Raw genomic sequence first — 56,331 nt, 5'->3', positions numbered from 1 at the left:
TCGGCGGCAAGCCGATCAAGCTGCTGGTGGCCGACCATCAGAACAAGGCCGACGTCGGCCTGTCGATCGCCCGGCAATGGTATGGGCCGGACCATGTCGACATGATCATCGACTTCACCAATTCCGCGATCGCGCTCGCCGTTCAGTCGCTGGCCAAGGAACAGAACAAGCTGGCGATATTCACCTCGGCCTCGTCATCCGACCTCACCGGTTCCGCCTGCTCGCCGACGGGCATCGCCTGGACCCACAACAACTGGTCGAACAGCGTGGCGCCGATCCGCGCGCTGATGAAGCAGGGCCAGGACAGCTATTTCTTCCTGACCGCCGACTATGCGTTCGGCAAGAGCCTGGAAGCGGACGCCACGGCGGAGATCACGCGGTTGGGCGGCACGATCAAGGGTTCGGTCAAGCATCCGCTCAATACCGCCGATTTCTCGTCGTTCCTGCTGCAGGCCCAGGGGTCGGGCGCCAAGGTCGTGATATTGGCCAACGCCGGCGCCGACCTGATCGGATCGCTGAAGCAGGCCGGCGAGTTCGGCATCACGCCCAAGCAGCAGATCATGGCGCCGGTCGTCTACCTGTCCGATGTCAACAGCATGGGGCTGAAGGAGGCCCACGACCTGCTGATGATGCAATCCTGGTACTGGGACACGGACGACCAGACGCGCGCCTGGGCCAAGCGCTATTTCGCCAAGATGAACCGCATGCCGAACGACACACATGTCGGCCTGTATTCGGCGATCACCCATTACCTGAAGGCGATCCAGAAGGCCGATACGGCCGACACGAAGCCGGTGATCGCGGCGATGAAGGCGATGCCGGTCGAGGATATCTTCACCGCCCACGGCGAGATCCAGGCGAACAACAAGATGGTGTTCGACCGGCTGCTGATGCGGGTCAAGAAGCCGGAGGAGTCCAAGTACCCGTGGGACTATCTGGAAAAGGTCGCCACGGTCCCTGCCAAGGACGCATTCCTGGCGCCGGAACTGACCGGCTGCGCCATGGCGGCGAAGTAGGAAATTGCCGTTCCCCGTCATTCCCACGCAGGCTGGAATCCAGCGAGAGCCGCGTCTGCGGCGACAAGACTCTTTATCCGCGCTCCCGCGCGTAACGCTGGATCCACCTCCGCGGGGATGACGGCAGGACTACAGCCGGCCGGTCGTTGGATCAGACCTCAGCCGGCCCCGTTCACCCGCAGCCACGCGAGGGCACGGGACATGCCGTCCTTGGCGTCGGCCTCGTTGTAGCTGGGCCGGTAGTCGGCGTTGAAGCCGTGCTGGGCGTCCGGATAGACGACGATCTGCGACTTGGTGTTGCCGGTTTCCTGCAGCTTCGCCCGCATCGCCGCCACGTGTTCGGCCAGAATGCCCTGGTCGAGGCCGGCATAGAGGCCGAGTACCGGTGCCTTGACCTGATCCGCGATGTCGATCGGGTTGGTCGGCATCTCCGGCGTCGGCGTACCGACCAGCGGACCGTACCAGGCGACGCCGGCCTTCACATTGTGATTATGCGCCGTATACATCCACACGGTCCGGCCGCCACGGCAGAAGCCGGTGATGCCGAGATGGCGATTGTTGCCGCCATGCTTCGCGGCCCAGGCGACGGTCGCGTCCAGGTCGCTCAGCACGGTCGCGTCCGGCGCCTTGTTGACGGTCGCCATCACTTCCTTGATGTCGGTCATCGCCACGACATTGCCGAGCCGGCTGTAAAGCTCCGGGGCGATCGCCAGATAGCCCTGCTTGGCGAAGCGGCGGCAGACATCCTTGATATGTTCGTGGACGCCGAACACCTCCTCGACGACCAGCAGGGTCGGATAAGGGCCGGAGCCGACCGGCTGTGCCCGATAGGCCGGGATCGAGCCATCGGCGACCGGGATCTTCACTTCGCCGACGATCAGCCCGTCGGCGTCGGTCGTGATCGTGCTTGCCTGGACCGGCTGGACGGTCAGCGCGAATCCTGCAGCAAGCGTGGTGACGACGAAGCCGCGGCGGCTCAAGTCCATCGTTGGAAACAGGCCGGCAAAATCGGATGCGACGTTACGCATGGTGAACGTTCCCTCCTTCGGAATGGATGAGGGCGACCCTACGCCCGCGCGCCCCCATCCGGCGATCAATCTTACGCGAGCGGCCCCGGTACCGGGGTACAATCAATAGTCGAACTTATAATTCACCCCGAGGCTGGTCGAGTCGGAGCCGGCACCGACCGTCGCATCGACCGTGACGCGCGGCAGCACTTCGACCTCGACCCGCGCCTTTGTCGTGCCCACGCCGGCCCCTTGGTCGACACCGACGAACACGCCCGGCGCCACGTATTTGCCGCCGCTGACCGAGGCGCCGCCCAACGCGCCACTCTTCTGGCTGTTGCCGTTGGTCGAGCCGCTCGACGTCGACGTATTGTCGGAATTGAGCGTCAGCCGGTCGAGTCCGGTAGCATTGCGCAGCCGGTCGAGTACGCCCGGTCCGCCGCCGCTGGCGAGCGAGGCTGCGGCCGCGGCGAGTTGCAAGCCCTGCACCGCGGAAATCTGGCCGACCGAGGTGCCGAACAGTACCCGCGACAAGACCTCGTCCTGGGGCAGTTCCGGCGTCGAGGTCAGCTTCAGCGTCGGGCTGGAGGGCGAGCCCTGGATGATGACGTTGGCGGTGATGTCGGCCGTCTTGGCGGTTGCCAGCAGGTCGACCTCCGGCGTGGTGCTGCCGGCGAAGCCGACCACCCCGCGCTCGATGGTGAAACTGTGGCTGAGGATGTCGAATGTGCCGTTCGAGACCTCGAAGTTGCCCGTGACCGCCGGTGATGCACTGGTGCCGCCGACATGGATCTTGCCACGCCATTCGCTGTCGAGCCCACGGCCGCGCACGAAACATTGGCCATTCGAGATGAAATCGACATCGAGCGTGGCCGCGAACGGCGGCGCCGCTGCGACCGTGGTCTGCGGTGCCTGCTTGTTCGGATAGCGCGAGTCGATCCGTACCACGTTCAAGGTGGCCACGTTGGGCGGCAGCTGGTCTGGAATGTTGATGTCGGCCTTGTCGAGGGTGATCGCGGCCTTGATCGCGGGCCCCGAGAGCGGCCCCGACACCGCGGCGGTGCCGCTGAGCACGGCCGTCGCCGTATCGCCGCGCGCGGCGGTGAAGCTCTTCAGTTCCGCCTTCATGTCGAGCGTCGGACCGCCCGCCGCCGCGAGATCGACACGGCCGGAGGCGCCCAGGGTACCCCGGCCGCCGTCATTGCCGGTCAGGCTCTTCAGCACGAAGGATTGCTGGTTGCCGGCGAGTTCGACGGTCAGCGCACGGAGCGTCATACCGGAGGCGTCATTGTCGTAGCGCCCGTCGGTGATCGCGAGCCGCCCGCCGGCGTCGGGATGGGCGACGGTGCCCCCGACCGACAGGTCGATGGTGAAGGCGCCGCCAACGCGGTCCTCGCCCAGTAGCAGGATCTCGCTCAGGGTCTCGAGCCGGCCGGCACCCTCGAGCTTGAACAGCACGGAACCGTCGGGCGGGATCACGATACCCGACAGGTCCGGCTTGATCTCGAGCGGGCCGTGCCCGTAAAAGCCGATCGCCTGGTCCTTCAGCCCGTCAATCTTGCCCTTGACGTCGACCCGGCCCGGCGCCAGGTCCGCGGTGATGGCGAGCCCGACCGGCGGCAGGTCCGGGTGGGTCGCCGCCGCGAGCTTCAGGTTCGGCACGGCCATCGTGATCGTGCCTGCCGGTTTCGCCGCCGATCCGACGACTTTGACAGAGAAACCCAGTGTGCCTTCGGTCCCGACCTGGCCGGCGAGCGCGCCCAGCGCTGCAATCGAGAGGTTCTTGCCGTCGAGATCGACCCGCAGAATCCTGGTGTCGGCCTGCCCGCCGCCGGTCACGCTGCCCTGGCCGATGCCGAGCGACAGATCGGCGAAGCTATAGCCCGTCCCTTTACGCGCGAGCGTCATCGGCCGTCGCAGCACCAGCGGAAGATCGGCGAGCTTACCGTCGAACTTCGCAAGCCGCAGCGTCACATCCTGAGCCGGCCCCAGCGCGACCGTTCCTTGCGACGCGATCTCGAACGGCTTCTGCGCGGTGCCGGCGCCGTCGAGCGTGAAGCCGAACGCTCCGCTCTTGTCGCTCGCCACCGCCAGCTTGGCGTGATCGACCGAGGTCCCTGCACTGGCGAGCCGGCTGAGATCGAGCGCCAGCTTGCCGCGCGGCTTGGTCCAGATCTCGGCGAGATCGGCCGATGCCGTCAGGTGGTCGAGTGTGGTCCGCCCGTCCCCGGTCGTGGCGCCGATCGCGAGGTGGCTGACGTCCGCATCCACTTTCACGGCGGCGCCGGTCAACTTGCCGGAAAATTTCACGGCGCCCCCCAGGGGCATGCCGGCGAGCGGCGCCCAGGCGACCAGGTCGGCCACGCTGCCGTCGAGCGTGCCGGCGCCCCGCCTGGCCACCAGATCGACCGTGCCGTCGGCCACCAGCCTGGTGCCAGGCCCGATCAGCCTGAAATCCTTGATCATATAGGCCTGGTCACCGGTTTGCGCCGCCGTGCCGTCCATGGTCGCCGACAGTTTGCCGGCGTCGAGCCTGGCCTGCAGCACCACGCTGCGCTGGACGAGGCTCGCGAGCTTTGCCGTCAAGGCCAGCCGATCGATGTGCCGGCCGCCGGCGTCGATCCCGGTTCCGTCGACCTGCAGGACGACGGCCGGATCGTTCGGGCGGCCGGTCGCGTCCGCGGTCACGGTCGCCTGCCCGGCATAGCCCTGCCCCAAGGCGGCCAGCCGCGGCAAGGTCAGGATGATTTTGCCGTCGAGCGCCGGCGCCGCCGGATCGAACGTACCGTGTCCGGTCAAGCCGACGTCGGCGCCGTTGAGCTTCAGTTCCGTCAAGGACAGCGTACCGGCGGCATTGCGACCGCCGGCGGCATCGAACGTGACGGCAGACCCCAGCAGCCCGTCGGCCTGGGCGACGCCGGTCCTGAAATTGGCGAGGCGGCCGGTCAACTTGGCATCGATCGCCTTGCCGTCCGGGCTGGCGACGGTGCCGTCGAGCGTCAGGTCGCCGCCCAGCGCCAAGCCGGCCAGTCCGCCGAAGCGGGCGAGATCGGCCGCCACCAGATGCAGCTTGCCGTCGGCGGTGACGCCATTGAACCGACCAGAGGCATCGAACTGCACGCCGGCGCCCGACGCGGTCGCCTTGGTCAGCTTGATCTCGTTGCCCTGCTTGTCGCTGGTCAGGTCGACCGTCCAGTCGAGCGCATCGCCCAGCGCATCGGGCGGCGCCGCCCCCGCGGTCCGGATGCCGTCGAACCGACCGCCGCCGGTGACATGCAGCAGGTCGTCGCTGCCGGTCACCAGGTCGAGCTTGGCTGAAACGTCGTTGACGCCGTTGTTGCCGGCCTGCAGGCCCTTGCCGGCAAACCGGATCGACGCGGTCGGCCGGGTGACCGGTCCTGTCGCCCCGAGGTCCAATTGAAAATTGCCCTGTACCGGCTGGCCGGCGACGCCTGCGAGCGTATGCACATCGCCCTTGATCGTGGCCGAGGCGTCCATCGTCTGCAGCGACGGATCGAACCAGCCCTTCGCGGCGATCGAGCCGGCGGCTAGGCGGATATCGGCATGGTCTAGCATGATCGGCTTGCCGGCCGGCCCGGCCGCCGCGACGTCGAAGCTGATGTCGGTGCCGGCGGTCGGCTTGACCTGGTCGGACAGCAGTGCGGCGACCTGCGCCGTGCCCTTGATCGAGCCGGCCCAGCCATGGTCGAGCGCCAGGGTCAGGTCGGCGCCGACTCGCGCGCCGTCGCCGGCCGTGCCATCGAGCCGGCCGCGCCAGCCGGCGATCGGGCCCTTGCCCTTGAGCGTCAGGGTCAGCGGCAACCGGCCGGCATCCGGATCGAGTTTGGCCAGCAGATCGCCCGAACCATCTGCCGCCTCCAGATCGAGATCGAGCGTCTGGTCGTCGAGCGCCAGTTGCACGGTCGCCTTGCCCGGCGCCGCGCCGAGGCGAACCAGCGACAGCGAGGCACCCGCCTGGCCGCGATGCAGGCTGGCGGTACCGCCCAAGGTGAAGCTCGCCGGTTCGCCCAGCAGGGGCGCACCCAGGTCGATGGTCGGGACCTCGAGCGTGCCGAGTTCGATCGCAACCGGCAGGCGCGGCACCGAGAACGGCTCGGTCGAGGGGGAAGATGGCGTGGTCGAGGGCAACGGCGCCCGGGCGACCAGGATATGATTGGCCGCGATCCGGTCGATGCGCACCGTGCCGCGCAGCAGGGCCGAGGCATCGAGATCGACCGCCGCATTCTCGACCGTCAGCCAGACCCCGTCATGGTCGGCGAGATCGAGCCGGGCGAAGCGCAGGTGGAATGGCACCGCGCCGTCGACGCCGCTCACGGTCGCCTTGGTGTCCGCGTTGCTGAGCGCACCCACGACCTCCGCCGTCAGCCACGCATGACCGAAGCCGCTGCCGAGCCACAACAGCCCTGCACCCAGCACGACGAGCACCAGCACCACGACCGAAGCGAGCCCGATGCCGATCCAGCGGAGTGCGCGTTTCATGATGGACCGCCCCTCGCCATGCTAGAATGCCTGCCCGAGGCTGACATAGATCTGGATCGGCGAGTCGACACCACTGCGCGGGTTCAGCGGTGTGGCAAGATCGAGGCGCACCGGGCCGATCGCCGTGTAATAGCGCAGGCCGATGCCGGCGCCGAGCGCGATGCGGCCCTTGAAGTCCGGAACCTCGCTCGCATAGTTCGAACCCGCGTCGAGGAACGGCACCAGCCCGATCGTCTCGGTGATCTTGGTGCGGAATTCGGCGCTGATCACCGCCAGCGAACGGCCGCCGATCGGGTTGTCGAACTTGTCGAGCGGTCCCGCTTCCTGGAACCCGAAGCCGCGCACCGAGCCGCCGCCGCCGGCGTAGAAGCGATGGTCCTTCGGGATCGCGTCGAGCGACGTGCCGAGGGTCGAGCCCAAGGTGCCCTGCAACGCCAGGATATAGTTGCCGCTCGGCGTCAGCTGGTCGTACCAGCTCCCCGTCAGCTTGGACTGCAGAAAGGTGAGATTGGACCCGATCGCGCGCAGATAAGGCGTGGATTCGAGGGCAACCCGGTAGCCCTTGGTCGGGTTCAGCAGGTCGTCGGTCCCATCTTTTTTCAGGAAGACCGGCAGGCCGACCAGGACGTAGGTCCGGTAATCCACCTTCTCGTCGACGCGCGCATGCTCGGCCAGGATCGAGGCGCCGCCGCTGAACGTCGGATCGAAGTGGCGCTCCAGGCCGACCTGCGCCTTCTGCTCGATCGAGTCGTAGGCCTTGACGCTCTGGTCGTCGAAGATCAGCGAGGCGATGAAATCCTGGTTGTCGCTCCACAGGTCCGGCCGGCGGAACGTCGCCGACAGGCTGTTGTCCGACGTGCCGCCGGTTGCGGTGAACTTCAGGTCCTCGCCACCGCCGAACAGGTCGCGGTGTTCCCAGGAGACATTGGCAGAAATGCCTTCGGTCGTGTCGTAGCTGCCGCCGACGCCGACCGACCGGGGCGCGCGCTCGATGATCTTGACCTGCATCGGCACGGTGCCGTCGGCCGTGACCGGCCCGACCGGCGCCACGTTGACCGTGCCGAACAGGCCGCTCGACACCATCGCCTGCCGCGTCTCGTCGACCTGGGCCTGGTCGTAGGCCGTGCCGGCCGTCCATTTGATGCGTCGAAGCACCCAGGCCTCGTGCAGCCGCGCCAGCCCGTCGACCTGCAACGCGCCGAACCTGGCACGGGCGCCAGGGTCAAGCACGAAGGTGACTTCCATCCCTTTGGTCGCGGCATCGACGATGACGTGCTTGTCGACCACCTTGGCGAACGGATAGCCCTTGATCTGGTACAGCCGCGCGATCCGGGCGTCGGCGCCGACCACCGGTTCCGAAACGGCGGGACCGCCGACGATCAGCCCGACCGCCGCCGGATCGAACACGCCGATGTCGGGCGGCGTCGTCCCGGCCTGATTGGTCAGCGCGACCTTGGTCAGCGTATAGCGCGGGCCGGTCGTGACCTTGACCTCGACCGTGATCGGCGTCGCCTTCTCGTCGATCACCGACTCGATGTGCGGCTCATAATAGCCGGCGGCCTCGATCACCGCGGTCAGGCGATCGGTATCGTCGCGCGCGCGGCGCGTCAGCGCGCCGACGGTCGCCGGCGGCTTGTCGTCCTGCAGTTTGACGAGTTGGGAATTGGCCTTGAGGTCGGTCTGGAGCGCGCTGTCCTCGACCCCGGTGATCTTGGTCTCGTATGCGATCCCGTCCGCGCGAGCGACGGTCGAGAACAGGAGGGCGGCGAGGATTGTCGCGCGACACAGGCGATCGAACCGGCAGATCATCACCGATAACGGCTGGAAGGGTATCGAGTTCCGTGGTGCGACGGTCACTTCGTCCCGAACAGGCGATCTCCGGCATCGCCCAGACCCGGGATGATATAGGCATTCTCGTTCAGCCGTTCGTCGAGGGCGGCACCATAGACCGGCACGCCCGGGTGGGCGGCGGCGAATTTCGCCATGCCTTCGGGCGCGATCACCAGAGCGAGGAAGCGGATCCGCGCATCCTCGACGCCGCGCCGGTTCAGCACGTCGACCGCGTGGATCGCCGAATTGCCGGTCGCCAACATCGGATCGACCACGATGAACAGGCGGCCTTCCGGTTCCGGCAGCTTCACCAGATATTCGACCGGCATGTGGGTGTCATGGTCGCGATAGAGCCCGACATGGCCCGTGCGCGCCGAGGGCATCAGTTCGTGCAGCCCTTCCGCCATGGTCAGGCCCGCGCGCAGGATCGAGACGATCGCGACCTTTTTGCCCTGGATGCGCGGGGCGTCCATGGCGCTCATCGGCGTCTCGATCCGCTCCGTCGTCAGTGGCAGGTCCCGTGTCACCTCGTAGCCCATCAGCAGCGCGATCTCCTTCAGCAGCTGGCGGAACTGGATGGTCGGCGTGGTCTTGTCGCGCATCAGGCTCAGCTTGTGCTGGATGAGCGGATGGTCGACCAGATGGAGCGTGGGGAAGGCGGCGGTCAAAGCGGGATCGCTCCGGGCTCGAGGATCGTCGCATCGGTTATAAGCCGCCAAGCCCTTCCTGTGCAGGGCAAAAAACCCGCCGCACCGGCACGATTTAAAACAACTTTAATGTTTTGTTATTTTAAACTCATTGACGAATGATGCGCGTGAAACCAATGATCCCGGCGCAGTCCCGACCAGGGACGACGACCGCCGGGAGGATCGATCCGCATGACCGCCATCGCGATCATTGGTGCCGGCTTCAGCGGCACGCTGCTGGCGCTGCATCTGCTGCGCCGCACGCCGCCCCCGGTCCGGGTCGTGCTGATCGAGCGACAGAACCGCTTCGCCCAGGGACCGGCCTATGCGACGGGCAATGCCAGCCATCTGCTGAATGTGCCGGCCGGGCGCATGAGCGCGTTTCACGATCGGCCGGGCGATTTCTTCGAGTGGCTGGCCAAGCAGCCGGACGCTCCCCTCGATCTGGGACCCGGCAGCTTCGCGCCGCGCCGACAGTTCGGCGCCTATATCCGCCAGTTGCTGCACGAGGAGTTGAAGCGGCCAGGCGGCGCCGGACGGTTGGAGCTGGTCCGGGGCGACGTGGCCGCGATCGAGGCCGAGCCGCGCGGACCATTGTCCTTGTGTATCGGCACAGAGCGTCGGATCGAGGCCGATCTCGCCGTGCTGGCCATCGGCAATTTCCCGCCGGAACCCCCGACGATCGCAGATCCGGCTTTCTACGACACGCCGCTCTACCGGCCAGACCCCTGGAGCGGCGATGCGCTCGACGGCCTGGACCCGGACGCGCCGGTGCTGCTGATCGGCACCGGGCTCACCATGGTCGATACCGTGACCTCGCTGGAGGACGCCGGCCATCGCGGGCCGATCCACGCGCTCTCGCGCCGCGGCCTGACGCCGTTGTGTCACGCCGGCCCCGCGGCACCGGCACGCCGGCCGGGCGCGGCAATCCCCGATCGCCTGGTCGATTGCCTGAGGATGCTGCGCGTCGAGGCCCGCCGTGCCGCGAGCGGCGGCAGCACATGGCAGGCGGCACTCGACGAGCTCAGGCCGTTCGGACGCGACCTTTGGCAAAATCTTTCGCCCACGGATCGAACCCGCTTCCTGCGCCACCTTCGGCCCTGGTGGGACGTGCATCGCCATCGCCTGGCCCCCGACGTGTCGTGCCGCATCGATGCCGCGCGCGCCCGGGGGCAATTGCGCATCCATGCCGGCCGGATCGAGGGCATCACGGCCGAAGCGGATCGGGCGCTGTTGACCTATCGGCCGCGCGGAACCGACGAGAAGCGATGCCTGAGTATCGCGCGCGTCGTCAATTGCGCCGGGCCTGCCTGCGATTTCGACCGCATCCCGCATCCGCTCGTCCGCCGGCTGCTCGGCGACGGCATGGTGCGCCCCGATCCCCATCGGCTGGGCCTCGACGTGACGCCGTCGGGCGCGCTCAAAGACCGGTCGGGCGCCATTTCCCGTCAGCTCTTCGCGGTCGGCCCCGTCACCAAGGGCGCATTCTGGGAGATGACCGCCGTACCCGACATCCGGCGACAGTGCGAATTGATCGCCGCCCAGCTGGCGATGCTGGTCTGAAATCAGTGCAGGAGCGCGTCGGCCTTCTGGTTGAGCACGCCCACGAGTTTTTCGATCCCGCCCTCGCCGCGCAGGATCGATGAGAATTCCGAGCGGCGGGTCGCCAGCTGGCTGATCGTCCCAGCCAGGTAGATGTCGCGGATCTGCCAGCGGACATCGTTGTCGTGCAGCACGTAGTTGATCGAAATCGCCTCGCCGTCCGACTTCACGATCTGGCTGCGCACCAGCGTGCCGTGCTTGATCTGCTGCTCGCCGATCACTTTCAGCTGCTCGCCGGAATAGCCGTCGAACTGGGTCGCGTAGGTCGCGGTGATGTAGCGGCCGAAGGCCTTCGCGACTTCCTGCTTCTGTTCCGGTTTCAATTGGCCCCACAGCGAGCCGACCGAGAGCCTGGACATGAAGGGCACGTCGAACGTCGACTGTATGACCGGCTCCAGCTTCGCGTACCGACCTTTGGCGCCAAGGGCCTCGGCGTTCTTCATGTTGCCGAGGAGCACGTCGTAGAAGGCCTGGACTTCCGCCGAGGGTCCAGGAGCCGCCAAGGCCCGGCCGGTCGAAGCGGCGAGGAAGAAGACGAGGCCCAGGATGAGCCCGCAACGGACGAATAGCCTCATCGGAACCTCGACTTAAAGGAAACTGGCGTCACCCTAGATCATGCGGGTGACGGGGTCGACAGCGCTTTTGCGGTGCCCGCTCGCCCTCAGGTCCGCGTTCGGGGCCGGCCTTTCGTACCGCACGCAAAACTTCCTGCCCACGCAACCGGAAAGGCCTTGCCGTCGGCACCGGCTCGGGCGACCTTCTTCGCATCCGCACATTCGGCCCATTCCAAGGACCTGCCGCCATGACGCCTGCCCCGTCGGACGCCTCGCCCGCTGCCCACCCGATCCTCCCGGCCGGAGTGCCGATGATCCGCACCATCGCCATGCCGTCCGACACCAATCCCTCGGGCGACATCTTCGGCGGCTGGCTGATGGCGCAGATGGATCTGGCAGCCGGCAATGCCGCCGCTCGTCGGGCACGCGGGCGCTGCGTCACGATCGCGGTCGATGGCATGGCGTTCCTGTCGCCGGTCCATGTCGGCGACGAGGTCAGCCTCTATGCCCGGATGCTGAGCGTCGGGCGGACCTCGATGAAGATCCTGGTCGAAGCCTGGCGCCGGCCGCGCCACGTGTTCGACAGCGTGCAAGTGACCAAGGCGACCTTCACCTTCGTCGCGATCGACGAGACCGGCCGGCCCCGGCCGGTCCCGGAAGAGATTTCACCCCCTCTGGGGAAATTGGAGTGCGACGATGCTTGAACTGGCGATTCTCGACGACTACCAGCGCGTGGCCCTATCGCTGGCCGACTGGGACCGCCTGCGCGACCGGGTCCGCATCACCGTGTTCGACCAGGCGCTGGGTGCCGACGCCGCCGCCCGGCTGGCGCCCTTCGACATCGTCTGCATGATGCGCGAGCGCACCCCCTTCCCGCGCGCCCTGTTCGAAGCGCTGCCCAAGCTGAAGTTCATGACCCTGACCGGCGCGCGCAGCCCGTCGCTCGACCTGGATGCGGCGAGCGAGCACGGCGTGGTCGTCAGTCACACCGGATACGGCAGCCAGCAATCCACCGCCGAACTCGCCTGGTCGCTGATCCTGGCATCCGCCCGCCATCTGCCGACCGAGACGGCGGGGATGCGCGCCGGCGGCTGGCAGACCACGGTCGGCCGGGTGGTCGATCGCAAGGTGCTGGGCCTGCTGGGTCTCGGCAAGCTCGGCAGCCGCATGGCCGCGATCGGCCGGGCCTTCGGCATGGAAGTTCAAGCCTGGAGCCAGAACCTGACCGCCGAGAAGGCCGAGGCCGCCGGCGCCCGCCTCGTCGATAAGGAAACCCTGTTCCGCACCAGCGACTGGATCAGCATCCATCTGGTCCTGTCGGACCGCAGCCGTGCCCTGGTCGCCGCGCCGGAATTGGCGCTGATGAAGCCGGACGCCTGGATCGTCAATACGTCGCGCGGCCCGATCATCGACGAGGCGGCCCTGCTGGCAACGCTCGACGCCGGCACGATCGGCGGCGCCGCCCTCGACGTCTATGCCCAGGAGCCCCTTCCGGCCGATCATCCGTTGCGGCGCGCGCCACGGACCATCCTGACGCCGCACCTGGGGTTCGTCACCGAAGACGCCTATCAGGTGTTCTATCGCGACACGGTCGAGGATGTCGCGGCCTGGCTCGACGGTGCGCCGGTCCGGGTGATGAACCCGGCGGCCCTAGACCGGCGCCCATGACGGGCGGCGAGATCCGCATTCTGGGCACCGGGGACGAGGATCTGCTCGACCGGTTCCTGCGGCAGCACGCCGACAGTTCCCTGTTCCTGCGCTCCAACCTCCGGGTCGCGGGACTGGTCGATCGCGGCAAGCCGCTGCAGGGCACTTACGCCGCCGCCATCCGCCAGGGCGACATCGTCGCCGTCGCCGGCCATTTTTGGAACGAGAACCTGATCCTGCAGGCGCCGGAGCTGGCGACCGAATTGGCGACCGCCGCCGTCAAGGCGAGCCGCCGGCGCATCGGCGGCCTGATCGGGCCGCACGAACAGGTGCAGGCCGCCCGGCGCGGACTGGGCCTGATGGGCCGGGCGACCCACATCGCCGAGCGCGAAATTCTCTACGCCCTGTCCCTCGCGCAGCTCTGTCCGTCGGCCCCGCTCCTCGACGGTCGGGTCACCTGCCGCAACGGCAGGCCCGACGACGCGCACCTGCTGACCGATTGGCGGGCGCTCTACGGCACCGAGACCTCGGGCGAAACCGAGACCGAAGCCGTGCGCCGCCGCAATCGCGAGACGATCGAGCGCTACATCGCCCGGGCCGAGCAGTGGGTGCTGGAAGAGGCCGGCACGCTGGTTGCCGCCTCGACCTTCAACGCACGTCTGGCCGACACGGTACAGATCGGCGGCGTCTGGACGCCGCCGGCCCTGCGGGGTCGTGGCTATGCCCGCGCCGTGGTCGGCGGCTCGCTGCTGACGGCACGCGCGACCGGGACCAGCCGGGCCGTGCTGTTCACCCCCGAACGCAATCACGCTGCCCAGCGCGCTTACGAGAGCCTGGGCTTTCGGCCGATCGGCGACTATTGCATCAACATCTTCGTCGACGACTGAGCGCCGCCGCTCACGCGACCGCGCGCTCCATCCCGGCTTCGCGAGCCATCAGCCGATAGATCAGCGCATCTTCGAGGGCCTGATACGACGCGTCGATCACGTTGGCGCCGACACCCACCGTCGACCAGCGCTCCCCGGAACCATCACGGCTTTCGATCAGCACGCGCGTGATCGCCTTGGTCCCGGCCTCCGGCGTCAGGATGCGCACCTTGTAGTCTGTCAACTGCACGCCGGCCAGCGAGGGGAAGATCGGCTCCAGCGCGCGTCGCAGCGCGGCGTCGAGCGCGTCGACCGGACCGTTGCCCTGCGCCACGACCACGATCGGCCGATTGCCGATCTCGAGTTCGATCTGGGCCTCGGACAAGGTTTCGATGGTCCCGTCGTCGGCCCGGCGCCGCTCATCGACGACGCGGAAGCCCATCAGGCGAAAGAAAGCCGACGGAGCCCCGATATCGAGCGTCCGACGGACCAAGAGTTCGAAGCTGGCCCCGGCGCCGTCATAGGCGAAGCCCGCGGCCTCGCGCTGCTTTACCTGTGCCAGCAGGCCCGCGAGTTTCGGATCGTCCGCCGCAAGCGCCAGGTTCAGTTCGGCCAGCCGCATCATCAGGGTCGCGCGCCCGGCCTGGTCGGACACCACGATATGCCGCTCGTTGCCGACCAGATGCGGTTCGACATGCTCGTAGCTGCGCGCGTCCTTGGCGACGGCCGAGACATGCAGGCCGCCCTTGTGCGCGAACGCCGCGGCGCCGACATAGGGCGCACGGGGATCGGGCAGGCGGTTCAACCGGTCGTCGACCTGGCGGGACAGCGCCGTCAATTCGCCCAGCGCCTCGGCGGTGACGCCAGTCTCGTAGCCGAGCTTGAGCGCCAGGGTCGGGATGAGCGTAATCAGGTTGGCATTGCCGCAGCGCTCGCCCAGGCCATTGAGCGTGCCCTGGATCATGCGCGCCCCGGCCCGAACGGCGGCCAGCGAATTGGCGGCGGCATGGCCGGTATCGTCATGGGCATGGATGCCGATGCGATCGCCGCCCAGAAGGTCGGCCATGGTGCCGACGATCCGGTCGACGTCGTGCGGCAGGGTGCCGCCATTGGTGTCGCACAGCACCAGCCAGCGGGCCCCGGCCTCGGCCGCGGTGTGCAGGCAATCGCGGGCGAAGCCGGGATTGGCTTTCCAGCCGTCGAACAGATGCTCGGCGTCGAACACCACCTCACGCCCCTGCTCGACCGCGTAGGACACGGTATCGGCGATCATGTCGATCGCCTCGGTCAGGCTGACGCCCAGCGCGGAACGCACGTGGAAATCCCAGGCTTTGCCGACCAGGCAGACCGCCGGCGTGCCGGCCGACAGCACGGCGGCGAGGCCCGGATCCTCCGATGCCTTCAGGCCGGCCTTGCGTGTCATACCGAAGGCCGCGAAGCGGGCATGGCGCAGCTCCGGCAGATCGGCATAGAGCGCGGTGTCCGCCGGATTGGCGCCTGGCCAGCCGGCCTCGATCGTATCGACGCCCAGCCGGTCGAGCATCAGCGCCAGCGCGCGCTTGTCGGCCCCGGAGAAATCGACGCCCCGGGTCTGTGCGCCGTCCCGAAGCGTGGTGTCGTAGAGGTGGATGCGCGGCATGTCGATCTCCCCGCGCTCAGGCGACGTGCGCCGGCAGAACCTCGGCGGTGAGCACGCGCTCGACCACCCAGATCTGCCGCAACGTCTCGGCGACGACTTCGACCAGGGCTGGCTCCAGCCCTGCCACCTGGAGGTCGACCGACAGCGCGGACTCGCCGACGCCGGTCAGTCGGGCCTGAACGCTCGACGGCACGAGGCCGCGTTTTGCGAAGATTTCGAGGATGCGCGGCAGGCTGCCCGGATCCGCGGCGGCGCGGATGGCAAAGCAGGCAGTGACGGTCTGGGCTTGTTCGGTGGTGACGACGCGGTCAGCGTCGAGACGGACTGAATCCGTAGACATGATGGGGCAACTTCCACTGGGCATGAAGGCGCAACAACTCGACCCGATCCTCTGCGAGGACCGGGCGAATAATTCGCCGAATGGCCAGAATGGTCAGATGCCGGTTCATGTTGGGGCGCACGCTAACCCAGCGCGGCCGGCACGGGCAAGAACATATTGGCCTGCTCTTGCGCTTAAGCGGTTACGCGCGCAACATTCGCAAAGAACGCGACGCCGGGGAGGACGCCGTCATGGAGGATTCGGGAGCATTCGATCTCGAGGCCTATCTTGCCCGGATCGCCTACGACCGACCGCTTCGGATCGATGCTGCAAGTCTCGCCGATCTGCACGAGGCGCACCTGGCATCGATACCGTTCGAGAACCTCGACATCTTCCTGGGCCGGCCGATCCGCATCGGTCTGGGCCCGGTGCAGGCGAAACTGGTGGCCGACAGACGCGGCGGCTATTGCTTCGAACATGCGACGCTGTTGAAGGCGGCGCTGGAGCGGATCGGCTTTCGCTGCCGCCTGCTGGCCGCCCGCGTGCGGTCGGGAGCGCCCGACGTCCCGCGACCGCGCAACCATTTCCTGCTCGAGGTCGACACGCCGCAGGGGCAGTACCTGGCCGACGTCGGCTTCGGCCATGATGGCCCGCTGCATCCGCTGCCGTTGCTGCCGGGGCTGATCCTGCACCAGCCGGGCTCGGCCCATCGGCTGCGCCATGACGGGGGCCTGTGGGTGCTGGAGGGCGATGTCGGCTCGGGTTGGGCGGATCTCTACGCCTTCACGCTCGAACCCCAGTTCCTGGTCGATATGGAGATGGCCAACCATTACGCGTCGACACACCCGGACTCCGCCTTCCGCCGGACCCTGACCGTGCAGCGCTTGCGGCGCAACCGGCGGGCGTGCCTGCGAGGCACCACCCTGGAAACCTGCGTCAACGGCCGTCGGGAGAGCATGGAAATCGACTCCGGCGCGGCACTTCTGGCGCTGCTCGACGACGAGTTCGGGCTGGCCTTCCCTCCCGAAACGCGCTTCACTCTGCCGGATGCCCGTTGAGTAGAGACCGATGCCACCGGAAAGCCTGAGCCGCCCTCGTCCCCCGATTTCCCAGGCGGAACTGGATGAGGTCGTGCATCGCCACGCGCTGTTCCAGTCGGGGCGCCATGGCGGGCAGCGCGCGATGCTGTCCTATCGCGACATGAGCGGGCTCGATCTCAGCGGCAAGAACCTGTCCGACGGCGACCTGACCGCCGCCGTGCTGGAAAACGCCAAATGCATCGGGACCATCTTCAACAGCGCGACGCTGTTCGGCGCCAGCCTTGCGCATGTCGACATGCGCGGCGCCAAGCTGATCCGGGCGGATCTCAGGGGCGCCAGCCTCAGAGGCGCCAACCTTACCGGTGCCGACCTGTTCGACGCCGACCTGCGGGACGGCGCACTCGCCACGCGGATCAGCCCCGGCGAATATCGCAACATCCGCATCGACGAGGGCGCGAGCGACCTGGCCGGCGCACGCCTGGTCAACGCCAACCTGACCCAGGCCCGCCTGTCGGGCTCGGTCGCGAACCATACCGATTTCAGCGACGCCATCATGCGCAATTGCAAGCTGGTCCGCGCCGACCTGCGCAATGCAATCCTGGCCGGCGCCAACCTGGAGGGCGCCGACCTCAACGGTGCCGACCTGCGCGGCGCGAATCTCAAGGACGCCATCCTGGTCGGCGCCGACATGAGCATGACCGAAACCGCCGGCGCCAACATGATCGGCATCCTGACGGACCGACCGGCGGGCAAACCGCTGGCCGACCTCAGGGAAACGCTGGAGGTCCTGGTGCGTCGGCATGAGGAATGGGCGACCAGCGACGGTGCGCGCGGCGCGCCGCTCGACCTCAGCGGCTTCGATCTGCGGAACGCCCGCTTTCCGGCGGGCGCCAAACTGCCGGCACTCAAGGCGAACGGCACGGTGCTGGTGGCGCTCAATCTCGAAGGGTTGGGTCTGCAGGGCGCCCAGTTCGAAGGCGCCGACCTGCGTTCGGCCAAGCTGGTGCGCGCCGACCTGCGCGGCGCCAACCTCAAGCGGGCGAAACTGAACTACGCCGACCTGCGCGACTGCAATCTGGGCGCCCTGATCCTGGGCGCGAACCGCTATCTGCCGGCCCGTCTCGACGGGGCGGAGGCCCGCCATGCCGACCTGCGCGGCGCCGACATCCGGCGCGCCAATTTCACCGGCGCCAACCTCTCGTCCGCCAACCTGACCGGCGCGCAGATCGAGGAGGCCGATTTCACGAACGCGACCCTTTCCGACATGATCGGAATGAAACCCTGACCCGAACAATCCACTAATTGCGGGCAGCGGCTTTTTCGTGCTGAGTGGCGCCCTCCTGCTCCAATGCCCGAGTTGCGTTCCGCCATGGCCGAATCCGAATTCCATCGCATCCGTCGCCTGCCGCCCTACGTCTTTGCCGAGGTCAACCGGCTGAAGGCGGCGGCCCGGGCCGCCGGGCGCGACGTGATCGATTTCGGCATGGGCAATCCGGACATGCCGAGCCCGCCCCATGTGGTGGCGAAGCTGGTCGAGACGGTGCAGGACCCGCGCACCCACCGCTATTCCAACTCCAAGGGCATTCCGGGCTTGCGCAAGGCGATCGCCGGCTACTACCAGCGCCGCTTCGCCGTCGATCTCGATCCGGAATCCGAAGTGATCGTGACCTTGGGCTCCAAGGAAGGGCTCGCCAACCTGGCCCAGGCGATCACAAGCCCGGGCGACGTGGTGCTGGTGCCCAATCCGTCCTACCCGATCCACGCCTTCGGCTTCATGATCGCGGGCGCCGCGATCCGGCATATTCCGCCGTGCGAGCCCGAGCAGTTCCTCGTGGCGCTCGAACGCGCCTACAAGCATTCGGTGCCGGCGCCGATCGCGCTCATCGTCAATTACCCGTCGAACCCGACCGCCGAGGTGCGCGACCTGGCATTCTACGGCGAGATCGTCGAGTTCGCCCGGGCGCGCGGCATGTATGTCCTGTCGGACGTCGCCTATAGCGAGATCTATTTCGGCGACACGCCGCCGCCGTCGATCCTGCAGATCCCCGGTGCCCGCGACGTGGCGGTCGAGTTCGGCAGCCTCAGCAAGACCTATTCGATGCCGGGCTGGCGCGTCGGTTACGCGGTCGGCAGCCGCAAGCTGGTCACGGCGCTGGGCCGGGTCAAATCCTATCTCGACTACGGCGCCTTCACGCCGATCCAGGTCGCCGCCATCGCAGCCCTGAACGGCCCGCAGGATTGCGTCGCCGAGTTTCGGGCGACCTATAAGCGCCGCCGCGATGTGCTGATCGACGGCCTGGCCTCGGCCGGTTGGGCCGTGCCCTCGCCCGAGGCATCGATGTTCGCCTGGGCACCGATCCCGGAACCGTTCCGCCACCTCGGCAGCATGGAATTCTCCAAGCTGTTGCTGGAAAAGGCCAATGTCGCCGTCGCCCCCGGCATCGGCTTCGGCGAATACGGCGATGGCCACGTCCGTCTGGCCCTGGTCGAGAACGTCGACCGCATCCGACAGGCAATTCGTAATCTGAAGCCCCTGTTCGGGGGCTGACCGACACACCACATACGCTCAACGATCGAGGATCTCCCGCGACGAGGTCGAACGCTCCGTTCCCGAAGCCGATGTTCGAGTTGCCGAAATGTCCGCACCCCGCCGAGAACTTTCCGTCGCAGAGATCCATGCCCCGAACGATACCGCCGAACTGATCGCGCTTGAGAAATACCGCGCGCTGGGCGGCGAATCCCACCGCGTGCTGCGCTGCCTGGAGACGATCCTGGCAGCCGACCGCTACGAGATCGTCGACACCGGCCAGATCGCCCGGTTCCTCGGCATCCGATCCCAGGCGGTCAGCCGGGCGCTGAAGACGCTGGTCGATCAATCGATCATCGAGCGCGGCGACCGGATCGGTCGATCCCATACCTTCCGCCGACTCGACGGCGCCACGAGGTCGGCGGCGGATGATTGCGTCATCCGCCTGGATGTGGGCAAACCCGCCGATATCCGTGCGGTCTGGAATTTCCTGAAGAGCAACGATCCGGGTTTCGACGAGGCCGCGGCGCGGCGGCACCTGAAGTTCGGCATGGTGCTGTATCTGCTGCACGACGGCCAAGTCGCGGGCTCGGCCCTGGTCGACTACAACGCCATGATCGACAGCGGCCCGACCATCGTCCGCCTGATCGTCGACCGGAAACTGCGGGCCCTCGGCCACGGCCGGAAGTTCCTGACCCAGATCGAACAGTATTTCCACGGCATGCGCATCTTCGTCCATGCGCCGGTCGAGAATAAGGAGCTGATCATCTCGCTGCTGAAGCTCGGCTTCGACATCGTCGGCCAGGAAGCGATGGGCGGCCAGACGGCATTGATCCTGAAGAAGGGGCCGGGGGCGTAGGTCTTTAGCTTTTCCGATCCGCCGCCGGCACCTTGGTCGGGAAGTGGTAGCCGCAGGTCGGCGGGAATTGCCAGTCGCCGGGCAGCTCGGCCAGCGACGGGCCGCCGGGGTTCTGGGCGGCCTGGTAGGCGCGGATGCCGGGCGCCCAGGTGCTCTTGATATAGGCGATGGTCGCGTGGATCTCGGCCGGCGACAGCTTGCCCTCGAACGCCGGCATCGTCGTCCGGTAGCCGGCCGGCGCGAACGAGGCGACGCTGTGTGTCACCAGTTCCGTCAGTTCGGCATCGGAATGCTGCCAGGTATGGCCGGTCGCATCATGCGGCGGGGCCGGCAGCAACCCATCCGGCCCCGGCTCGTGCCAGTCCGGCTGGCCTTCGAGATGGGCGCCATGGCACGAGGCACAATTCGATTGGTACAGCACGGCGCCGGCCGCGATTTCGCGGGGATCGTCGCCCGGCACGACCCATCGGGGCCGTGCCGGGACGAGGGCGAAGCCGGCGAGCACGAGGCCAGCCGCAGCCAGTACCGCAATGCCGGCGCCAAGCGCGATGACCGACCGTCGGCTCACGAGGCGAGCGACATCAACTTGGCGGCCATCTGATCCGGGTCCGTCTCGTGGGTGAAGTTGGTGACGAACCGGCCGGACGGATCCATGACATAGATGATCGAGCTATGGTCCATGTCATAGCTGCCGTCCTTGGTCGGATGCTTGGCGGCATAGACCCGGTATTCTTTCTCGGCCTTGCCGACCTGGTCGCTCGAGCCGGTCAGGCCCACGATGTCAGGCGCGAAGCTCGCCACATAGTCCTTCATCACGTCGGCCGTGTCGCGTTCCGGGTCGATCGTGATGAACAGCGGCACCATGGACTGGCGCTTGTCGCCCAGCTTGTCCAATGCCAGGGACAGGTCGTTGAGCGCCGTCGGACAGGCGTCGGGGCAATGGGTGTAGCCGAAATAAACCAGCAGCCATTTACCCCTGAAGCTCTGGTCGGTCACGGTCTTGCCGTCCCGCGTATCGACCAGCTCGAACGGGCCGCCGATCTTCGTGGTCGACCCGCCGCCCCGCCACTTGTCCCAGACAAGGCCACCGGCCAGCAGGATGCCGATCAGCAGCAGGCCCGCAATGGCGACGAGCCCGCCGATCTGGACATTCCTCAGGCGGCTCATCCCTTGTGCCCCGCCATGGTGCCCATGTTCATCGGCGCCATCGATCCCGAGGCGCCGGCCGGGCCGGAGGCCCCGACCCCCCCGACGGTGACGGTCGTTTCCACGGCACCGGCCTTCTCGAACGTGAGCGTCAGCGGAAAGCTCTGCCCGGCGACGAGTGGCGCCTTCAGGTCCATCAGCATGATGTGGTAGCCGCCCGGCGACAATGTCACCGCCTGGCCGGCCGGCAGCGGCACCGCGTCGACCTGGCGCATCTTCATGATGCCGCCGTCCATCGTGTGCTCGTGGAGCTGTGCCGCGCCGGCAACCGGGGTGGCGGCGGCGACCAGACGATCGCCGGCCGGTGCCGTGACGGTGGCGTAGGCGGCGCCGATGGTCGATTTGCCGGGCGTGGCCCGCGCCCAGGCCTGGGTCACCTGGACCGGGGCCGCGGCGGGCGATTGGGCGGCGGATTGGGTCTGCTGGGCCAAGATGGCGGCACCGACGGCAATGACGGCGGCAAGCGCGCTGAACGGAAAGCGACGAAACTGCATCGCGGAAGATCCTTTGAACGGGAAGGCCTCGAACGCGCGCCTGGGGCGGCGGAGGTCGGAAATCGCGGGCGAGCGGGATCAGGCCGCGCCCGGCGGACCCCGTGCCTGGGCACCGGCAACGGCGCTCCCGATCTCGAGACTGGCCTGCAGGCGCCAGACGACGAGGACCATGAGATCCGGTCCGCGGATTTCCGGAGCGTCCGGCGGCGGCAGGAAGCCCCAGGCGGCGGCCGGGGCTTGGCACAGCGGGCAGGCCGTATGGAGCGCCTTGTGCGACGGACCCGGCACGGTACCATGACCGGTCGTACAGATCGGCGCATTGCCGAGCGGATCGGTGCCCATGGCGAACGCGAGGGCGCCCGGGAACACCAGTTGGGCCAGCAACGCCACGAGCGCCAGCACGGCGCCGAACCGGCACCGGGAGCGAACCCGTCGAAAGCTGGCGATACCCCGTCGCATGGTCGCGATCCTAACCGATCGCGTCACCCGGCGGCAGGACATTCCGTCGCACGCTGCATTGCGTCAGCCGGACCCGGCCGTGGCGATTGACCGGCGCGCCGCCCGCCCCGACACTGCCTGCTCCCGAGATCAACAGGAGGACTCGCCATCGCCCTCGTCGGCAAACGCACCACCCAGCGTCTGCGCCGTCCCCAGGCACTGTTCTTCTCGCGTCGCCTGTGGCGCCGTCGGCTGGTATTCTGGGGCGGCGCGATCGCGACCGGCCTGGTCGGCGCGGGCTTCGCCATCGCGGCCAACCGGGCGAGCCATCTGTTCGAGCTGATGATCGCCTGGTCGCCCTGGTTGCCGCTTGCCGTGACGCCGGCCGGCTTCCTGGTGTCGGCCCTGGCTTGCCGCCGGATCTTCCCCGGCGCCCAGGGCAGCGGCATTCCGCAAGCCATCGCGGCACGGCATGTCCGCGATCCGGCGGGACGGGATCGGCTGCTGTCGATCAAGCTGACCGTCGGCAAGGTCCTCCTCACTCTGTTCGGTCTGGTCTGCGGCGCCTCGATCGGCCGCGAGGGGCCGACCGTGCAGGTCGGCGCCTCGATCATGCTGCAGGCCGCACGCCTGGGCGGCATGGGTCGCGAACGCGGCCTGATCCTGGCCGGATCGGCCGCCGGCGTCGCCGCCGCCTTCAACACCCCGCTCGCCGGCATCGTGTTCGCGATCGAGGAGATGGGTCGCAGCTACGAGCACCGCACCAACGGCCTGATCCTGTCGACCGTCATCCTGGCCGGCATCGCGTCGATCGCGCTGTTGGGCAACTACAGCTATTTCGGCGTGACCACCGCCAGCATCGGGCCGCTCGCCGACTGGCCGGCCGTGATCGCCTGCGGCCTGGCCGGCGGGGTCGGCGGTGCCGTCTTCAGCCGACTGGTGCTGGCCGGAACCAGGCGCCTGCGCGCCTTCGTGACGCGGCGGCCCAATCGGAACGCCATGATTGTCGCCGGCTTGGCCGGGCTGATCGTGGCGGTGCTGGGCATCCTCAGCCACGGCAGCGTCTACGGCACCGGCTATGAGCAGGCGCGCGGCGCGCTCGAGGGCACGCCGCTGCCCTGGACCTACGCGCCGATGAAGCTGGTCGCGACCCTGGCCTCGACGCTGTCGGGCATTCCAGGCGGCATCTTCGCGCCGTCGCTGTCGGTCGGCGCCGGCCTGGGCAGCGCCATCGCACCCTTGTTTCCCCAGACCTCGGCTGGGGCGATCGTCGTGCTGGGCATGGCCGGCTATTTCGCCGGCGTGGTCCAGGCACCGATCACCGCGTTCGTCATCATCGTCGAGATGACCGCCGACCATGGCATGGTCATTCCGCTGATGGCCGCGGCCGTGCTGGGCTTCGGCACCTCGCGGCTGATCTGCCCCGAACCGCTGTATCATTCGCTGGCCGAACATTTCATCGAAACCGCGCGGGCTGCCTCGGCAGCCGACGCGCCCCAAGAAGCGACGGAGGAAACATGACGAACCCTACCAAGACCGCCCTGGTGATCGCCGCCGGCCAAGGCATCGGTGCGGCATCGGCCCGCGCGCTCGCGGCCCAGGGCTGGCGGGTCGGCCTGATGTCGACGTCGGATGCCTGCGAGACCCTGGCCCATGAGCTGGGCGGCTTCGCCCGGCGCGGCTCGGTGACCGAGACGGCGGACCTCCAGGCCCTGGTCGACCTGGCCCTGGCCGAAACCGGCCGCATCGACGCGGTCGTCAACAACACCGGCCACGGCGCCGGGTCGAGCGACGTCACCCAGGCATCGACCTACGATCCGGACGGCAACCACCATCTGCTCGACATCACCGACGCGGAATGGCACCACGGGCTCGATCTCTATCTGCTGAACGTAGTGCGCATGGTCCGGCTGGTGACACCTGTCATGCAGCGCCAGGGCGGCGGTGCCATCGTCAATATCTCGTCCCTGGGCACGGTCGAACCGCGCCCGGAATATCCGCTGAGCGCGCTGCGTCTGGCCCTGCACGGCTTCACCAAGCTTTATGCCGACCGGCATGCCCGCGACGGCATCCGCATGAACAACGTGCTGCCCGGCTTCGTCGAGAACTGGCCGGTCACGGATGCGGTCCAGCGCGGCATACCCCTGGGTCGCGCCGTGAAGCTGAGCGAGATCGCCGACAGCGTCGCCTTTCTGCTGTCAGACGGGGCGGGCGCCATCACCGGCCAGAACATCCTGGTCGACGGCGGGCTCGTGCGCGGCGTCCGATGAAGCCGGCGTATTTTTGCCAAAATCCTGCGGATTTAAAAGTTGTACGATGTCACACCCTTGCATAGAGTGGAATAGGCCCGTCACCCCCTCACACGCGTGGCCGCTTCAGGTCCGGGCGTCGTGATATGGGTTTTGCCGAGTTCTTTGCCGATCAGCGCCTCGCCGCGCTGTATGCCTACTGGTCGGGCAAGCGGGGCGCCCGCCCGATGCCGGGCCGGGCAGACATCGATCCAGCCGAGTTGCGTCTGCTGCTGCCTCACCTGCTGCTGATCGACGTCGTCGACGGCGGGCAGGATTTTCGCTATCGCCTGGTCGGAACCGAGATCGAACGGCAGATCGGTCGCCAAGTCACCGGCCGCATGATCGGCGAGGCCCTGAGCGGCGACTACCTGGCCTATATCCTGTCGCTGCACCGGCGCGTCCTCGCCGAACGCGCGTCCGTCTATGCCGAGAACAGCTTCAACGAAGGTCGGGCCGGCTTCGGCTTGCTGGCCGACTACAAGCGCACGTATCGCCTGATGCTGCCCCTGTCCAAGGATGGCACCGAGATCGACATGATGCTGTGCGGGCAGGTGTTCCAATCCAACCGGGCGCGGGCCGACGAAGAGATCCTGCTGATCGATTCTGATGTCCGGTAGCCCTCCCTGAAAGAGAGGGCTACCGGCATCGCTCAGCCGATGACGGCGCGGATCCGACGGACGCCGGCCGAGGACGACTGTTCCTTCTGGATCTTGAATTTGCCGATGTCGGCCGTGTTCTGCACGTGCGGGCCGCCGCAGAACTCCATCGACTTGTCGCCGATCGTATAGACCGAGACCTGGTTGCCGTACTTGTCGGAGAACAGGCCGATCGCACCCTTCTTTCGGGCATCCTCGAGCGACAGCACCTCGTTGGTCACCGGGATAGCGGCATCGATCGCCGACTGCACCCACTGCTCCGCTTGCGCGACCTGTTCCTTGGTCATCGCCGCCGGATGGGAGAAGTCGAAGCGCATGCGCTCCTGCGTGATGTTCGAACCCTTCTGCATCACATGCTCGCCCAGGATCTCGCGCAGCGCCGCATGCAGCAGGTGGGTCGCGGTATGATAGCGCACGGATTCTTCCGACAGGTCGGCGAGACCGCTCTTGGCCGCTTCGGTCTTAGAGGCTTCGCGATGTTCGGCGAAGCGCCGCTCGTAGCCCGCCATGTCGACCGTGAAGCCCTGCTCGTCCGCCAGTTCGCGGGTGAATTCGATCGGGAAGCCATAGGTATCGTACAGCTTGAACGCCGCTTCGCCCGGCAGCACGTTCTGGTTCTGCGTCTTCAGGTCCTCGATCTCCTTGCCCAGCAGGCGGATGCCGGTCTTCAAGGTGGTGTCGAATCGCTTGTATTCGAGCGTCAGCTCATGGGCGATCCGCTCGGCATTCTGCCGCAGTTCCGGGTAAGCATCGCCGAACAGGCCGATCACCACCTTGTGGGTCTCGACCCAGTCGGTCGGCTGGATGCCCAGCGTATCGCAGAAGCGGATGGCGCGGCGGATCAGGCGGCGCAGCACATAGCCGGCGCCCTGGTTCGACGGTGTCGTGCCGCGCTCGTCGCCGATGACGAAGACCGAGGTGCGGAGATGGTCGCTGATGACGCGCAGGGCCCGCAGCAACGCAGGCGTCGCGCGGATCTCCGCCTCGGAGAACTTGCCCTTGGCGATCAGCGCCTCGACGATCGGCCGGAACGACGAAGTCTCGTAGACCGTCTCGACCCGGTTCAACACGGCCAACGTACGCTCCAGGCCCATGCCGGTATCGACGTTCCGCTTCGGCAGCTCCGAGATCTGGCCCGCCGAACGGCTATAGGCCATGAACACGTTGTTCCAGATCTCGACCCAGCGGTTGCACGGGCAGCCGGGCCGGCAGTCGGTCCCGCGCTCGCAGGTGCCGCCGATCGGGTTGTAGAAGATCTCGGTATCGGGACCGCACGGGCCTTCGTCACCGGCCGCCCACCAATTGTCCTCGATGCCCAGGAACGCGATGCGCTCTTCCGGCACGCCCAGCTTGCGCCAGACCTGGTAGGAAACCTCGTCGCGCTCGACGCCCAGACCGCCGCCGAAGCAGCTGACCGCGATGCGTTCCTTCGGGATCGCGAGCCAATCCGGGCTGGTCAGGAATTCCCAGCTCCAGGTGATCGACTCTTCCTTGAAGTAATCGCCCAGCGACCAGTTGCCCAGCATCTCGAAGAAGGTCAGATGGGTGGCGTCGCCCACTTCCTCGATGTCGTTGGTGCGGATGCACTTCTGCGTATCGACCAGGCGGGTGCCGGCCGGATGGGGCTGGCCCATCAGGTAGGGCACGAGCGGGTGCATGCCCGCGGTCGTGAACAGCACGCTCGGGTCGTTCTCCGGGATGACCGAGGCGCTCGGGATCACGGCATGGCCACGCTCGGCGAAGAACTTCAGATAGAGGGAGCGCAGGCGGTCGCCGTCGATCTTCAAGCTGCCAGGAGTATGTCCGGTATCCAAGGCTGAGAACCTTCATCAAGAGCGTGAACGGGCTTCCCGGAAAGTTGGGCATTCGCCCTTGGCCTGTCAAACGCTTCTTCGGCGCAGGCGACCCCGCCTGCGCTCTTGTCTCGGGCGTCTCGGCCGACCGATTGCCGGACGTTCGGGCGCGTGGATGGGATTGCCGTCGTCGATCCCGCGGCCCGCGCCATCGGCCGACGCCGTTCGCCGGCGCCGACGGCTGCGGGCCGCCCGGGAATTTGCCGCGCCATCCCGGCCTCGCCTGGAATCGGTCGGGACCGTCCCACGCTGAACAAAGCGTTAACCTCGACAGCCTAGGAGAGTGGAAGATCACGGAGAACGCGCGGAATTTTCGATGGACCCGAAGTGGGCGTCATATGGCCAGATGGCCGAACTTCTCGACAGCCTGAATGTCGCCGTCTGCCTGTTCGACGACGACGACCGCACGGTCTTGTGGAATCGTACCTTCCTGCGGCTGTTTCCCGAGCATGACGGCGCATTGCGCGAAGGCGAGCCCTATAGCGAGAATCTCTACCGGTTCTACCGGCTCCGGCTGGGCGCCGGGGAGTTGCCCCATATCGACCGCTACGTCGCCGACGGCGTCGCCCGCCACCGCGCGCAAACCCGCCCGTTCGTGTTCGAGCATCGCGGGCATTGGCTTCGGGTCGGGTCCCAGGCACTGGCCGATGGCGGCCGCATCCGCATCTGGACCCAGATCGCAGCACCGGGGGGCGGCGATCCCGTCGCGGCCCACGCACTCGGCAGCGCATCCGCGGTCAACGACAGTGCGATCATGGCGAACGTCGCCGACGGCGTGATGCTGCTGGACGCCCAGGGCCGGATCACCCAGCTGAACGAACCCTGCCTGCTGCTGTATGGCCTGGCCAGCCGGGAGGAGGCGATCGGCCGGCGCTATGAAGAGTTGCTCGCCGCGATCTGGCAGGCACAGTCGCCCTATCAGACCCCGCCCCGTTCCGACGAGCACTGGTCGCAGATCCTGGTCGAGCATCGGCGTTTCGCCGGCGCGCCGTTCGAGGTGCAGCTGCCGCGCGACCGCTGGCTCCGCGTCATCGAGCAGCCCGGTCCGGACGGAATCGCCTATAGCAGCCACGTCGATATTTCCGAACTGAAACGCCAGCAGCGCGAGATCATGCAGGCGAAGGAGACGGCGGATCGGGCGAACTCGGCGAAATCGGCATTCCTCGCCATGATGAGCCACGAAATCCGCACACCGATGAACGGCATCATCGGGATGAACCACCTGCTGCTCGACAGCGGGCTGGACGAGCGCCAGCGCTTCTATGCCGAAACCGTGGGGAATTCCGCCGAGACGCTGCTCGGCATCATCGACGACGTGCTCGACGTCTCGAAGCTCGAGGCCGGCAAGCTCTCGCTCGAGGCGATCCCGTTCGATCTGGATGCGCTGATCGACGGCGCGATCCGGCTGATGGCACCAAAAGCCCGCGAGCGTGCGCTGACGCTGCGTCGCGACCGGCCGGCCGGTGGCCTGGGTCCGGGCCATGTGCTGGGCGACCCGGGGCGGATCCGGCAAGTGCTGCTGAACCTGATCTCGAACGCCGTGAAATTCACCGAAACCGGCGGAGTGGCCATTGCGGCGATGGCCGCGCAGGACGGCCGGGATATTGCGATCGAGGTCTGCGACACCGGCATCGGGCTGGACCCGGCCACGATCGACAGGCTGTTCCAGCGCTTCGAGCAAGCCGACGGCACCATCGCGCGCCGCTTCGGCGGCACCGGCCTCGGCCTCCACATCTCGCGCCAGCTGGTCGAGCTGATGGGCGGCCGGATCGGTGCTGAGCCGCGCCCCGGCGGCGGCAGCCGGTTCTGGTTCACCCTGCCGCTCGGCATGCCGATCGAGACAGCGGCAACGACTGACGCGGCCCCGGCCGCCCCTGCCGTCGCCACCCCTCGCGGCGGACGAATTCTCGTCGTCGAAGACAATCTCATCAATCGTATGGTCGTCGATGAAATCCTGTCCCAGGCAGGATTCGCGGTCGAGATCGCGTCCAGCGGACAAGCGGCGATCGACCGGATCGCGGAGAGACTGCCCGACCTGGTGCTGATGGACGTCCAGATGCCGGGCATGGACGGGCTTGAAGCCACGCGGCGGATCAGGGCGCTGTCCGAGGCAGCGCGTGCCGTGCCGATCGTGGCGCTGACCGCCAACGCCATGGAGGGCGACCGGCAGCGCTGCCTCGCCGCGGGCATGGTCGACCATGTCGCCAAGCCGTTCGATCCGCGCGGCCTGATCCGCATCGTCGACCGCTGGATGCGCCGGAGCGACGCGCCGCCCGCCGATTAGCGCTTGCCCGGCGGCCCGCTTATCCCTATTCGATCCATCGACATGCTCGCAGATCTTCTGCTCTTCGCCGCCGCGTTCGGCGCCGGCATCATGAACGCGGTCGCCGGCGGCGGCTCGTTCCTCACGTTTCCCGCGCTCGTCTTCGCCGGCGTGCCGTCGATCATCGCCAACGCATCCAGCACGGTGGCGCTCTTTCCCGGCAGCTTCGTCAGCGCCTGGGCCTATCGCAAGGATTTCAAGCCGTTCGACGGCGTCGGCATGGGCGCCATCCTGGGCGTCAGCCTGATCGGCAGCGTGCTGGGAGCGTTGCTGCTGCTCTGGACGCCACAGCGGACGTTCGATGCGGCCATCCCCTGGCTCCTGGGGGCCGCCACCCTGCTGTTCGCCGTCGGCAGGCATGCGACGCCCTATCTGAAACGGCTCGTGCGGATCGGCCCGGCAACCTTGCTGTCGGTGCAGTTCGCGATCGCGATCTACGGCGGCTATTTCGGGGGCGCCATCGGCATCCTGATGCTGGCGATGTTCGGCCTGTTCGGGCTCGACGACATCCACCGCATGAATGCAATGAAGACCTTGCTGGCCGGCACGCTCAACGCGGCCGCGGTCGTCTGCTTCGTCCTTGCCGGCAAGGTGTGGTGGGATCAGACGGCGATCATGTTCGTGGGTGCGATCCTGGGCGGCGTCGCCGGCCCGGTCGTCGCCAAACGCATGAAGCAGAGCCATCTGCGTATGGTCATCATCGCGATCGGCGTGATCATGACCGTGGCGTTCGCGCTCCGCCGCTGAGGCGAGCCGGCCCGGCGGCGCGAACCACCGGACCGGTCTCGGTCAACCAACGCTACTGATGGGGCGCCTCGCCCTGCGGCTCGCGATGCTCTTCCGCCGGATGGGCCGCCGGCTGAGGATGCGGCGGCTCGGCCTGGCGGGCCGCTGGTGCCGGCAGGGGGTGAGGCTCCGGCGAACGTGCCTCGGGTTGCGGGTGCGGCGCCGGCTGAGGATGCGGCGGCTCGGCCGGACGGGCCGCTGGCGCCGGCTGGGGATGGGGCTCAGGCGGACGTGCCTCGGGTTGCGGGTGCGGCACAGGCTGAGGATGCGGCTCGGGCGGTCGCGCGCCGGGCTCCGGATGCGGCTCGGGCCGGATGGCCGGCTCCGGATGCGGCACCGGTGCCACGTGTTCCGGCGGATGGCCCGCGGGCTGATGCTCCGGCGGACCTGGCGGTCGGCCGCCCTCGGGCGGATGGCCGCGCGGCGGCAACGGCGGCGGCGCCTCGCGATGCCGCGGCGGTGGCGGTGGTGCATGGCGTTCGAAGCGCTCGCGCTCGGCATAGAACGGCCGGTCGTGATAGTGGCGTCCCCAATAGTCGCCGAACGAGAAGGTGACGACCGGCAGGCTCAATTGCGGCCCATAGACCGCGATCGGCACGCGCTGGTCTTCATAGGGATAGGCCAGCGCCTGGCCATCGACCCAGCCGCGCGCGTCCTGGTACGACACGTCGCACCAGTTGTAGCCGTCGAGGCAGCCATAGAGCGTCACGGGCGTGCCGGGACCGAAGCTGCCGAGCGACGGATAGTCCGGCGCCGGACCGGCCTCGATATTGACGCTGGTGGTGGTGTAGGCGGTCTGTTGCGCCAGGGCCGGCAGGGCGAACAGGGATACCGCCAACCCGCCGAAGATCGAAATTCTTTTCATTTTTTTGGCCGCTCCGATCGTCTGAACGCTGCGAGCCATCGCCTCGCTTCGTCAGGAACAACGGGAAATGCCGGGATTTGGTTCATATGACGCGATAGGCTGGCGTTGCCACAACGACCGGAAGTCCGATGATCAAGACCGTCTCGTCCAAGCTCGTCTATCAGAATACCTGGACCAAGGTGCGCGAGGACGTCATCGAGCGCGCCGATGGTTCGCGTGGTCTTTATGGCGTCATCGACAAGATCGACTTCACGCTGATCATCCCGCGCCAGGGCGACCACCTGTGGCTGGTCGAGCAATATCGCTATCCGGTCGAGGGCAGGTTCGCGGAATTCCCCCAGGGCGCCTGGCACGACCGGCCCGATGCGGATCCGGCCGAGGTCGCCGCCGGCGAATTGCGCGAGGAGGCGGGCCTGATCGCGGCCGAGTTGACGCCGCTCGGCTTCTTCTATTGCGCCTACGGCATGGCAAGCCACGGCTGTCATGTGTTCCTGGCCACGGACCTGACCCAGACCGAGCGTGCGCCCGAGATCGAGGAACAGGACATGACCGTGCGCAAGGTGACCGTCGATGCCTTCGAGGACATGATACGGTCCGGCGAGATCCGCGACAGCAATTCGATCGCGGCCTGGACGCTCTACAAGCTGAAAGTTTGAGCCGGGGCGACGCTCAAATCTTGCGCCAGACCCGCCCGTCGCGTGCCAGCAGTTCGTCGGACTGGCGCGGTCCCTGGGTACCGGCCTCGTAGTTCGGGAAATCGCGCGGCCGGCGGTTGGCCCAGGCGTCGAGCACCGGCTGCACCACCTTCCAGCCGGCCTCGACGTTGTCGGCGCGTTGGAACAGGGTCGCGTCCCCGATCATGGCGTCGTAGATCAGGGTTTCGTAGCCGGTCGAGGGCGCCGACTGGAAATAATCCTTGTACTGGAAGTTCATCTTCACATTGCCGATGTCGAGCGCGGTGCCCGGGATCTTCGCGCCGAACTGCAGCGATACGCCCTCGTCCGGCTGGATGCGGATCACCAGCAGGTTCGAGCCGACATCCTCGACCGGCGTGTCGCGGAACACGGCGATCGGCGCCCGCTTGAACTGGATCGCGATCTCGCTCATCCGGCGCGGCAGCCGCTTGCCGGTGCGCATGTAGAACGGCACGCCGGCCCAGCGCCAATTGTCGATGTTGAGCTTCAGGGCGGCATAGGTCTCGGTCATGGAGTCCGCCGCGATCTTGGGCTCCGCCCGATAGGCCCAGACCGGCTTTTCATTGAGCACGCCCGCCCCATATTGGCCGCGCACCGCATCCGTCAGGACGGAGGCCGCGTCGAGCGGACGGACGGAATCCAGCACCTTGACCTTTTCCGAACGCAGCGCGTCGGCGGCGAACGAGGTCGGCGCCTCCATGCCGATGAAGGACAGCAGCTGGAACATGTGGTTGGGGATCATGTCGCGCAGCGCGCCGGTCTTTTCGTAAAAATCGCCGCGCGTCTCGACGCCCACCGTCTCCGCCACCGTGATCTGCACATGGTCGATATGGTCGCGGTTCCATAGCGGCTCGAAGATGCCGTTGGCGAAGCGGAACACCATGATGTTCTGGACCGTCTCCTTGCCCAGGTAATGGTCGATCCGATAGATCTGCCGCTCGGCCAGCACCGCCTGCAGATCGGCGTTGAGCGCCCGGGCCGAGGCCAGATCGTGGCCGAACGGCTTCTCGACGATCACCCGACGCCAGGTCTCGCCTTGTTCCCGGGTCAGCCCGGACGCGGCCAGGCGCTCGACGATGGTCGAGAAGAAATCCGGTGCCGTCGCAAGGTAGAACAGGCAATTGCCGATCGAATCCGGTCCGCCGCCCGCTGCGGTCAGGTCGTCCAGCAGCGCCTGGTAGGTCGCCGGATCGTCGAACGCGCCCGATTGGTAAGACACGCGCGAGACCAGATCGTCCCATTCGTTCATGTCGACGTCGGTCGTCGCGAAATCCTTGATCGCCTTGGTGAAATCCTCGCGGAATTCCTCGTTCGGATGCTCGCTGCGCGCGACGCCGATCAGCCGGAAGCCTTCGGGCAGCAGGCCGGCGTGCTTCAGATTGTAGAGCGCCGGGACGAGCAACCGCTTGGTCAGATCGCCCGACGCGCCGAAGATCACCATGGTGCAGGGATCGGCCTGCCGGCCCGTCTTGAAGAGCGACGTCATGCTGCCTCCGCTTTCCGTCTCACCAAACCGGTGCGTCAACTGTACAGGAAATTGCGGTCAGATCTCTCGATAAGACAGCAACAGGAAGCCAATGAAGATGAAGCAGACCGGCCAGACCCAGCCGGCGATCTTGTTGCCCGGCGGATCCAGTCGGATTTCCAGCCAGCGTGACCAGCCCGCCGCTACGCTGGCGAGCGCCAGCGGCGTGTGGGTGAGCTCGATCAGCAGCTGGTCCTTCACATTGGCGATCGCGTGCTGATGGGTCAGCAGCAGGGCGCCGCCCAGTGCCGTCATCAGCGGGAACACCAGGGCGGCCTTCGTCTTGGCCAGGCCGCCGACCCGCACGCGCCATTCGAACAGGCCGAATACCAGGGTCAGGGCCACGAACATGCGGTGCTGCACGACCTCGACGTCGCGGAAACTGACCCAGAACCCCTCCTCGCCCAGCGGCCAGACCTCCGGATCGGACCGCAGGAACAGGAAGACGGCGAGGCCCAGCAGCACGAGCGGCCAATGTTTCGTCACCGGTCGCGCGAGCTTCGCCTGGTTGGCCAGCGCCGCCAGCCCCATCAGCAGCACGAACAGGCCGGACCAATGGTGATTATATTCCGACCACCTGATGTCATCGAGATTGCGCGGCGGCAGCAGGCCGGAGCCGGGAACGAAGGCGGCCGGCGGGTTCTTCTTCTGCTCCTCGGCCTCCTGGTCCAGCTTCTGCTGCAGCGCCGGCAGGGCGAGCGATGCGTGGTCGGGCGAGGAGAGCGACGGGACCTGCGGCGTGTTGCGCTCGACGATTTCGGACCAGCTGACCCGGTCCGTCGACAGGTCGATCGCCGGCGCCACCGAGGTCAGCGAGGCGGCTGCAAAGAACAGGGTGAAACCGATGCCGATCTCGACCTCGGCGAAGCGCTTCAGCCGACCGACCGGCGTTGCCGGATTGCCGCGCAGCCGCTCGACCAGCAGGTAGTTCATGCCGCCCAGCGCCAGCAGGCCGGCGAACATCGCCATCTTGGCGCCGACCATGACGCCGTAGGCCGTGCCATAGAAGCCGGCCACATCGCCGACGTAGAGATAGGTCATGGTGGCGCCCGACACGAGGATGCAGGCGACGCCGACCATCGACATCTGGGAGAAGCGCTTGCCGATCCGGCGCCAGGCGCTGCCGTCGTGGCAGCGGCCGAGCGCCATGACGAAGCTGGGGATGCCGCCGATCCAGATCGCGGCGCCCAGCTGGTGCAGCCCTTCGACGATCAGCAGCGGCACGCGGCCCTCGAGCCGGGCATTGGCGTGGGTCGTGAGCGTCGCCGCCACCAGCTCCAGGATCACGACGCCGATCATCAGCGGCCGCGACGCGCGTCGGAAGCCGAAGGCGAGCACGACCAGCAGCAGCGCCGCCAGGATCTTGATCTGGCCGGCGACGGCGAAATCGGCGGTCATGACGTCGTTGAAACCGAGGTCGACCGTGCCGACCAGGACTGCACCCTGCAGCGCGATGGTCGCAGCCTCGCAGACGATGAGGGCGACCGCCGACCAGCCGGCGATGCGTCGCGTGCGCGCCACGATGTCGTCGCCGACCGCGCCCAGCTCGTCCGCGAACGGCCGCGCCAGGAACACCAGGAACAGGATGCCGCCCAGCGCCATGGATTGGGCGACGATGGTCAGCCCGTGCAGCAGGACCGACAGGTAGCCGAACAGGTCGATGAGCAGCGCCATGGCGGTTCAGTTCCCTCCGACGGTGAAGGGCACGTCGCCGCGGGTGATGTGGCCGTCGATCGCCAGAACCTGCCAGCGCAGGGTATAGGCGCCGGGCGGCAGGCTCGCCTTGGTGTCGAGCCGATCGTCCGCGCCGGCTAGGTCGATCGGCAGCACCCGCTGGCTCTGGTCCGGCAAGGTGAGCGTCAGGCGCGAGCGCTTGTGATCGATGCGGCTGTTGAAGCGCAGGTCGAACGCGATGTCCGGCCCCTGGGCGGTGGCGTTCACCGCCGGCACCGATTCCATCAGGATCGCGTGCGCCGCGGCCGGAAGCGGGACCGCCATGAGACCGAGCAGCAGAACCGCCGAAAAAGCCTTTGAACCGGCCGAGATCGATCGCGTCATCAGATACACAAATCCGTTTGGTTCCGGGGGCCGGGGAAGAGATCCCGGCCATGCCCGTGGGTTTAGCGCAGGGTTTTCCGCGCGTCCACCGCGGGGACGCGCGGCAGACGGCCACGCCGGGAATGACGGGTACCGCGGGCTGCGGCAGATTTCGTCGCAGGATTGCAGCGGCGACGCCCGCTGTCCTAGACTGGCGCCATGACCCCGCGCGTGTTCCGCACGCCGCTTCGCCGGCTGCTGACCGCCCGGCCGCGGCTGTACCTATCGACCCTGATCGGCATCGCCGTCGGCGCCCTGCTGCCGCCCAGCATGGGTGCCGCCCTGCGCGTGCTCGTCGGCTGGAACGTCGCCAGCGGACTCTATCTGATCTTCGCCTTCATCATGATGCTGCGCTCCAGCCCCCGCCAACTGCGGCGGCGCGCCTTCATGCAGTACGACACGCGCTGGGTGATCCTGGGCCTGGTCGCCGGCTCTGCGGTCGCGACCCTGTTCGCGATCGGCCAGGTGCTGGGCAACCTGCGCCAGATGCCGGCGGAGACGGTCTATTGGCATGTGGGCCTGAGCGGTCTGACGCTGATTTCGTCCTGGATCCTGGTCAACGTGATCTTCGCCCAGGCCTATGCGTACGAATATTTCGGGCCGCGCCAGCGCAAGGAAGGCCCCTCGGCCCTCGCCTTTCCCGACGACGTGCAGCCCGATTACTGGGACTTCATGTATTTTTCCATGTGCATCGGCATGACCTGCCAGGTGTCCGACGTGGCGATCCGCTCGCGTATCCTGCGCCGGGTCGCGACGATCCACGCCATGCTGTCGTTCTTCTACAACACGGTCGTGCTCGCCCTCACGGTCAACATTGCGGCGAGCCTGCTCTAAGCCAGGCCCGCCGCGAGCCGTCACGCCGCGAGCGCGCTGGCGTCGGCCAGCGCCTTGACCGCCGGATAGTCGACCTTGCCGGTGCCCAGCAGCGGCACCTTGTCGACGACCAGGATCTGCCGCGGCACCATGATTTCGGCGATGCCCCGCGCCTTGGCGCCGGCCATGAGGTCGGCGGCGGCGGCGTCCCGGCGCGAAGTGACCAGGATCAGCCGCTCGCCCTTGCGCGGATCCGGCGCCGCCACGACCGCATGGGCCTCGTCGGGCCAGACCGCCTGGGCCAGGTTCTCGGCGACGGACAGCGAGACCATCTCGCCGGCGATCTTGGCGAAGCGCTTCGCCCGGCCGAGGATGGTGACGAAGCCGTCCGCATCGATGTCGACGATGTCGCCGGTGTCGTACCAGCCGTCCGCCGGCGGCTGCAGCACGCCCGGCGCATCGGCCTTCAGGTAGCCCGACATGACGTTCGGCCCGCTGACGAACAGCCGTCCGCCCTTGTCGATGCCCGGCACCGGCTCCAGGCGATGCTCGATCCCCGGCAGCAGGCGACCGACCGTGCCGGTGCGGAAATGCGACGGCGTGTTGAGCGACACGACCGGCGCCAGCTCGGTAGCGCCATAGCCCTCATAGATCGGCTTCTGGAACTTCTCCCAGAAGATCGCCCGGGTTTCGGCCTTGACCCGCTCCGCACCGGCGACGAGGAAGCGCAGCGAACGCAGGTCCTCCGGCTTCGCCTTGCGGGCATAGCCGGTGAGGAAGCTGTCCGTGCCGAACATGATGGTCGATTGCTCGGCGTAAACCAGCTCCGGCACCAACTTGTAATGCAGTGGCGAGGGATAGAAGAAGGTGCGGACGCCGGAGGTCAGCGGCAGCAGGGTGCCGCCGGTCAGGCCGAACGAGTGGAACACCGGCAGCGCGTTGAACAGCTTGTCCGACGGGTTGATGTCGACGACCGAGCGCACCTGCCCGCAGTTGGACAGCAGGCTGCGATGGCTCAACACCACGCCCTTGGGCGTGCCTTCCGAGCCGGAGGTGAACAACACGACCGCCGCCGCATCCGGATCGGTCGCGGCACCGGGCAGACGGCGCGGCCGCCAGCTGGCGAGTTTGCCTGCCAGCTTGTCCCACAGGCCGACCGAGGCGCGCAGGTCCTCCAGATAGACGACCCGCGCCCGGGTCGAAATCGCCTCGATCAGCTTGTCGAGCTTGCCCTTCTCGACGAAGGCGCGCGAGGTGACGATCGTGCTGAGCTCGGCCGCCCCGCAGGCGGCCAGCATGCTGTCGCTGCCGACCGAGAAGTTCAGCATCGCCGGCACCCGGCCGTAGGCATGCAGGCCGAAGAACGCGATCACCACGGCAACCGAATTCGGCAACAACAGACCGACCCGTTCGCCCGGTTTCGACAGGGCTGCAAATTTGCGGCCGAGTATCGCCGCACCCAGCACGATCCGGGAATAGGTCGCCTCGTTGCGCAGCGCATCGGCAATGATCGCCTGCCCGCGATCGAACTTGGCCCGAGCCTCGAGCAGGGCGGCGAACAGCGAATTATCCGCATTCTCCGGCCGGAACGCGGCCTCGGTCATGACGTCGCCCATGAAGGCCGTCAGCAGTTCGCGCCGCCGCTTGCCCTTGAGCTCGGCCGGAACATCGACGGGGCGCGGCGGCAGGACGGTCATGCGGAACCGGGGGAACCAGCGCTGGCGCAGCTTGTCGCCCATGCGCGAGGTCTTGTGGAACTGCAACCCCTCGATCCGGATCGGCAGCACCGGCGCGTCGGCCTTGTCGGCGATCGTGCCCGGGCCGTCGTAGATCTTCATCAGGCCCCCGGTGACCGAGATGCGGCCTTCCGGGAAGATCACCAGCACCCGGCCTTCCTTGACCGCCTTGACCATCGACTTCGTCGCCATGGCGTTCATCGGGTCGACCGCGAACACGTCGACCACGTATTTCAGGTACCAGAACTTCGCCGCCTGCAATGTGTCGATCGCGAACACCGGCGATCCCGGCAGGTAGGCCGCGACGAAGCAGCCGTCGAGGAACGACAGGTGGTTGACGACGACGACCGCCTTGTCGCCGACCGCCAGCGCATGCTCCATCCCGACAATCTCGGCTCGATGGAAGGTCTGGAAATACCAGCGCAGGATCGAGCGGAACATCTCTTGCGGCAGCAGCCGGCAGATCTGTACGGCGACGACCAGGTTAGCGGCGGCGGCCAGTACCAGGATGGTCGTGCCGGCCATGCCGAGGGCGGCCAGCGCGCCGGTGACGATGGCGCCGGCCACGATGAAGCCCGCGTTCATCACGTTGTTGGCGGCGACCATGCGCGAGCGGCGCGCCGGGTCCGACCGTTCCTGCAGGATGACGTAGAGCGGCACCGAGAACACGCCGCCGCACATCGCGAGCAGGAACAGGTCGCCGAACATGTGCCAGCCGGCAAAGCTGCGGACCACGTCGAAGACCGAGGCGAGATCGCCGGCCGAGGCGCAGGTCCGCGCGAAATCCCAGGTGAACAGAGACAATCCCAGAGCGGCGAACGGCACGTGCCGGGCCGAGACCTCGCCCTTGAGCAGCCGGCCGCACAGGATGGAGCCGGCGCCGACGCCGACGGCGAACACGGTCAGCAGCAGGGTCACGACCTGGCTGTCGGCATGCAGCGTGTTCTTGGCGACCACCGGGAATTCGGCGAGCAGGGTGGCGCCGATGGTCCAGAACCAGCTGAGCCCCAGGATCGACAGCCAGACCGGTCGGTTCGGCCGGGCTGATTTCACCAGTGCTACGGTTTCGCGAAGGATGTTCCACGACACGGGCGTCGGCGCCGATTTCGACGGCGCCGGCAACACCTTGTAGCCCGCGAACGCACCGACGAGCGCCATGACGATGCCCAGGCCCGAGACGATGACCGGACCAGCATCCAGCAGGATCAGCGCGCCGCCGGCGATGGTCCCGACCAGGATGCCGCCGAATGTGCCGGCTTCGATCAGCGCATTGCCGCGCACCAGCTCGGTTTCGGCCAGGTGATCGGGCAGGATGCCGTATTTGAGCGGGCTGAAGAAGGTCGCCTGGATGCCGAGGCCGAACAGCACGGCGAACAGCATCGGCAGATTGCCGATCAGGAAGCCGGCGGCCGCCAGCACCATGAGGCCGATCTCGTAGAGCTTGACGATGCGGATCAGCCGCGCCTTGTCGTGCTGGTCGGCCAATTGGCCGGCCGTGGCCGACAGCGCGGCATAGGGCAGGATGAAGGCGCCGCCGGCCAGCGCCACCAGGCTTTCGCCGCCGGCGATCATCATCTTGTAGAGAATGAGCACGGCCAGCGCGTTCTTGAACAGGTTGTCGTTGAGCGCGCCCAGCGTCTGCGTCACGAGCAGAGGCAGGAAGCGGCGCGATTTGATGAGCGATTCGGACATTGCTGTCTCCGGATCCGGTGACGTTCGGGGTGATGGGTGGAAAGAGGTGACTATGCTTGGGCAGGATGCCGGCTGGTGGCGATCGCCAGGCAGAGGGCCACGATCTCGTCGGCCATCTGGGCCAGGCTGCGACCGATGCGGCCATAGAGCCGGAAGGTCGCGGCCTGGACCACGGCACCGACGATGACCGCGGTCAGCAGGTCCGGGTCCCAGCCGGTGACGGTGCCCGCCGCAACGGCATCGCGCACCATGCGGGCCAGGAGGTCGATCGGGTTGGCATCGCCGTCGGCGACCGCATGCAGGCCGCCGTGCTGGGTCAGCAGCAGAAACTTGAACAGGGTGGCATCCTCGCTTTCGAGGCGGCACACCAGGCGGATGGCCGCTTCGAGCTTGCCCGGAAACGACGCCTGCCCCGCCATCGCGTCGGCGATTCGCCCGCCATAGGCGGCATAGCCCTCGGTGAACAGTGCCGAGACCAGCGCCTCGCGCGATTTCCAATGGACGTAGATCGTACTGGGACGGATGCCGACCGCCTCGGCGATGTCGCGCAGCGACACGGCATCGACGCCGCGGTCGACGAACAGCAGCAACGCCGCCTGCCTGATCTTTTCCTTGGTCGGTCGTCCATCCCGCACGAGTATCAAGTCTCCATAAATGAACGATCGTTCGTTCATTTATGGAGACTACCGATCGGCCGCCACCAAGTCAAGCCGTAAACTCTCGGTTGCCGGTTCGAAAGCCTGTCGTTGCGGCTGCGACCTGCCCCTTGTTCCGGCGCAATGCTCCAGGCACCATGGCGCCCGGTTGCGACCGGCAGTCGAATGCCGGGCGCGCAGGTTGGATGAGGAACGAGACGAGCATGGAAACGCCCGATCCTGGGTTCAAATTCGGCGACGGACGGATCAGCGGATATACCTCGCTCTCCATCGGATTGCTCAGCATCCTCGCGGTGTTGTGCCTGCGCTTTCCGGCCCTGCTGACGACGCCTGAGCTGCGCCCGCACTACGACATGGGCTTCCTGCGCCTGACCCTGGCGCTGGCCATGGGCTGCGCCACCTTCCTCGGGCTCGTGACCTTCATCATCAACCGCCGCAAGCGGCTCGGCGCTGCCGGCATCTGCGCGGTGCTGCTGGCGCTGCTGCTGGGCGGGCCCTACGTGCCGTACCAGGATTTCACCCAGGGGCCGAACTACATCGGCCTCGACTGGTTGGTGCTCGATCTGTTCTTCACCGGATCGGCCTTCATCCTGCTGGAACGGATCTTCCCGCGCGTCGTGCCGGAACAGCCGGTGTTCCGCCAGGGCTGGAAGCTCGATCTCGCCTATTTCGGCGTCAACCACCTGCTGATCGGCATCTTCCTGGTGGTCTCGACCCATTTCGCCCACGGCCTGTTCGGCTGGGCGGTCAACGGCTGGGTCCAGGGGCATGTCGAGCGCCTGCCCGGCTTCGTGCGCTTCCTGCTGGTCATCCTGGCGGCCGACGCGGTCGAATATATCACCCACCGGGCCTACCACGAGGTGCCGTTCCTATGGCGCTTCCATGCGGTCCATCATTCGCCGCAGCACATGGACTGGCTGTCCGGCTCGCGCCTGCACGTCTTCGAGATCCTGGCGACCCGCTCGACCATCCTGGTGCCGATCTTCCTCCTGGGCTTCCCCCAGGACACGATCTTCGCCTACATCATCTTCGTCTCGATCCAGGGCGTGCTGATCCATTCCAACATCGCGATGGATCTGGGCTGGCTGCGCTACGTGATCGTCACGCCGCAGTTCCACCATTGGCACCATGCGTCGGACGAGGAAGCGCTGGACCGGAACTACTGCGCCCACACCCCCGTGCTCGACCTGCTGTTCCGGACCTATCACCAGCCGAAGGAACGCTGGCCGCAGCAGTACGGTACGGTGAAGCCGATCCCGGGCAACTTCTTCCGGCAGTTCCTCTACCCGTTCAGCGGGCCGGTGGAACTGCTGATCGAAAAGCGGCGCGTGGGGCGCTAGCAGCCGCTCAGTGCCGGTCGCCATAGACCGGCTGGCCCAGCCGGTCGACATAGGCGATGCCGATCGCCGACAGGATGAACACCACGTGGATGGCGGTCTGCAGGATGACGCCGGCCTGGGTGTACCCGGTATTGTCGGGCGATCCCAGATTGCCGACGCCGATGAAGGTGCGCAGCAGGTGGATCGACGAGATGCCGATGATCGCCATGGCCAGCTTGATCTTGAGCGCGCCCGCGTTCACATGGTCGAGCCATTCCGGCTGGTCCGGGTGGCCTTCGAGCCGCAGGCGCGAGACGAAGGTCTCGTAACCGCCGACGATGACCATCATCAGCAGGTTCGAGATCATGACGACGTCGATCAGGCCCAGCACCAGCAGCATGATCTGCTGCTCGTCGAACACGGTCGCGTGGGTGACCAGGTGCCAGAGTTCCTTCAGGAACAGCACGACATAGACGCCCTGGGCGACGATGAGCCCCAGATAGAGCGGCACCTGCAGCCAGCGGGAGCCGAAGATGACGACCGGCAGGGGCCGCAGAGCGGGGCGTCGGTCGGGCAGCGGCGCGTCGCCGGACGGGATCATGACGGTACTTTCCTGAACGAGAGTTGGGCCGGCAGCACCTGTGCGGCGCTCCCATCGTGCCGCCGTTCAGGCCCGATGGCCATGCTTTCGCGAGGAAATCCCATGGATGTGGAGAGAATAAGGCGCGAGCCGTCGGGCTAGCCCGGTGACGTGCCGACGTTCGCTCTCAGCGACATCCAAGGCAGTTCATCGCCCACCCTATCCCGTTGCCGATACCCCCGTCCTTTTCCGAGAAGCGATAGCGGAACGGGACTTGTGAACTCTTGGATGGATCGATTGATCAGGTGCCGCCGGCGGTCGGCCGATACTTGACCTACGACAAGCATCGGGTCATTGTATGAAATTATTCATATAATAGAGCAATCCATGCTCGATCGCCTTCATATCGCCGACACCGGCATCCCGATCTACATTCAGCTGCGCGAGCAGCTGCTGCAGGCGATCGGTGCCGGGGTTCTGCTGCCCGGCGCGCAATTGCCGACCATGCGGCAGGTGGCGGTCGCGCTCAAGATCGATCTCAACACGGTGCAGCGCGCCTATGCCGAGCTGGAGCGCGACGGCGTGCTGGTGACCACGCGCGGGCGCGGCACCTTCGTCGCCACGCCACCGCCGCCGCTCGACCCGGTGCGCCACGACCTGGAAGCCCAGGCGCTGGCCGCCAAGACCATCGCCGCCGCCCGCGCGGCCGGGCTCGACCCGGCGCTGATCGCGCGCGCGATCCTCGCCACTCTGGAGCAACCGACATGAGAAGCGTGAACGCGCCCGCGACCCTGCTCGCCGGCCTGCTGCTGGCCGCGGGCATCGCCAGCATCGTCCTCCTGCGCCTGTTCGTGGTCGGCGTCCCGCTGATCCTGCTCGCCGTCCTGGTGCCGCAGAGCCTGATGATCGCCGACCAGTGGGAAAAGGCGGTGGTGCTGCGCCTGGGTCAGCTCAAGGGCATCAAGGGTCCCGGCTGGTTCTTCATCGTGCCGTTCATCGACCGGGTCACCGTGGTGATCGACCAGCGCATCCAGACGACCGAGATCAATGCCGAGCAGGCGCTGACCAAGGATACGGTGCCGGTCGGCGTCGATGCCATCGTGTTCTGGCAGGTCCATGACGCCGAGCGCGCGGCACTGGAGATCACCGACTACATGCGTGCCATCCAGCGCGTCGCCCAGACTTCGCTGCGCGAGACGATCGGTGCCTCGCTGCTGTCGACCCTGCTGGCCGAACGGCGCGCCGCGGACGAGCGGCTGAAGCAGGTGATCGGCGCCAAGACCGCCGAATGGGGCGTGTCGTGCCTGTCAGTCGAGATCCGCGACGTGGCGATCCCGATCGGGCTGCAGGACGCCATGAGCCGGCAGGCCCAGGCCGAGCGCGAGAAGGAAGCGCGCATCATCCTGGGCTCGGCCGAGGCCGCGGTCGCCGAACAGTTCCTGGCCGCAGCCAACACTTATGCCGGCAATCCGGCCGCCCTGCAGCTACGCGCCATGAATATCATCTATGAGACGACGAAGGAGCGCGGCGCCACCATTCTGATGCCGACGTCGATGGTCGACGCGATGAACCCGGCGGTCGCGGTGGCACTGAGCCAGGCCGCGAAAGCCGGCTGAGCGGGCGTGGTCAGGTCGGCGACGCCAACGGGATGGTGGCGTCGATCGCGTCACCCAGCTGAAAGCGCCGGACGTCGGCCTGCATCACCCGGTCGCGGCCGGCGGATTTGGCGCGGTAGAGGCCGGTATCCGCCGCCGCAACCAATTCGTCCGACGTTTCGCCGTCCTGCGGTACCATGCCGGCCAGCCCGATGCTGACCGTCACGACGCGCTGCGTGCTCGCAGCATGGGGAATCGCCATGTCGCGCACCGCCGCCCGGATCTTGTAGGCGACCTCGAGCGCGCCCTCGGATGACGTGCCGGGCAGGCAGAGCAGGAATTCCTCGCCGCCGTAGCGAGCCGCCAGATCGGCCGGGCGACGCGTCGCCTCCACCAGCACTGCTGCAAGCCGCCTCAGGCAGGCGTCGCCTTCCTGGTGGCCATAGGTGTCGTTGAAGCCCTTGAAATGATCGACGTCGATCATCAGCACCGAGATCGGCACGCGCTCCCGGTGGGCACGCAGCCACTCCATCGCCAGCGCCGCGTCCAGGTGGCGCCGGTTGAACAGACCGGTCAACCCGTCCCGGCCGGCCAGATCGCGCAGCGCCGCGTTCGCGACGGCGAGCCGGCTGTAGAGTCGCGTTACGTCGTGGAACAGCGAGATCATCACGGTGAGCGAGGTGAAGACGCTGCCGAATTTGGCGAGATACCAGCCGAGCGAGAACCGCTCGGATCCGCAATAGGTCAGCCAGACGTCGACGCAGGCGGCGACCATGCCGACCGTCAGCCAGACCTGTTCCGGCGTGCGGGCGCGAAGCCGCGCTACCGCCACGGTGGCGATCACGAGCAGCGCCAGGATCGAGAGCGGCATGGATGCGGTCCAGCCGGAAAACAGCGTCTGGTCGTCGCGCAACGTCGCCGGCAACTGATCGATCCAGACCGTCGAAATCAACGCTGCCACCAGGACGAGAGCCAGCACCACGGCGATCGGCATCAGCACCGACGACCCGCCGGGCGCCGGCCGGGCGAGCGTCGCATAGCGCAGAATCGCGAGGCCGAACCCCAGATGCCAGCAGCACCAGAGCCAGACGGCGCTTTCCGCCGTACCGATGACCGGGTTCGGCATGAAGCCGCCTGGAAAGGCCGCAGTCAGGGGCACGAAGATCGCCGCGATGAAGAAATATGCGGTGCCCAGGCGAACGGCGTCCTCGCGATCCTCGATCGCGCCCTTGCTGAACAGGAACGCCGCCAGCAGCAGGTTGATGACGATCATCGCTGCGCCGAACGCGGTCATGTAGCCCGGTACCGCCGGCAGCGGCAGCCTGGCAAAGGGGGTCGCGAATGCGGCCGTCAAGACCAGGGCGATGCTGATGCCGACCGCAACCATGTATTGTCGGCGGCTTACGCGCTCGCCCGACATTGCTGACGGGGCGCCCAATGGTTGAAAAATCGCCTCGGACGACATGGCAGGGCCCGCTCCCCAGTCTATGCGGGCACTCTACTATGAAACCCGTCTATTAAATTGATTTAAAAATGCTATTATCAAAAAAATTTATTTCATTATTCGCCTGTCAAAGTAGGCTCGCGGCGATATTGACGCTGAAGGCGAGAATTACCGTATTGAAAAAGAAAGTAAGGATGGCGTGGGCCAGCGTCAGGCGGCGCATGCCGGTGGTCGTGACCGCGATGTCTGACGTCTGGGCGGTCATGCCGATGGTGAAGGAATAATAGGCAAAGTCGAGATAGCTCCAGGCCTTGGCGTTGCCGGGAAAGGCGAAGCCGCCGCGGGCCGCCGGCTTGCCGCCGCCCTCGGACGTGTTGCCGTAGAATTCATGGGCGTAATGCACCGTGAAGACCGTATGCAGGAAGAACCAGGACACCAGAATGGTGAAGACGCCGAGCGCCAGGTGGGGCGCCCGGTCGGCGGCCGGCAGGTCCTTGAAGTCGCCGAGCAGGCTGACGATGGCGCCGAGGCTGGTCGTGGCCGCGCCTGCGCACATCAGCAGGATAACCCAGCGGCTCTCGTCGTCGCCGCGGGCATGGGCGCGGATATGCGCCGTATCGGCCCGCATCATCATGAGCCAGGCCAAGGCCAGATAGAGCCCCGCCGCCACGTCCCAGCCGGCGATCATGCGCAGGCTCAGCGGCCATGCGGCCGGCAGCAGCAAACCGACGACGATGCCAAGGCCCGCAGAGGCGAGCAGCCGCGGCTGGCGGCGCAGAAAGTCGAACATTCAGGTCGGCTCCGATGGTTCTGAGAGGAGACGCGGCTCGCATGGTCGCGGTCGCGGGCATTGAAGCGCCCGACCCGCCGGTGCTAGGGTCCGGACCGACGTGTCATGGGGTGCCTTCGGATCGTCCGGCGGCTGAGATCATACCCACAACACCTGATCTGGGTCATGCCAGCGAAGGGATGCACGAGATGCAGAACGCTCATCCGCCGAATTCGTCCGCCTCGCCCCCCTCCGTCGCCATCGTCGGCGGCGGCGTCATCGGCCTGTCGCTCGGCTGGCGGCTGGCCCAGGCCGGCTGCCGGGTCACCCTGGTCGAACGAAATCCCGAGACCGGGCGCGGCGCGTCCTGGGCCGCGGCGGGCATGCTCGCCGCCGGTATCGAGGCGGAGCCGACCGAGGAGCCGTTATTCGCGCTCGCCCGCTGGAGCCAGTCGCTGTGGCCCGGCTTCGCCGCCGAGCTAGAAGCCGCCTCGGGCCTGCCCGTCGGCTATGACGCGACCGGCACGCTCGTCTGCGCCTTCACCCGCGACCAGGCGGAAAAGCTGCGCCACGGCATCGCGTTCCAGCGTGGCCTCGGTGGGGTATTCGACTGGCTGTCCGCCGCCGCCGCCCGCGCGCGGGAGCCGGGTCTGGCACCCAGCCTCGTCGCCGCTGCGTTCAGCCCGAACGATCACCAGGTCGACAACCGCCTGCTGGCGACCGCCCTGGCCGAGGCCTTTCGCCGCGCCGGCGGCCATCTGATCACCGGCGTGGAGGCCGCGATCGATCTGGCCGGCGCCCGCGCGGTCGGCATCGTCGCCGGCGAGACGCGCCATCCGGCCGATATCGTGGTCATCGCCGCTGGCGCCTGGAGCCGGGCGGTGCCAGGGTTGCCGGCCGCCCATCGCCCGCCGACCCGGCCGATCAAGGGCCAGATGCTGGCGCTGCGCATGCCGCCCACTGCCCCGCTCGTCCGCCACGTCGTTTGGGGCGGGCACTGCTATCTGGTGCCGCGCGCCGACGGCCGCCTGCTGGTCGGCGCCACGGTCGAGGAGCGCGGGTTCGACCCGGCGATCACGGCCGGCGGGCTGCTGGGCCTGCTCGACGATGCCTGGCGCACCGTGCCCGGCATCGAGGAATTGCCGATCGACGAGACCTGGGCCGGGTTCCGGCCGGGCTCGCCGGACGACCAGCCGATGCTGGGCGCGACCGGCATCGACGGGCTGCTGGTCGCGACCGGCCATCATCGCAACGGCATCCTGCTGACGCCGGCCACGGCCGCGGCGATGGCCGAGATGATCCTGACCGGCCGGACGCCGGATCGGATCCGATCGTTCGGGATCGCCCGCTTCGAAAAGGAACCGCGACCATGACCGGGATAATTCAGGTGAACGGCGCCGAACGCCCGCTCGATGCCGATACGGTTGCAGCGCTGGTCGCGACCCTCGGCGTGGCGCCCGACGCGCGCGGTGTCGCCGTGGCGCTCAACGGCGCGGTCGTGCCGCGCACCCGCTGGGCCGAGGCAACGCTCGCGGCCGGTGATCGGATCGAAGTCATCCGCGCGATGCAGGGCGGCTGAAAGGAAATGGACCTCATGGAAGATCGCTTCGAGATCGCCGGCATTTCCGTCGGCTCGCGCCTGCTGATGGGCACGGCCGGCTATCCCAACCGGACGAGCCTGATGGCGGCCCTGGCAGCCGGCGGGGCCGAGATCGTGACAGTGTCGGTGCGCCGGATCAGCCTCGACGGCTACGAGGGCAGCCTGCTGGAAAGCCTGGGCGACCGGTTCCGCCTGCTGCCCAATACCGCCGGCTGCGCCACGGTGCGCGACGCGGTGCTGACCGCCGAGCTGGCGCGCGAGGCGCTCGGTACGAACTGGGTGAAGCTGGAGCTGATCGGCGACCGCGACACGCTCTATCCGGACGTCGAGCAACTGGTGCTGGCCGCGACCGAACTGGTCGACAAGGGCTTCGCGGTGTTTCCCTACACCAACGACGATCCGATCACGGCGCGCAAGCTGGCCGACGCCGGCTGCGTCGCCGTCATGCCGCTGGGCAGCCTGATCGGCTCCGGCAACGGCATCGAGAACCCGCGCGCGATCGAGCGCATCTGCGCCCGCTCAGCCGTCCCGGTCATCCTCGACGCCGGCATCGGCACCGCGTCGGACGCGTGCCTGGCGCTCGAACTGGGCTGCAGCGCCGTGCTGGTCAACACCGCCGTCGCCAAGGCGAACGACCCGCGCGCCATGGCGGCGGCGCTGCGCCACGCCGTCGAAGCCGGCCGTCTCGCCCATGCGGCCGGCCGCATCCCGAAACGCGACTTCGCCGAGGCCTCGAGCCCCCAGCTGGGACTGATCGGGGCTTAGACGAACGACACGGCCGGCAAGGTCCGGCGCCGCATGATTTCTGCCATCACCCCCGCGCACCCGGCCTAAGGCGACATGCTGACACCGTCGAGCCGCATGATGCCGTCGGGCAGCGGCTTGAAGCCTTGCAGCTTCGCCTTGGCGGCATAGAGCCAGAGCGTGTGGTACAGATAGACGATCGGCAGGTCGTTCTGCAGGACCGCGACCGCCTTGGCATAGGCCGGCTTGCGCACGGCCGGATCGGGCGTGGCGCGTGCCGTGGCAAGTGCCGCCTCCAGGCCCTGGCTGCAATAGTGCCCGTCGTTGCCGGCGGCCCCGCAGCCGAGCAGCGGCGCGATGTTGAGATCCGGATCGACCCGGCCGCTCCAGGCGAGCAGATCGGCCTGGAAATCGCCGCGCCGGGCGCGGTCGAGCAGGGTCACGAACTCGCTCTGCACCAGGTTCACGGTGATGCCGGCCTCGGCCAGCATGGCCTGGATCATCTGGCCGATCTGGGCGCGCACCGGATCGGTCGGGATGATCAGTTCCAGCGTCACCGGCCCGACGCCGGCCGACGCCAGCGCGGCCCTGGCGCCGGCCAGATCGCGCTTGGGCACCGGAAAGGCCGCGTCGTAATAGGGCGACCCCGGCGGGAACGGCTGGTTGCCGGCCAGGAATCGGCCGTCGAACGCCACCTGGTTGATCGCGTCGCGGTCGATCGCCAGGCTGATCGCCTTGCGCACCGCCGCTGATTTGCCGGCTGGATTGTCCGCCTTGGCGCCGTTTGCGACGTTGAACGTCATGCCGCTATAACCGAGGCCGGTCTCCTCGAAGCCCTGCAACGTCTTGTCGGCCTTGACCTGCGCCATGTCGGTCGGCAGCACCTGTTCGATCAGGTCAAGTTGCCCGGAACGCAGGTTGGTGAGCCGCACCGACGTGTCGGTGATCGGCACGAACACGATCCGATCGAACGCGTAGTCCTTGGCCCGCCAATGGTCGGGGTCGCGCTCCAACGTGATGTGATCCTGCACGACCCGTTCGACGAAGCGATAGGGGCCGACGCAGACCGGATGCTGGGCGAATTGCGCGCCGGCCTCGGTTGCGGCCTTCGGGCTGACCATCATGCCCGGCCGGTCGGCGAAGGCGGCGAGCAGCGGCACCGACGGTTTGGCCAGATGGATCGTGACGCTGAGCGGCCCGGTCGCGTCGACCGACTGGATCACCTCGATCTCGCTCTTGCGCCGGCTGCCCGGCATGGTCAGCTCCCGCTCCAGGCTGAACTTGACCGCCGCGGCGTCGAACGGCGTGCCGTCCTGGAATTTCACATGGTCGCGCAAGGTCAGCGTCAGGGTCTTGGCATCGTCCGACCAGTGCCACTCGGTCGCCAGCATCGGCACCAGATTGAGGTTGGCATCGATGTCGACCAGCTTGTCGCACATCGACTGCAGCACGTGCCGGCCGACGTAGGTCCAGTTCTGCGCCGGATCGAGGCTGTCCGGGTCGTCCTGCAGGCCGATACGCAATTGCGAGGCCGCCTGGGCGGCGGATGGGGCCGCGAGCGCCAGCAGGAACAGGGTCGCAATCGACCGAAGACGCATCATTCTAGAGCCCTGCCAGGAATTGCCGGATCGCCGCCGTCACCTCGGCCGGCCGTTCGACCGTGGGAATATGGGCGGCTTGGGTAATGACCGTCAGCCGCGCGCCGGCAATCGCCGCCACCAGCGCTTCGGCCGCGGCGGGCGGGGTCGAGACGTCCTGGTCGCCGACCAACACCAGGGTTGGGCACGCGATTGCGGCGAGGCCCGACGCGGTGTCGCCGTCGCGCACGGCGAAAGAGGCGGAGATATAGGCCTCGGCCGGCATGCGCAGCAGCATCGCGCCGAAACCGCGGGCGATCGCCGGCGACCGGGCGATCAGATCCGGCGTGAACCAGCGCCCCAGGATCATGTCGACGACCGACGCCATGCCGTCGGCCCGGATGGTGGCGGCACGATTGTCCCAATTGCTCTTGGGACCGATCAGGCTGGCGGTATCGCCCAGCACCAGCGAGCGCACGCGCCGGCCGTGCACGATGCCGAGCGTCTGGGCGATCATACCGCCCAGCGACACGCCGGCCACATGGGCGCGCTCGACGCCCAGCGCATCCAGCAGGCCGACCGCGTAGCGAGCGAGCAGGGCCAGCGAATAATCGCCTGCCGTTCCCTCGCTCAGGCCATGGCCGCGCAGGTCGTAGGAAATCACGCGGAAGGCATCGGCCAGCGCCTCGGCCTGGGGCGCCCACATTTCCAGCGCGGTGCCCAGCGAATGGATCAGCAGCAGCGGCGGCGCATCCGCCGGACCGTCGATCCGGTAGTGGACCGACAAACCGTCGACCAGAACGAACGCCATGACGCGACCTCCCTTGCGCCGTCGTTCCCGCGGCGGGAATGACGATCTCGATCCATTTGACCAGCGGGCCCCCGCCCTTGTCGAGGGTGATGGCGATTGACAATAGTTATGCTCTTAAACTGAAATGTTCGACAATGAGGTCATCCGGACGCATCATCCGGGAAACGAGGGGGGACCGGATGGAGGACGAACTCTACGCGCGCGGCATGGCGGTTCGTCGCGCGGTGCTGGGCGATGCCCATGTCGACCGGGCCAGCCAGAAGGTCACCGATTTCGATCGCGACTTCCAGGAACACATCACCCGCCATGCCTGGGGCGCGATCTGGGATCGCCCGGGCCTCGACCGCAAGGTGAAGCACCTGCTGACCATCACTCTGATGGCGGCACTGGGTCACGAGGAAGAACTGGCCATGCACATTCGCGCGACCCGCCAGACGGGGGTCACCGCCGACGAGGTCAAGGAAGCCCTGATGCATGTCGCCGTCTATGCCGGGGTGCCGATGGCGAACAGCGCCGTCCGCATCGCCAAGGCGACCTTCGCCGAAATGGAGCAGCAGTCATGAGCGACGTTTTCAACGACGTGCCGGCTGGGACGCATCCGGCCTATGCCTCGCCCGAATACAAATCGACCATGTTGCGCGCGCCGTCGCGGCCGCTCGTCCGGCTGCCCCAGACGCTGACCGAGGTCACCGGCCCCCGCCCCGGCGCCGAAATCGTCGGGCCGACCCACGCCGACTTCACCAGATGCGGCGGCGGCGAGGCGATGGGCGAGCGCATCATCGTCACGGGCCGCGTGCTCGACGAGGACGGTCGCCCGGTGCCGAACGCCGTCCTGGAGATCTGGCAGGCCAACGCTGCCGGGCGCTACAACCACCCGGTCGACCAGCATGACGCCCCGCTCGACCCGCATTTCGAAGGCAACGGGCGCGTGACCACGGGCGTGGACGGCAGCTATCGCTTCCAGTCGATCAAGCCCGGCGCCTATCCGTGGGGCAACCATCACAATGCCTGGCGGCCGAACCATATCCATTTCAGCCTGTTCGGTCCCGGCGTCGCCACGCGGCTGGTCACGCAGATGTATTTTCCGGGCGATCCGCTGCTGGCGCTCGACCCGATCTACAACTGCATTCCGGACGCCGACGCCCGTGCCCGCCTGATCTCGCATTTCGACATCGACGTGACCCAGCCGAATTATGCGCTGGGCTACCGCTTCGACATCGTCGTGCGCGGCCGCCATGCGACCCCGATGGAGAATTGAGATGCCCGGTTTGACGAGTTCCCAGACGGTCGGACCCTATTTCCACCTGGGCCTGATCCGTGACGGGCAATCGACCCTGGTGCAGGCCGGCACGAAAGGCGAGCGGATCGCGATCAAGGGCCTGGTGACCGACGGACCGGGCATGCCGGTCACCGATGCGATGATCGAGATCTGGCAGGCGAACGCGGCCGGCCGCTACGATCATCCGACCGACACCCAGGACAAGCCGCTCGACCCGGCATTCCATGGTTTCGGCCGCGCGGCTGTGGACCAGACCGGGCATTACCGGTTCGAGACGATCCGGCCCGGCGCCGTGCCCGGCCGTGGCAACGCGCTGCAGGCACCGCACATCGCGGTGACGGTCTTCGCCCGCGGCTTGCTGCTGCATCTGAACACCCGGCTCTATTTCGCGGGCGAGCCCCTCAACGACGCCGACCCGGTGCTGGCGCTGGTCCCGGACGAGGCGCTGCGCCGGACGCTGATCGCGACGCCGGTGGCCGGGGCCGCGATCCCGACCTACCGTTTCGACATCCGCCTGCAAGGTGACGGCGAAACCGTGTTCTTCGAGATCTGAGATGACGCTCAACCCCGCCGATTCCTCCGTCTTCGGCGGGCTGTTCGGCACCGACGAGATCCGGGCGCTGTTCGACGACCGGCGGCGCCTGGGCTTCATGCTCGAGGTCGAGGTGGCGCTGGCCCGCGCCCAGGCGGCGCTCGGCATCATCCCCTCCGAAGCCGCGAGCGCCATCGCCGCCGCGGCCGACCCGGCTGCATTCGACCTCGTCCAAATCCGCGCCGAGACCGAGAAGGCGGGCCAGCCGGTCATGGCGCTGGCCAAGGCCCTAACCCAGGCGGCGGGCGCCGAGGCCGGACGCTGGGTGCATTGGGGCGCCACAACGCAGGACATCACCGACACCGCGCTGGTCCTGCAACTGCGTACGGCGCTCGATCCGATCGAGCGCGATCTCATGGCGCTGATCGGGGCGCTCGCGACCCAGGCCGAGCGTCACCGGACCCTGGTCATGGCCGGCCGCAGTTTCCTGCAGCAGGCGCTGCCGGTCAGCTTCGGCTACAAGGTCGCCGTCTGGCTCAGCCCCCTGCTGCGCCACATCGAGCGCCTGCGCCAACTGAAGCCCCGGCTGCTGCAGGTGCAGTTCGGCGGCGCCGTCGGCACATTGGCGTCGCTCGGCGACCAGGGCCGCGCGGTGACGGAACGGCTGGCGGCCGATCTGAGTCTCGCCTGCCCGATCGCCCCCTGGCACGGCGCCCGCGACGGCATCGCGGAACTGGGCGCGTGGCTCGGCCTGGTCGCCGGCAGCCTGGCGAAATTCGCCGGCGACGTCATCCTGCTGGCCCAGACCGAAGTCGGCGAGTTGGTCGAGACCACCGAGACCGGACGCGGCGGCTCCAGCACCATGCCGCAGAAGCGCAACCCGATCCTCTGCACCCATATCGTCGCGGCCGCATCGGGCGTAGAGGCGCTAGTCCCGCTGCTGCTGGCGGCCCAGCACCATCAACTGGAACGGGCCGTCGGTCCTTGGCAGGCCGAAGCGCTGGCCCTGCCGCAGGCACTCGCGCTCACCGCCGGCGCGCTGGCCCAGGCGATCCGCGTCGCCGAGGGCATGCGGCCGGATGCCGCGCGCATGCGGGCGAACCTCGCCATCACCAACGGCCTGGTCATGGCCGAACGCGTGATGATGACCCTGGCCGACCGGCTCGGCCGGAGCGAAGCCCACCACCTGGTGCAAGCCGCCTGCCTCACCGCGATGGCCGAGGACCGGCCGCTGCGCGACATCCTGGGCGAGAATGCCGAAGTCGCCAGCCGGCTCGATCCGGCGGCGCTGGATCATTTGATGGATCCAGCCGGCTATCTGGGCGAATCGGCCGCCGTGGTCGACCGGGTGGTCGCCGCGGCGCGGGCTATGTCATCGCCCTGACCGCGATGCTGACGTGGCCGCTGCCGGCGATGGCCCCATAGTCGCCGAACCGCTCGCCCTCGTAGCGTTCCGCCGCTTCGTCGAGGCAGCCGAGGAAGGTCGCAAGCGGGCGGCCACCCATTTCGATCTGCGACGCTTGCGCATAGTTCGGCAGTGCCGCCTTGGCCGCCGCGATCTCGCCGTCGGTCAGCAGCTTCAGGAAATGCCGATCGGCCGCGAGCGCCGCTTCGGGCGGCCAGGCTTGCGGCCCCCGCACCATGCGGGCGGCGAAGGCCGTGCTGGCGATGAACACGACCCGGCGTCCGAGCTTCTGCGCGGTGTCGCGGATCAGGCCGCCGAGCCGGATGCCCTCGTCCAGCGACGCCATCAGGCAAGTGCTGAGCCGCACGACCGGCAGGCGATTGTGCGGATCCAGCAGGTGCAGCGGCACGGCGCTGCCGTAATCCCAGGCCAGATCGGCCTCCGGAGCGGCGCTCGCCGGCATGCCTGCCGCCTGAATGCTTTCGATCAACGCCTCGGCAAACGCCGGGTCGCCGGCACGATCATAGGGCAATTCCAACGTCCGGCTCGCGTCGGGATCCCGGCAGATGCCGCGATGACGCGCGGCCCCGGAAACGAACCACAGGAACGGCGTCGCCCAGTGGGAGCTTTGGACGACCAGCAGGTCCGGCTCGAGCGCGCACACGGCGGCACCCAGCGCCTGAGCGCCGGCCAGGATGCCGTGGGCGTATTTCGGGATATCGGTCGGGTCGACCAGTTTGGGGCTGTGCGGCGTGACCACGCTCGCGAGCAGGCGACCGGCCATGAGCGGGTGGCTACTCGGCTTCTTGACCGTTCAGCCGGCACAGCAGGCGCAGCAGGGTCTGCCGTTCCTCGTCGCTGAGCGACGTCGTCACCTGACGTTCGTGATCGCGCACGACGCCCTTCAGGCGCGTGATCAGCAGCTGACCGGCCCGGCTCGGCACGACCGCGTGGGACCGCCGGTCGGCCGCCGATTTCTCGCGGGCGACCAGGCCGCGGGCTTCGAGCTTGTCGAGCATCGGCACCAGCAGCGAGCGGTTGCTGCCGATCGCCTTGGCGAGCGCGTTCTGATTGAGGCCGGGATTGGCGCCGACCAGCACCAGCAACCCGAATTCCCCCGGCGAGACGTCGAGTTCGTCGAGCCGCTTCAGGAAGGAATTGAACACGCGCACCTGGGCCCGACGCAGCTGGTAGCCGAGCAGTTCCGGCAGGATGTCGAGATCGATGTCGGCCCGGCTCAATTGGAACAGCTCGGCGGCCTCCGCAGGCACCGTCGCCTTGCTCTTTTCCGCCTTGCGCACGGCTCCGGTCATCGGTCGCCCCGATCGTTCAGCACCGGAACGATCTTAGGGGCTTGTCCTGCGGAACCGCAAGGATCGGCTCAGGCTACGGCCTCGGTCGTAGCTCAGGCTACGGCCTCGGTCGCGCGCAGCAGGCCCTTCAGTTCCGGAATGCAGGAACCGCAATTGGTGCCGGCCTTGAGCGCCGCGCCGATCTCGGCAACGGAGGCGAGGCCCTCGGTCTCGATCGCCCGGCGCAAGGTGTCGAGGCCGACCGAAAAGCAGGAGCAGACGATCTTGCCCGTGCCCGGGGCGGTCTGGGCCGCACCGGCCAGCACGCCGACGCGCGACCCGTCCGAGACCCGCTCGCCCAGCAACGAGGCGATCCGATCGCGTACCGGTACGACCGCACCGCCGGCCCGCGACAGGATCAGCCAGGCTTCGAGCCGGCCATCGACCAGCAGGGCGTAGCGATAGGTGCCGCGCCGATGATCGAGCGCTTCGAGCCGTTCGGAACCGCCTGGCGCCGTCAGCAGGGTTGCGACGAAATCCTCGAACGCCGGTCCATCGGGCAGCGCGTTCCAGCCCGCGAGTTCATAGGCATGGCCGCGGGCGATCGGCACTCGTGCCCAATAGAACCCCTCGGGCAAGGCGTCGGCATCGCGCCGCAGCAGCAGGCCGCGCCATTGGGTCGGCAGCGGCCGGAGCGCCGCCGCGGTCGCCTTCAGTTCCGGCTGACCCGACACCGGGTCGGTCGCCCCTTGCACCAGCCGGTCGATCGGCCCCGACGAGGCGAACGCGTCGGTCCAATGCATGGCGGCGAACAGGTCGCCCGGCCGCTGGTCCAGGCTGGGCTCGGCACGCAAGACCGCCTCGCCGTCGGCCGTCGTCACCCGGACCAGGTCGCCGGCATCGAGGTTGAGCCGGGCGGCATCGTCCGGATGCAGCGTCAGGCGCGGCTCGTCCAGATGGCTCATGAGCCGCGGCACCAGACCGGTCCGGGTCATGGTGTGCCATTGGTCGCGGATCCGGCCGGTGTTGAGCAGGAACGGAAAGGCCGCGTCGACCACCGCCTGCGGTCGCCGGAACCGCACCGGCACGAACCGTGCCTTGCGGTCCGGCGTGAAGAACCCACCGTCGGCGAACAGCCGGCCACCGGCGGCGCCTTCAGCCGGGAC

General features: G+C 67.7%; 52 protein-coding genes and 1 riboswitch (1 of these 53 only partly in view). Of the genes, 26 read left to right on the top strand and 26 right to left on the bottom strand.

Annotated features, from left to right (window positions below; all coding sequences use genetic code 11):
- Positions 1-1,016, top strand: the 3' portion of a protein-coding gene (locus VGV37_RS03135; protein WP_326878155.1) for an ABC transporter substrate-binding protein. It extends 193 nt beyond the left edge of the window; only the last 1,016 of its 1,209 coding nucleotides appear in the window; its start codon lies off the left edge, out of view; its stop codon occupies positions 1,014-1,016.
- A 158-nt stretch (positions 1,017-1,174) separates the two neighbouring features.
- On the opposite strand, the gene VGV37_RS03130 is transcribed toward VGV37_RS03135, so the two are convergent.
- From VGV37_RS03130 to upp, 4 genes are all read right to left on the bottom strand, one after another.
- Positions 1,175-2,044: a dienelactone hydrolase family protein gene (locus tag VGV37_RS03130; RefSeq protein WP_326878154.1), complete on the bottom strand. Its 870-nt coding sequence runs from the start codon at positions 2,042-2,044 to the stop codon at positions 1,175-1,177.
- A 102-nt stretch (positions 2,045-2,146) separates the two neighbouring features.
- A complete protein-coding gene (locus tag VGV37_RS03125; RefSeq protein ID WP_326878153.1) occupies positions 2,147-6,523 on the bottom strand; it encodes a translocation/assembly module TamB domain-containing protein in 4,377 nt (1,458 codons plus the stop codon).
- A 21-nt stretch (positions 6,524-6,544) separates the two neighbouring features.
- Positions 6,545-8,332, bottom strand: coding sequence for an autotransporter assembly complex protein TamA (locus VGV37_RS03120; RefSeq protein WP_326878152.1), 1,788 nt, complete (start codon positions 8,330-8,332; stop codon positions 6,545-6,547).
- Positions 8,333-8,376: 44 nt separating this feature from the next.
- Positions 8,377-9,021: a uracil phosphoribosyltransferase gene (gene upp / locus VGV37_RS03115; RefSeq protein WP_326878151.1), complete on the bottom strand. Its 645-nt coding sequence runs from the start codon at positions 9,019-9,021 to the stop codon at positions 8,377-8,379.
- A 210-nt stretch (positions 9,022-9,231) separates the two neighbouring features.
- Between upp and VGV37_RS03110 the strand changes: the two genes are divergently transcribed.
- The gene (locus VGV37_RS03110; RefSeq protein WP_326878150.1) at positions 9,232-10,602 is read left to right on the top strand and encodes an FAD/NAD(P)-binding protein; all 1,371 of its coding nucleotides are present in this window, start codon (positions 9,232-9,234) and stop codon (positions 10,600-10,602) included.
- Positions 10,603-10,604: 2 nt separating this feature from the next.
- Here VGV37_RS03110 and VGV37_RS03105 read toward each other — a convergent pair whose 3' ends face one another.
- Positions 10,605-11,216, bottom strand: a complete 612-nt coding sequence (locus VGV37_RS03105; protein WP_326878149.1) for an ABC transporter substrate-binding protein — start codon at positions 11,214-11,216, stop codon at positions 10,605-10,607.
- Positions 11,217-11,443: 227 nt separating this feature from the next.
- Here VGV37_RS03105 and VGV37_RS03100 point away from each other — a divergent pair, with 227 nt between their 5' ends.
- The 3 genes from VGV37_RS03100 to VGV37_RS03090 are packed head-to-tail and all read left to right on the top strand — an operon-like array spanning position 11,444 to position 13,729.
- Positions 11,444-11,899, top strand: coding sequence for an acyl-CoA thioesterase (locus VGV37_RS03100; RefSeq protein ID WP_326878148.1), 456 nt, complete (start codon positions 11,444-11,446; stop codon positions 11,897-11,899).
- A complete protein-coding gene (locus VGV37_RS03095) occupies positions 11,892-12,863 on the top strand; it encodes a D-2-hydroxyacid dehydrogenase family protein (protein ID WP_326878147.1) in 972 nt (323 codons plus the stop codon). The genes VGV37_RS03100 and VGV37_RS03095 overlap by 8 nt, the downstream gene beginning before the upstream one ends.
- Complete coding sequence (locus VGV37_RS03090; RefSeq protein WP_326878146.1) at positions 12,860-13,729, top strand: GNAT family N-acetyltransferase; 870 nt, start codon at positions 12,860-12,862, stop codon at positions 13,727-13,729. The genes VGV37_RS03095 and VGV37_RS03090 overlap by 4 nt, the downstream gene beginning before the upstream one ends.
- Positions 13,730-13,739: 10 nt before the next feature.
- Here the strand turns inward: VGV37_RS03090 and cimA are convergent, their stop codons facing one another.
- Together cimA and VGV37_RS03080 are read right to left on the bottom strand one after the other, a co-directional pair.
- A complete protein-coding gene (gene cimA, locus VGV37_RS03085) occupies positions 13,740-15,347 on the bottom strand; it encodes a citramalate synthase (RefSeq protein WP_326878145.1) in 1,608 nt (535 codons plus the stop codon).
- A 16-nt stretch (positions 15,348-15,363) separates the two neighbouring features.
- Complete coding sequence (locus VGV37_RS03080; RefSeq protein WP_326878144.1) at positions 15,364-15,687, bottom strand: hypothetical protein; 324 nt, start codon at positions 15,685-15,687, stop codon at positions 15,364-15,366.
- A gap of 230 nt (positions 15,688-15,917) precedes the next feature.
- Between VGV37_RS03080 and VGV37_RS03075 the strand changes: the two genes are divergently transcribed.
- The 4 genes from VGV37_RS03075 (at position 15,918) to VGV37_RS03060 (ending at position 20,092) form a co-directional block, all read left to right on the top strand.
- Positions 15,918-16,724, top strand: coding sequence for an arylamine N-acetyltransferase family protein (locus VGV37_RS03075; protein WP_326878143.1), 807 nt, complete (start codon positions 15,918-15,920; stop codon positions 16,722-16,724).
- 10 nt (positions 16,725-16,734) lie between these two features.
- Positions 16,735-17,991: a pentapeptide repeat-containing protein gene (locus VGV37_RS03070; protein WP_326878142.1), complete on the top strand. Its 1,257-nt coding sequence runs from the start codon at positions 16,735-16,737 to the stop codon at positions 17,989-17,991.
- An 84-nt stretch (positions 17,992-18,075) separates the two neighbouring features.
- Entirely contained in the window at positions 18,076-19,254 is a 1,179-nt protein-coding gene (locus tag VGV37_RS03065; RefSeq protein ID WP_326878141.1) for an LL-diaminopimelate aminotransferase, read from the top strand.
- A gap of 88 nt (positions 19,255-19,342) precedes the next feature.
- The gene (locus VGV37_RS03060; RefSeq protein ID WP_326878140.1) at positions 19,343-20,092 is read left to right on the top strand and encodes a MarR family transcriptional regulator; all 750 of its coding nucleotides are present in this window, start codon (positions 19,343-19,345) and stop codon (positions 20,090-20,092) included.
- A 4-nt stretch (positions 20,093-20,096) separates the two neighbouring features.
- Here the strand turns inward: VGV37_RS03060 and VGV37_RS03055 are convergent, their stop codons facing one another.
- The 4 genes from VGV37_RS03055 to VGV37_RS03040 all read right to left on the bottom strand — a co-directional run bounded on the left by VGV37_RS03055 (position 20,097) and on the right by VGV37_RS03040 (position 22,251).
- Complete coding sequence (locus VGV37_RS03055; RefSeq protein WP_326878139.1) at positions 20,097-20,660, bottom strand: cytochrome c; 564 nt, start codon at positions 20,658-20,660, stop codon at positions 20,097-20,099.
- Positions 20,657-21,259 (bottom strand): SCO family protein, encoded by a 603-nt coding sequence (locus tag VGV37_RS03050; protein WP_326878138.1) that lies wholly within the window; start codon positions 21,257-21,259, stop codon positions 20,657-20,659. The genes VGV37_RS03055 and VGV37_RS03050 overlap by 4 nt, the downstream gene beginning before the upstream one ends.
- Positions 21,256-21,792 (bottom strand): copper chaperone PCu(A)C, encoded by a 537-nt coding sequence (locus VGV37_RS03045; protein ID WP_326878137.1) that lies wholly within the window; start codon positions 21,790-21,792, stop codon positions 21,256-21,258. Before VGV37_RS03045 ends, VGV37_RS03050 begins: the two co-directional genes overlap by 4 nt.
- 78 nt (positions 21,793-21,870) lie before the next feature.
- Positions 21,871-22,251: a hypothetical protein gene (locus tag VGV37_RS03040; protein WP_326878136.1), complete on the bottom strand. Its 381-nt coding sequence runs from the start codon at positions 22,249-22,251 to the stop codon at positions 21,871-21,873.
- Between the two features lie 321 nt (positions 22,252-22,572).
- Here VGV37_RS03040 and VGV37_RS03035 point away from each other — a divergent pair, with 321 nt between their 5' ends.
- From VGV37_RS03035 to VGV37_RS03025, 3 genes are all read left to right on the top strand, one after another.
- Positions 22,573-23,751: a chloride channel protein gene (locus VGV37_RS03035; protein ID WP_326878135.1), complete on the top strand. Its 1,179-nt coding sequence runs from the start codon at positions 22,573-22,575 to the stop codon at positions 23,749-23,751.
- Positions 23,748-24,500 carry an SDR family oxidoreductase gene (locus VGV37_RS03030; RefSeq protein ID WP_326878134.1) on the top strand — a complete coding sequence of 251 codons (753 nt, stop codon included), beginning with the start codon at positions 23,748-23,750 and terminating at the stop codon, positions 24,498-24,500. Before VGV37_RS03035 ends, VGV37_RS03030 begins: the two co-directional genes overlap by 4 nt.
- Before the next feature lie 125 nt (positions 24,501-24,625).
- A complete protein-coding gene (locus tag VGV37_RS03025) occupies positions 24,626-25,138 on the top strand; it encodes a PAS domain-containing protein (RefSeq protein ID WP_326878133.1) in 513 nt (170 codons plus the stop codon).
- Positions 25,139-25,170: 32 nt separating this feature from the next.
- On the opposite strand, the gene VGV37_RS03020 is transcribed toward VGV37_RS03025, so the two are convergent.
- A complete protein-coding gene (locus tag VGV37_RS03020; RefSeq protein WP_326878132.1) occupies positions 25,171-26,991 on the bottom strand; it encodes an alanine--tRNA ligase in 1,821 nt (606 codons plus the stop codon).
- 355 nt (positions 26,992-27,346) lie between these two features.
- Between VGV37_RS03020 and VGV37_RS03015 the strand changes: the two genes are divergently transcribed.
- Together VGV37_RS03015 and VGV37_RS03010 are read left to right on the top strand one after the other, a co-directional pair.
- Positions 27,347-29,314 (top strand): hybrid sensor histidine kinase/response regulator, encoded by a 1,968-nt coding sequence (locus VGV37_RS03015; RefSeq protein ID WP_326878131.1) that lies wholly within the window; start codon positions 27,347-27,349, stop codon positions 29,312-29,314.
- A gap of 42 nt (positions 29,315-29,356) precedes the next feature.
- Complete coding sequence (locus VGV37_RS03010; protein WP_326878130.1) at positions 29,357-30,100, top strand: sulfite exporter TauE/SafE family protein; 744 nt, start codon at positions 29,357-29,359, stop codon at positions 30,098-30,100.
- A 52-nt stretch (positions 30,101-30,152) separates the two neighbouring features.
- Here VGV37_RS03010 and VGV37_RS03005 read toward each other — a convergent pair whose 3' ends face one another.
- Positions 30,153-31,004, bottom strand: coding sequence for an SH3 domain-containing protein (locus VGV37_RS03005; RefSeq protein WP_326878129.1), 852 nt, complete (start codon positions 31,002-31,004; stop codon positions 30,153-30,155).
- Positions 31,005-31,132: 128 nt separating this feature from the next.
- Between VGV37_RS03005 and VGV37_RS03000 the strand changes: the two genes are divergently transcribed.
- The gene (locus VGV37_RS03000; protein ID WP_326878128.1) at positions 31,133-31,660 is read left to right on the top strand and encodes an NUDIX hydrolase; all 528 of its coding nucleotides are present in this window, start codon (positions 31,133-31,135) and stop codon (positions 31,658-31,660) included.
- Between the two features lie 13 nt (positions 31,661-31,673).
- On the opposite strand, the gene zwf is transcribed toward VGV37_RS03000, so the two are convergent.
- The 3 genes from zwf to VGV37_RS02985 are packed head-to-tail and all read right to left on the bottom strand — an operon-like array spanning position 31,674 to position 35,282.
- Positions 31,674-33,185 carry a glucose-6-phosphate dehydrogenase gene (zwf, locus tag VGV37_RS02995; RefSeq protein WP_326878127.1) on the bottom strand — a complete coding sequence of 504 codons (1,512 nt, stop codon included), beginning with the start codon at positions 33,183-33,185 and terminating at the stop codon, positions 31,674-31,676.
- A gap of 57 nt (positions 33,186-33,242) precedes the next feature.
- Entirely contained in the window at positions 33,243-34,898 is a 1,656-nt protein-coding gene (locus VGV37_RS02990) for a copper resistance D family protein (RefSeq protein WP_326878126.1), read from the bottom strand.
- Positions 34,899-34,904: 6 nt separating this feature from the next.
- A complete protein-coding gene (locus tag VGV37_RS02985; RefSeq protein WP_326878125.1) occupies positions 34,905-35,282 on the bottom strand; it encodes a copper resistance CopC family protein in 378 nt (125 codons plus the stop codon).
- Between the two features lie 198 nt (positions 35,283-35,480).
- Here VGV37_RS02985 and VGV37_RS02980 point away from each other — a divergent pair, with 198 nt between their 5' ends.
- Positions 35,481-36,155 carry a DUF1345 domain-containing protein gene (locus VGV37_RS02980; RefSeq protein ID WP_326878124.1) on the top strand — a complete coding sequence of 225 codons (675 nt, stop codon included), beginning with the start codon at positions 35,481-35,483 and terminating at the stop codon, positions 36,153-36,155.
- 20 nt (positions 36,156-36,175) lie between these two features.
- On the opposite strand, the gene VGV37_RS02975 is transcribed toward VGV37_RS02980, so the two are convergent.
- A complete protein-coding gene (locus tag VGV37_RS02975) occupies positions 36,176-39,562 on the bottom strand; it encodes an acyl-[ACP]--phospholipid O-acyltransferase (RefSeq protein ID WP_326878123.1) in 3,387 nt (1,128 codons plus the stop codon).
- A gap of 50 nt (positions 39,563-39,612) precedes the next feature.
- Complete coding sequence (locus VGV37_RS02970; protein ID WP_326878122.1) at positions 39,613-40,197, bottom strand: TetR/AcrR family transcriptional regulator; 585 nt, start codon at positions 40,195-40,197, stop codon at positions 39,613-39,615.
- A 224-nt stretch (positions 40,198-40,421) separates the two neighbouring features.
- Between VGV37_RS02970 and VGV37_RS02965 the strand changes: the two genes are divergently transcribed.
- Positions 40,422-41,558: a sterol desaturase family protein gene (locus tag VGV37_RS02965; protein ID WP_326878121.1), complete on the top strand. Its 1,137-nt coding sequence runs from the start codon at positions 40,422-40,424 to the stop codon at positions 41,556-41,558.
- Between the two features lie 7 nt (positions 41,559-41,565).
- On the opposite strand, the gene VGV37_RS02960 is transcribed toward VGV37_RS02965, so the two are convergent.
- Positions 41,566-42,138 (bottom strand): TIGR00645 family protein, encoded by a 573-nt coding sequence (locus tag VGV37_RS02960; protein WP_326878120.1) that lies wholly within the window; start codon positions 42,136-42,138, stop codon positions 41,566-41,568.
- A gap of 366 nt (positions 42,139-42,504) precedes the next feature.
- On the opposite strand from VGV37_RS02960, the gene VGV37_RS02955 reads away from it, so the two are divergent.
- Together VGV37_RS02955 and VGV37_RS02950 are read left to right on the top strand one after the other, a co-directional pair.
- Positions 42,505-42,885, top strand: coding sequence for a GntR family transcriptional regulator (locus VGV37_RS02955; RefSeq protein ID WP_326878119.1), 381 nt, complete (start codon positions 42,505-42,507; stop codon positions 42,883-42,885).
- A complete protein-coding gene (locus tag VGV37_RS02950) occupies positions 42,882-43,733 on the top strand; it encodes an SPFH domain-containing protein (protein WP_326878118.1) in 852 nt (283 codons plus the stop codon). The genes VGV37_RS02955 and VGV37_RS02950 overlap by 4 nt, the downstream gene beginning before the upstream one ends.
- 10 nt (positions 43,734-43,743) lie before the next feature.
- Here the strand turns inward: VGV37_RS02950 and VGV37_RS02945 are convergent, their stop codons facing one another.
- Both VGV37_RS02945 and VGV37_RS02940 read right to left on the bottom strand, forming a co-directional pair.
- Entirely contained in the window at positions 43,744-45,099 is a 1,356-nt protein-coding gene (locus VGV37_RS02945) for a GGDEF domain-containing protein (protein WP_326878117.1), read from the bottom strand.
- Positions 45,100-45,283: 184 nt separating this feature from the next.
- On the bottom strand, positions 45,284-45,946 hold the full coding sequence (locus VGV37_RS02940) for a DUF1345 domain-containing protein (RefSeq protein WP_326878116.1): 663 nt from the start codon (positions 45,944-45,946) through the stop codon (positions 45,284-45,286).
- 96 nt (positions 45,947-46,042) lie between these two features.
- A riboswitch (TPP riboswitch) is annotated at positions 46,043-46,144 on the top strand.
- Here VGV37_RS02940 and thiO point away from each other — a divergent pair.
- From thiO to VGV37_RS02925, 3 genes are all read left to right on the top strand, one after another.
- Positions 46,135-47,298 (top strand): glycine oxidase ThiO, encoded by a 1,164-nt coding sequence (gene thiO / locus VGV37_RS02935; RefSeq protein WP_326878115.1) that lies wholly within the window; start codon positions 46,135-46,137, stop codon positions 47,296-47,298. Its footprint overlaps the riboswitch before it by 10 nt.
- Entirely contained in the window at positions 47,295-47,504 is a 210-nt protein-coding gene (gene thiS / locus VGV37_RS02930) for a sulfur carrier protein ThiS (protein WP_326878114.1), read from the top strand. Before thiO ends, thiS begins: the two co-directional genes overlap by 4 nt.
- A 15-nt stretch (positions 47,505-47,519) precedes the next feature.
- The gene (locus VGV37_RS02925) at positions 47,520-48,290 is read left to right on the top strand and encodes a thiazole synthase (protein WP_326878113.1); all 771 of its coding nucleotides are present in this window, start codon (positions 47,520-47,522) and stop codon (positions 48,288-48,290) included.
- Between the two features lie 65 nt (positions 48,291-48,355).
- On the opposite strand, the gene VGV37_RS02920 is transcribed toward VGV37_RS02925, so the two are convergent.
- Positions 48,356-49,870: an ABC transporter substrate-binding protein gene (locus tag VGV37_RS02920; RefSeq protein WP_326878112.1), complete on the bottom strand. Its 1,515-nt coding sequence runs from the start codon at positions 49,868-49,870 to the stop codon at positions 48,356-48,358.
- A 1-nt stretch (position 49,871) separates the two neighbouring features.
- Positions 49,872-50,657, bottom strand: coding sequence for a 3-oxoadipate enol-lactonase (pcaD, locus tag VGV37_RS02915; RefSeq protein WP_326878111.1), 786 nt, complete (start codon positions 50,655-50,657; stop codon positions 49,872-49,874).
- Between the two features lie 179 nt (positions 50,658-50,836).
- Here pcaD and pcaC point away from each other — a divergent pair, with 179 nt between their 5' ends.
- Genes pcaC through pcaB form a run of 4 tightly spaced genes read left to right on the top strand, consistent with a single transcriptional unit; the run spans position 50,837 to position 53,852 of the window.
- A complete protein-coding gene (gene pcaC / locus VGV37_RS02910; RefSeq protein WP_326878110.1) occupies positions 50,837-51,220 on the top strand; it encodes a 4-carboxymuconolactone decarboxylase in 384 nt (127 codons plus the stop codon).
- The gene (pcaH, locus tag VGV37_RS02905; RefSeq protein WP_326878109.1) at positions 51,217-51,915 is read left to right on the top strand and encodes a protocatechuate 3,4-dioxygenase subunit beta; all 699 of its coding nucleotides are present in this window, start codon (positions 51,217-51,219) and stop codon (positions 51,913-51,915) included. The genes pcaC and pcaH overlap by 4 nt, the downstream gene beginning before the upstream one ends.
- A 1-nt stretch (position 51,916) precedes the next feature.
- Entirely contained in the window at positions 51,917-52,489 is a 573-nt protein-coding gene (gene pcaG, locus VGV37_RS02900) for a protocatechuate 3,4-dioxygenase subunit alpha (protein ID WP_326878108.1), read from the top strand.
- Position 52,490: 1 nt separating this feature from the next.
- Positions 52,491-53,852 (top strand): 3-carboxy-cis,cis-muconate cycloisomerase, encoded by a 1,362-nt coding sequence (pcaB, locus tag VGV37_RS02895; protein ID WP_326878107.1) that lies wholly within the window; start codon positions 52,491-52,493, stop codon positions 53,850-53,852.
- Here the strand turns inward: pcaB and VGV37_RS02890 are convergent.
- From VGV37_RS02890 to VGV37_RS02880, 3 genes are all read right to left on the bottom strand, one after another.
- Positions 53,836-54,657 carry a hypothetical protein gene (locus tag VGV37_RS02890; protein WP_326878106.1) on the bottom strand — a complete coding sequence of 274 codons (822 nt, stop codon included), beginning with the start codon at positions 54,655-54,657 and terminating at the stop codon, positions 53,836-53,838. The two genes, pcaB and VGV37_RS02890, sit on opposite strands and share 17 nt — an antisense overlap.
- A 10-nt stretch (positions 54,658-54,667) precedes the next feature.
- Positions 54,668-55,186 (bottom strand): MarR family winged helix-turn-helix transcriptional regulator, encoded by a 519-nt coding sequence (locus VGV37_RS02885; RefSeq protein ID WP_326878105.1) that lies wholly within the window; start codon positions 55,184-55,186, stop codon positions 54,668-54,670.
- Positions 55,187-55,278: 92 nt separating this feature from the next.
- Positions 55,279-56,331 (bottom strand): molybdopterin dinucleotide binding domain-containing protein (locus VGV37_RS02880; RefSeq protein WP_326878104.1); only part of this gene is annotated, 1,053 nt, incomplete at its 5' end.

The organism is Aliidongia sp. (assembly GCF_035943795.1).
Lineage (GTDB): Bacteria > Pseudomonadota > Alphaproteobacteria > ATCC43930 > CGMCC-115725 > Aliidongia.
This window is presented reverse-complemented; position numbering and strand designations above follow the sequence as displayed.

Coding starts and splice junctions, on each gene's coding strand:
- VGV37_RS03130 (WP_326878154.1), bottom strand. CDS start 2,044: ATGCGTAACGTCGCATCCGATTTTGCCGGCCTGTTTCCAACGATGGAC.
- VGV37_RS03125 (WP_326878153.1), bottom strand. CDS start 6,523: ATGAAACGCGCACTCCGCTGGATCGGCATCGGGCTCGCTTCGGTCGTG.
- VGV37_RS03120 (WP_326878152.1), bottom strand. CDS start 8,332: ATGATCTGCCGGTTCGATCGCCTGTGTCGCGCGACAATCCTCGCCGCC.
- VGV37_RS03110 (WP_326878150.1), top strand. CDS start 9,232: ATGACCGCCATCGCGATCATTGGTGCCGGCTTCAGCGGCACGCTGCTG.
- VGV37_RS03105 (WP_326878149.1), bottom strand. CDS start 11,216: ATGAGGCTATTCGTCCGTTGCGGGCTCATCCTGGGCCTCGTCTTCTTC.
- VGV37_RS03100 (WP_326878148.1), top strand. CDS start 11,444: ATGACGCCTGCCCCGTCGGACGCCTCGCCCGCTGCCCACCCGATCCTC.
- VGV37_RS03095 (WP_326878147.1), top strand. CDS start 11,892: ATGCTTGAACTGGCGATTCTCGACGACTACCAGCGCGTGGCCCTATCG.
- VGV37_RS03090 (WP_326878146.1), top strand. CDS start 12,860: ATGACGGGCGGCGAGATCCGCATTCTGGGCACCGGGGACGAGGATCTG.
- cimA (WP_326878145.1), bottom strand. CDS start 15,347: ATGCCGCGCATCCACCTCTACGACACCACGCTTCGGGACGGCGCACAG.
- VGV37_RS03080 (WP_326878144.1), bottom strand. CDS start 15,687: ATGTCTACGGATTCAGTCCGTCTCGACGCTGACCGCGTCGTCACCACC.
- VGV37_RS03075 (WP_326878143.1), top strand. CDS start 15,918: ATGGAGGATTCGGGAGCATTCGATCTCGAGGCCTATCTTGCCCGGATC.
- VGV37_RS03070 (WP_326878142.1), top strand. CDS start 16,735: ATGCCACCGGAAAGCCTGAGCCGCCCTCGTCCCCCGATTTCCCAGGCG.
- VGV37_RS03065 (WP_326878141.1), top strand. CDS start 18,076: ATGGCCGAATCCGAATTCCATCGCATCCGTCGCCTGCCGCCCTACGTC.
- VGV37_RS03060 (WP_326878140.1), top strand. CDS start 19,343: ATGTCCGCACCCCGCCGAGAACTTTCCGTCGCAGAGATCCATGCCCCG.
- VGV37_RS03050 (WP_326878138.1), bottom strand. CDS start 21,259: ATGAGCCGCCTGAGGAATGTCCAGATCGGCGGGCTCGTCGCCATTGCG.
- VGV37_RS03045 (WP_326878137.1), bottom strand. CDS start 21,792: ATGCAGTTTCGTCGCTTTCCGTTCAGCGCGCTTGCCGCCGTCATTGCC.
- VGV37_RS03040 (WP_326878136.1), bottom strand. CDS start 22,251: ATGCGACGGGGTATCGCCAGCTTTCGACGGGTTCGCTCCCGGTGCCGG.
- VGV37_RS03035 (WP_326878135.1), top strand. CDS start 22,573: ATGATCGCCTGGTCGCCCTGGTTGCCGCTTGCCGTGACGCCGGCCGGC.
- VGV37_RS03030 (WP_326878134.1), top strand. CDS start 23,748: ATGACGAACCCTACCAAGACCGCCCTGGTGATCGCCGCCGGCCAAGGC.
- VGV37_RS03025 (WP_326878133.1), top strand. CDS start 24,626: ATGGGTTTTGCCGAGTTCTTTGCCGATCAGCGCCTCGCCGCGCTGTAT.
- VGV37_RS03015 (WP_326878131.1), top strand. CDS start 27,347: ATGGACCCGAAGTGGGCGTCATATGGCCAGATGGCCGAACTTCTCGAC.
- VGV37_RS03010 (WP_326878130.1), top strand. CDS start 29,357: ATGCTCGCAGATCTTCTGCTCTTCGCCGCCGCGTTCGGCGCCGGCATC.
- VGV37_RS03005 (WP_326878129.1), bottom strand. CDS start 31,004: ATGAAAAGAATTTCGATCTTCGGCGGGTTGGCGGTATCCCTGTTCGCC.
- VGV37_RS03000 (WP_326878128.1), top strand. CDS start 31,133: ATGATCAAGACCGTCTCGTCCAAGCTCGTCTATCAGAATACCTGGACC.
- zwf (WP_326878127.1), bottom strand. CDS start 33,185: ATGACGTCGCTCTTCAAGACGGGCCGGCAGGCCGATCCCTGCACCATG.
- VGV37_RS02990 (WP_326878126.1), bottom strand. CDS start 34,898: ATGGCGCTGCTCATCGACCTGTTCGGCTACCTGTCGGTCCTGCTGCAC.
- VGV37_RS02985 (WP_326878125.1), bottom strand. CDS start 35,282: ATGACGCGATCGATCTCGGCCGGTTCAAAGGCTTTTTCGGCGGTTCTG.
- VGV37_RS02980 (WP_326878124.1), top strand. CDS start 35,481: ATGACCCCGCGCGTGTTCCGCACGCCGCTTCGCCGGCTGCTGACCGCC.
- VGV37_RS02975 (WP_326878123.1), bottom strand. CDS start 39,562: ATGTCCGAATCGCTCATCAAATCGCGCCGCTTCCTGCCTCTGCTCGTG.
- VGV37_RS02965 (WP_326878121.1), top strand. CDS start 40,422: ATGGAAACGCCCGATCCTGGGTTCAAATTCGGCGACGGACGGATCAGC.
- VGV37_RS02960 (WP_326878120.1), bottom strand. CDS start 42,138: ATGATCCCGTCCGGCGACGCGCCGCTGCCCGACCGACGCCCCGCTCTG.
- VGV37_RS02955 (WP_326878119.1), top strand. CDS start 42,505: ATGCTCGATCGCCTTCATATCGCCGACACCGGCATCCCGATCTACATT.
- VGV37_RS02950 (WP_326878118.1), top strand. CDS start 42,882: ATGAGAAGCGTGAACGCGCCCGCGACCCTGCTCGCCGGCCTGCTGCTG.
- VGV37_RS02945 (WP_326878117.1), bottom strand. CDS start 45,099: ATGGTTGCGGTCGGCATCAGCATCGCCCTGGTCTTGACGGCCGCATTC.
- VGV37_RS02940 (WP_326878116.1), bottom strand. CDS start 45,946: ATGTTCGACTTTCTGCGCCGCCAGCCGCGGCTGCTCGCCTCTGCGGGC.
- thiO (WP_326878115.1), top strand. CDS start 46,135: ATGCAGAACGCTCATCCGCCGAATTCGTCCGCCTCGCCCCCCTCCGTC.
- thiS (WP_326878114.1), top strand. CDS start 47,295: ATGACCGGGATAATTCAGGTGAACGGCGCCGAACGCCCGCTCGATGCC.
- VGV37_RS02925 (WP_326878113.1), top strand. CDS start 47,520: ATGGAAGATCGCTTCGAGATCGCCGGCATTTCCGTCGGCTCGCGCCTG.
- VGV37_RS02920 (WP_326878112.1), bottom strand. CDS start 49,870: ATGATGCGTCTTCGGTCGATTGCGACCCTGTTCCTGCTGGCGCTCGCG.
- pcaD (WP_326878111.1), bottom strand. CDS start 50,657: ATGGCGTTCGTTCTGGTCGACGGTTTGTCGGTCCACTACCGGATCGAC.
- pcaC (WP_326878110.1), top strand. CDS start 50,837: ATGGAGGACGAACTCTACGCGCGCGGCATGGCGGTTCGTCGCGCGGTG.
- pcaH (WP_326878109.1), top strand. CDS start 51,217: ATGAGCGACGTTTTCAACGACGTGCCGGCTGGGACGCATCCGGCCTAT.
- pcaG (WP_326878108.1), top strand. CDS start 51,917: ATGCCCGGTTTGACGAGTTCCCAGACGGTCGGACCCTATTTCCACCTG.
- pcaB (WP_326878107.1), top strand. CDS start 52,491: ATGACGCTCAACCCCGCCGATTCCTCCGTCTTCGGCGGGCTGTTCGGC.
- VGV37_RS02890 (WP_326878106.1), bottom strand. CDS start 54,657: ATGGCCGGTCGCCTGCTCGCGAGCGTGGTCACGCCGCACAGCCCCAAA.
- VGV37_RS02885 (WP_326878105.1), bottom strand. CDS start 55,186: ATGACCGGAGCCGTGCGCAAGGCGGAAAAGAGCAAGGCGACGGTGCCT.